This is a genomic window from Streptomyces sp. BV286, from assembly GCF_019090165.1.
GTDB lineage: Bacteria > Actinomycetota > Actinomycetes > Streptomycetales > Streptomycetaceae > Streptomyces.
This window is the reverse complement of sequence record NZ_JAHRIB010000131.1, coordinates 1-51426: the sequence shown is the minus strand read 5'-3', so window position 1 is coordinate 51426 and position 51426 is coordinate 1. Positions and strand designations below refer to the sequence as shown.

At 71.8% G+C, this 51426-nt stretch carries 48 protein-coding genes and 1 pseudogene; 22 read left to right on the top strand and 27 right to left on the bottom strand.

Annotation, left to right across the window (positions count from 1 at the left end; all coding sequences use genetic code 11):
• Together KUF83_RS18395 and hemQ are read left to right on the top strand one after the other, a co-directional pair.
• On the top strand, nucleotides 1-608 hold a 608-nt coding region (locus KUF83_RS18395; protein WP_217455809.1), incomplete at its 5' end, for an NAD(P)/FAD-dependent oxidoreductase.
• A 4-nt stretch (nucleotides 609-612) separates the two neighbouring features.
• The gene (gene hemQ, locus KUF83_RS18390) at nucleotides 613-1350 is read left to right on the top strand and encodes a hydrogen peroxide-dependent heme synthase (RefSeq protein WP_217455808.1); all 738 of its coding nucleotides are present in this window, start codon (nucleotides 613-615) and stop codon (nucleotides 1348-1350) included.
• Nucleotides 1351-1387: 37 nt separating this feature from the next.
• Here hemQ and KUF83_RS18385 read toward each other — a convergent pair whose 3' ends face one another.
• The 13 genes from KUF83_RS18385 to zapE form a co-directional block, all read right to left on the bottom strand.
• Nucleotides 1388-2959: an alpha/beta hydrolase gene (locus tag KUF83_RS18385; RefSeq protein WP_217455807.1), complete on the bottom strand. Its 1572-nt coding sequence runs from the start codon at nucleotides 2957-2959 to the stop codon at nucleotides 1388-1390.
• Between the two features lie 128 nt (nucleotides 2960-3087).
• Nucleotides 3088-3861: a TIGR04222 domain-containing membrane protein gene (locus KUF83_RS18380; RefSeq protein WP_217455806.1), complete on the bottom strand. Its 774-nt coding sequence runs from the start codon at nucleotides 3859-3861 to the stop codon at nucleotides 3088-3090.
• A gap of 103 nt (nucleotides 3862-3964) precedes the next feature.
• Nucleotides 3965-4825, bottom strand: a complete 861-nt coding sequence (locus KUF83_RS18375) for a DUF4142 domain-containing protein (RefSeq protein ID WP_217455805.1) — start codon at nucleotides 4823-4825, stop codon at nucleotides 3965-3967.
• 377 nt (nucleotides 4826-5202) lie between these two features.
• Entirely contained in the window at nucleotides 5203-6516 is a 1314-nt protein-coding gene (locus KUF83_RS18370; RefSeq protein ID WP_217455804.1) for a DUF692 domain-containing protein, read from the bottom strand.
• Nucleotides 6517-6684: 168 nt separating this feature from the next.
• Complete coding sequence (locus tag KUF83_RS18365) at nucleotides 6685-7479, bottom strand: DUF4142 domain-containing protein (RefSeq protein ID WP_217455803.1); 795 nt, start codon at nucleotides 7477-7479, stop codon at nucleotides 6685-6687.
• A gap of 250 nt (nucleotides 7480-7729) precedes the next feature.
• Nucleotides 7730-8461: a peptidyl-tRNA hydrolase gene (locus tag KUF83_RS18360; RefSeq protein ID WP_217455802.1), complete on the bottom strand. Its 732-nt coding sequence runs from the start codon at nucleotides 8459-8461 to the stop codon at nucleotides 7730-7732.
• Between the two features lie 118 nt (nucleotides 8462-8579).
• Nucleotides 8580-9440, bottom strand: coding sequence for an aldo/keto reductase (locus KUF83_RS18355; protein ID WP_217455801.1), 861 nt, complete (start codon nucleotides 9438-9440; stop codon nucleotides 8580-8582).
• Nucleotides 9441-9730: 290 nt separating this feature from the next.
• Nucleotides 9731-11092, bottom strand: coding sequence for a PhoX family protein (locus KUF83_RS18350; protein ID WP_217455800.1), 1362 nt, complete (start codon nucleotides 11090-11092; stop codon nucleotides 9731-9733).
• Between the two features lie 95 nt (nucleotides 11093-11187).
• Nucleotides 11188-12003 carry a slipin family protein gene (locus KUF83_RS18345; protein ID WP_217455799.1) on the bottom strand — a complete coding sequence of 272 codons (816 nt, stop codon included), beginning with the start codon at nucleotides 12001-12003 and terminating at the stop codon, nucleotides 11188-11190.
• 128 nt (nucleotides 12004-12131) lie between these two features.
• The gene (locus KUF83_RS18340) at nucleotides 12132-13583 is read right to left on the bottom strand and encodes a SulP family inorganic anion transporter (RefSeq protein WP_217455798.1); all 1452 of its coding nucleotides are present in this window, start codon (nucleotides 13581-13583) and stop codon (nucleotides 12132-12134) included.
• A gap of 53 nt (nucleotides 13584-13636) precedes the next feature.
• The gene (locus KUF83_RS18335; protein WP_217455797.1) at nucleotides 13637-14227 is read right to left on the bottom strand and encodes a carbonic anhydrase; all 591 of its coding nucleotides are present in this window, start codon (nucleotides 14225-14227) and stop codon (nucleotides 13637-13639) included.
• Nucleotides 14228-14377: 150 nt separating this feature from the next.
• Nucleotides 14378-14752 (bottom strand): hypothetical protein, encoded by a 375-nt coding sequence (locus KUF83_RS18330; protein ID WP_217455796.1) that lies wholly within the window; start codon nucleotides 14750-14752, stop codon nucleotides 14378-14380.
• Nucleotides 14753-14991: 239 nt separating this feature from the next.
• Nucleotides 14992-16092, bottom strand: coding sequence for a cell division protein ZapE (gene zapE, locus KUF83_RS18325; RefSeq protein ID WP_217455795.1), 1101 nt, complete (start codon nucleotides 16090-16092; stop codon nucleotides 14992-14994).
• 37 nt (nucleotides 16093-16129) lie between these two features.
• Between zapE and KUF83_RS18320 the strand changes: the two genes are divergently transcribed.
• The 5 genes from KUF83_RS18320 to KUF83_RS18300 all read left to right on the top strand — a co-directional run bounded on the left by KUF83_RS18320 (nucleotide 16130) and on the right by KUF83_RS18300 (nucleotide 19968).
• Nucleotides 16130-16942, top strand: coding sequence for a pyrimidine reductase family protein (locus tag KUF83_RS18320; protein ID WP_217455794.1), 813 nt, complete (start codon nucleotides 16130-16132; stop codon nucleotides 16940-16942).
• A 133-nt stretch (nucleotides 16943-17075) separates the two neighbouring features.
• Entirely contained in the window at nucleotides 17076-17549 is a 474-nt protein-coding gene (locus KUF83_RS18315) for an indole-3-glycerol phosphate synthase (RefSeq protein WP_217455793.1), read from the top strand.
• A gap of 122 nt (nucleotides 17550-17671) precedes the next feature.
• On the top strand, nucleotides 17672-19060 hold the full coding sequence (murC, locus tag KUF83_RS18310) for a UDP-N-acetylmuramate--L-alanine ligase (RefSeq protein WP_217455792.1): 1389 nt from the start codon (nucleotides 17672-17674) through the stop codon (nucleotides 19058-19060).
• Nucleotides 19061-19088: 28 nt separating this feature from the next.
• Nucleotides 19089-19502: a peptide-methionine (R)-S-oxide reductase MsrB gene (gene msrB, locus KUF83_RS18305; protein ID WP_217455791.1), complete on the top strand. Its 414-nt coding sequence runs from the start codon at nucleotides 19089-19091 to the stop codon at nucleotides 19500-19502.
• Between the two features lie 10 nt (nucleotides 19503-19512).
• Entirely contained in the window at nucleotides 19513-19968 is a 456-nt protein-coding gene (locus KUF83_RS18300) for an RpiB/LacA/LacB family sugar-phosphate isomerase (RefSeq protein ID WP_217455790.1), read from the top strand.
• Nucleotides 19969-20009: 41 nt separating this feature from the next.
• On the opposite strand, the gene KUF83_RS18295 is transcribed toward KUF83_RS18300, so the two are convergent.
• The 8 genes from KUF83_RS18295 to KUF83_RS18260 all read right to left on the bottom strand — a co-directional run bounded on the left by KUF83_RS18295 (nucleotide 20010) and on the right by KUF83_RS18260 (nucleotide 27553).
• Nucleotides 20010-20624 carry an ATP/GTP-binding protein gene (locus KUF83_RS18295; RefSeq protein WP_217455789.1) on the bottom strand — a complete coding sequence of 205 codons (615 nt, stop codon included), beginning with the start codon at nucleotides 20622-20624 and terminating at the stop codon, nucleotides 20010-20012.
• The gene (locus KUF83_RS18290; protein WP_217455788.1) at nucleotides 20611-20967 is read right to left on the bottom strand and encodes a DUF742 domain-containing protein; all 357 of its coding nucleotides are present in this window, start codon (nucleotides 20965-20967) and stop codon (nucleotides 20611-20613) included. Before KUF83_RS18290 ends, KUF83_RS18295 begins: the two co-directional genes overlap by 14 nt.
• 1 nt (nucleotide 20968) lies before the next feature.
• Nucleotides 20969-21397, bottom strand: a complete 429-nt coding sequence (locus tag KUF83_RS18285; protein ID WP_217455787.1) for a roadblock/LC7 domain-containing protein — start codon at nucleotides 21395-21397, stop codon at nucleotides 20969-20971.
• Between the two features lie 11 nt (nucleotides 21398-21408).
• The gene (locus KUF83_RS18280; protein WP_217455786.1) at nucleotides 21409-23823 is read right to left on the bottom strand and encodes a nitrate- and nitrite sensing domain-containing protein; all 2415 of its coding nucleotides are present in this window, start codon (nucleotides 23821-23823) and stop codon (nucleotides 21409-21411) included.
• Between the two features lie 206 nt (nucleotides 23824-24029).
• The gene (locus KUF83_RS18275) at nucleotides 24030-25049 is read right to left on the bottom strand and encodes a substrate-binding domain-containing protein (protein ID WP_217455785.1); all 1020 of its coding nucleotides are present in this window, start codon (nucleotides 25047-25049) and stop codon (nucleotides 24030-24032) included.
• 502 nt (nucleotides 25050-25551) lie between these two features.
• Nucleotides 25552-26367, bottom strand: coding sequence for an SAM-dependent methyltransferase (locus KUF83_RS18270; protein ID WP_217455784.1), 816 nt, complete (start codon nucleotides 26365-26367; stop codon nucleotides 25552-25554).
• 72 nt (nucleotides 26368-26439) lie between these two features.
• Nucleotides 26440-26652 carry a DUF397 domain-containing protein gene (locus KUF83_RS18265; RefSeq protein WP_217455811.1) on the bottom strand — a complete coding sequence of 71 codons (213 nt, stop codon included), beginning with the start codon at nucleotides 26650-26652 and terminating at the stop codon, nucleotides 26440-26442.
• A 25-nt stretch (nucleotides 26653-26677) separates the two neighbouring features.
• A complete protein-coding gene (locus tag KUF83_RS18260; RefSeq protein ID WP_217455783.1) occupies nucleotides 26678-27553 on the bottom strand; it encodes a helix-turn-helix transcriptional regulator in 876 nt (291 codons plus the stop codon).
• Nucleotides 27554-27929: 376 nt separating this feature from the next.
• Between KUF83_RS18260 and KUF83_RS18255 the strand changes: the two genes are divergently transcribed.
• Nucleotides 27930-28439 (top strand): ATP-binding protein, encoded by a 510-nt coding sequence (locus KUF83_RS18255; RefSeq protein WP_308403042.1) that lies wholly within the window; start codon nucleotides 27930-27932, stop codon nucleotides 28437-28439.
• The gene (locus KUF83_RS18250) at nucleotides 28417-28875 is read left to right on the top strand and encodes a hypothetical protein (RefSeq protein WP_217455781.1); all 459 of its coding nucleotides are present in this window, start codon (nucleotides 28417-28419) and stop codon (nucleotides 28873-28875) included. Before KUF83_RS18255 ends, KUF83_RS18250 begins: the two co-directional genes overlap by 23 nt.
• A 64-nt stretch (nucleotides 28876-28939) precedes the next feature.
• Here KUF83_RS18250 and KUF83_RS18245 read toward each other — a convergent pair whose 3' ends face one another.
• Together KUF83_RS18245 and KUF83_RS18240 are read right to left on the bottom strand one after the other, a co-directional pair.
• Complete coding sequence (locus tag KUF83_RS18245; protein ID WP_217455780.1) at nucleotides 28940-29392, bottom strand: MarR family winged helix-turn-helix transcriptional regulator; 453 nt, start codon at nucleotides 29390-29392, stop codon at nucleotides 28940-28942.
• Between the two features lie 199 nt (nucleotides 29393-29591).
• Complete coding sequence (locus tag KUF83_RS18240; protein WP_217455779.1) at nucleotides 29592-30635, bottom strand: zinc-binding dehydrogenase; 1044 nt, start codon at nucleotides 30633-30635, stop codon at nucleotides 29592-29594.
• Between the two features lie 511 nt (nucleotides 30636-31146).
• On the opposite strand from KUF83_RS18240, the gene KUF83_RS18235 reads away from it, so the two are divergent.
• The 9 genes from KUF83_RS18235 (at nucleotide 31147) to KUF83_RS18195 (ending at nucleotide 42572) form a co-directional block, all read left to right on the top strand.
• A complete protein-coding gene (locus KUF83_RS18235; protein ID WP_217455778.1) occupies nucleotides 31147-31689 on the top strand; it encodes a MarR family winged helix-turn-helix transcriptional regulator in 543 nt (180 codons plus the stop codon).
• A 167-nt stretch (nucleotides 31690-31856) separates the two neighbouring features.
• Complete coding sequence (locus tag KUF83_RS18230; protein ID WP_254644036.1) at nucleotides 31857-32630, top strand: response regulator transcription factor; 774 nt, start codon at nucleotides 31857-31859, stop codon at nucleotides 32628-32630.
• A gap of 209 nt (nucleotides 32631-32839) precedes the next feature.
• The gene (locus KUF83_RS18225; RefSeq protein WP_217455777.1) at nucleotides 32840-34081 is read left to right on the top strand and encodes a cytochrome P450; all 1242 of its coding nucleotides are present in this window, start codon (nucleotides 32840-32842) and stop codon (nucleotides 34079-34081) included.
• A gap of 51 nt (nucleotides 34082-34132) precedes the next feature.
• Complete coding sequence (locus KUF83_RS18220; RefSeq protein ID WP_217455776.1) at nucleotides 34133-34330, top strand: ferredoxin; 198 nt, start codon at nucleotides 34133-34135, stop codon at nucleotides 34328-34330.
• The gene (locus KUF83_RS18215) at nucleotides 34327-35505 is read left to right on the top strand and encodes an FAD-dependent oxidoreductase (protein ID WP_217455775.1); all 1179 of its coding nucleotides are present in this window, start codon (nucleotides 34327-34329) and stop codon (nucleotides 35503-35505) included. The genes KUF83_RS18220 and KUF83_RS18215 overlap by 4 nt, the downstream gene beginning before the upstream one ends.
• 152 nt (nucleotides 35506-35657) lie before the next feature.
• The gene (locus tag KUF83_RS18210; RefSeq protein WP_217455774.1) at nucleotides 35658-37487 is read left to right on the top strand and encodes an NAD(P)/FAD-dependent oxidoreductase; all 1830 of its coding nucleotides are present in this window, start codon (nucleotides 35658-35660) and stop codon (nucleotides 37485-37487) included.
• Nucleotides 37488-37712: 225 nt separating this feature from the next.
• Nucleotides 37713-39479 carry an ABC transporter ATP-binding protein gene (locus KUF83_RS18205; protein ID WP_217455773.1) on the top strand — a complete coding sequence of 589 codons (1767 nt, stop codon included), beginning with the start codon at nucleotides 37713-37715 and terminating at the stop codon, nucleotides 39477-39479.
• A gap of 448 nt (nucleotides 39480-39927) precedes the next feature.
• Nucleotides 39928-41670 (top strand): S8 family serine peptidase, encoded by a 1743-nt coding sequence (locus KUF83_RS18200; RefSeq protein WP_374106092.1) that lies wholly within the window; start codon nucleotides 39928-39930, stop codon nucleotides 41668-41670.
• A 224-nt stretch (nucleotides 41671-41894) separates the two neighbouring features.
• The gene (locus tag KUF83_RS18195; RefSeq protein ID WP_217455771.1) at nucleotides 41895-42572 is read left to right on the top strand and encodes an AIM24 family protein; all 678 of its coding nucleotides are present in this window, start codon (nucleotides 41895-41897) and stop codon (nucleotides 42570-42572) included.
• 165 nt (nucleotides 42573-42737) lie between these two features.
• Here KUF83_RS18195 and KUF83_RS18190 read toward each other — a convergent pair whose 3' ends face one another.
• Both KUF83_RS18190 and KUF83_RS18185 read right to left on the bottom strand, forming a co-directional pair.
• Complete coding sequence (locus KUF83_RS18190; RefSeq protein ID WP_217455770.1) at nucleotides 42738-43166, bottom strand: pyridoxamine 5'-phosphate oxidase family protein; 429 nt, start codon at nucleotides 43164-43166, stop codon at nucleotides 42738-42740.
• A 184-nt stretch (nucleotides 43167-43350) separates the two neighbouring features.
• A complete protein-coding gene (locus KUF83_RS18185) occupies nucleotides 43351-44187 on the bottom strand; it encodes an NAD(P)H-binding protein (protein WP_217455769.1) in 837 nt (278 codons plus the stop codon).
• Nucleotides 44188-44269: 82 nt separating this feature from the next.
• Here KUF83_RS18185 and KUF83_RS18180 point away from each other — a divergent pair, with 82 nt between their 5' ends.
• Complete coding sequence (locus KUF83_RS18180; RefSeq protein WP_217455768.1) at nucleotides 44270-45298, top strand: AraC family transcriptional regulator; 1029 nt, start codon at nucleotides 44270-44272, stop codon at nucleotides 45296-45298.
• Between the two features lie 132 nt (nucleotides 45299-45430).
• On the top strand, nucleotides 45431-46321 hold the full coding sequence (locus KUF83_RS18175; protein ID WP_217455767.1) for a MerR family transcriptional regulator: 891 nt from the start codon (nucleotides 45431-45433) through the stop codon (nucleotides 46319-46321).
• Nucleotides 46322-46465: 144 nt separating this feature from the next.
• Here KUF83_RS18175 and KUF83_RS18170 read toward each other — a convergent pair whose 3' ends face one another.
• A complete protein-coding gene (locus KUF83_RS18170; RefSeq protein ID WP_217455766.1) occupies nucleotides 46466-47947 on the bottom strand; it encodes an LPXTG cell wall anchor domain-containing protein in 1482 nt (493 codons plus the stop codon).
• Nucleotides 47948-47979: 32 nt separating this feature from the next.
• Nucleotides 47980-48537: a hypothetical protein gene (locus tag KUF83_RS18165; RefSeq protein ID WP_217455765.1), complete on the bottom strand. Its 558-nt coding sequence runs from the start codon at nucleotides 48535-48537 to the stop codon at nucleotides 47980-47982.
• 228 nt (nucleotides 48538-48765) lie between these two features.
• Between KUF83_RS18165 and cyc2 the strand changes: the two genes are divergently transcribed.
• Together cyc2 and KUF83_RS18155 are read left to right on the top strand one after the other, a co-directional pair.
• Nucleotides 48766-50952: a germacradienol/geosmin synthase Cyc2 gene (gene cyc2, locus KUF83_RS18160; RefSeq protein ID WP_217455764.1), complete on the top strand. Its 2187-nt coding sequence runs from the start codon at nucleotides 48766-48768 to the stop codon at nucleotides 50950-50952.
• A 140-nt stretch (nucleotides 50953-51092) separates the two neighbouring features.
• A pseudogene (locus KUF83_RS18155) lies at nucleotides 51093-51426 on the top strand (PDZ domain-containing protein); the annotation flags it as partial.

Genomic DNA, 51426 nt, shown 5'->3' with positions numbered 1-51426 from the left:
CGGCCGCGCTGCTCGGCGCCGAGGCCCCGGCCGCCGCGGCCGAGCTCGCGACGGTCGAGTACGCGTCCATGGCGCTGATCACCCTCGCCTACCGCCGCGGTGACGTCTCCCTTCCCGAAGGGAGCGGATTCCTGGTGCCGCCGGTCGACGGGCGCACCATCAAGGCGTCGACGTTCGCCTCCCAGAAGTGGGGCTGGATCGCCGACGGGAACCCGGACGTGGTGGTCCTGCGGACGTCCGTCGGGCGGTACGGCGAGACGGAGATCCTCGGCCGCGAGGACCGGGACCTCGTCGACGTGTCACGGCACGACCTGCGCGAGGCCACCGGCCTGGCCGCGAAGCCCCTGGAGACCCGGGTGACGCGCTGGGCCGACGGACTGCCCCAGTACCCGGTCGGGCACCACGCGCGCGTGGCCCGCATCCGCGAGCACGTCGCCGGGCTGCCGGGCCTCGCCGTCTGCGGAGCGGCCTACGACGGCGTCGGTATCCCGGCGTGCGTCGCGAGCGCCCACGCCGCCGTGGACAGGCTGACCGGCGGCCGCGCGGGACTCACGGACGCCCTGATCGCGCACCCGGTGCAGAGCCTCCACGGCGGAGCGGGAGAATAGCCCCATGAGCGACGACGCCCCCACCACCGGCCAGGCCAGGACTCCGAACGCCGGCAAGAAGGCCAAGGACCTCAACGAGGTCATCCGTTACACCCTCTGGTCCGTGTTCAGGCTTCGGGACGTGCTTCCCGACGGCGCCGCGCGCGCCGGCTACGCGGACGAGGTGCAGGAGCTGTTCGACCAGCTCGCCGCCAAGGACGTCACCATCCGTGGCACGTACGACGTCTCGGGGCTGCGCGCCGACGCCGACGTCATGGTCTGGTGGCACGCCGAGACCGCCGACCAGCTCCAGGAGGCGTACAACCTCTTCCGCCGGACGAAGCTGGGCCGCGCCCTGGAGCCGGTCTGGTCGAACATGGCGCTGCACCGGCCGGCGGAGTTCAACCGCTCGCACATCCCGGCGTTCCTCGCCGACGAGACGCCGCGGAACTACATCAGCGTGTACCCGTTCGTCCGCTCCTACGACTGGTACCTGCTGCCGGACGAGGACCGTCGCCGGATGCTCGCCGACCACGGCAAGATGGCCCGCGGCTACCCGGACGTGCGCGCCAACACGGTCGCCTCGTTCTCCCTCGGCGACTACGAGTGGCTCCTCGCCTTCGAGGCGGACGAGCTGTACCGCATCGTGGACCTCATGCGGCACCTGCGTGCCTCCGAGGCCCGGATGCACGTCCGTGAGGAGGTTCCCTTCTACACCGGGCGCCGCAAGTCCGTGGCCGAGCTGGTCGAGGGCCTCGCCTGACGAGCTCCGCGAGGGCCCGTCGTGCGGTTCCGCTCCTCTAACGGGCCGCCGGGACCGGCTCCTTGTGCGGCGCGCACACCGCGCGCCGCACCGGATGCCTTCCCTCCAGCAGATACGCGTCCAGGTGGGCGTTGACGCACGCGTTGTCCCCGCCGCCGATCCCGTGCGAGCCCGCCGCCCGCTCGGTGACGAGCGCCGAACCGGACAACCGCCGGTGCATCTCCAGCGCACCGGCGTACGGCGTCGCCGCGTCCCGCTCGGCGGCCAGGATCAGCGTCGGCGGCAGCTCCCCGGGGGCCGTCCGCACGTCGAGCGGCCGCGAGCGCGGCAGCGGCCAGTAGGCGCAGGGCAGGTTCATCCAGACATTGCTCCAGGTCTCGAAGGGCGCCACGCGCGCGAGACGCGTGTTGTCCCGGTCCCAGGTGTGCCACGCGCGCGGCCAGGGCGCGTCGTTGCACTCGACGGCCGTGTAGACGGCCTTGCCGTTCTCCTGCTCCTCCAGCGCGTCCGGATGCGGACCGGCCAGCCGGACCAGCGGCTTCGGGTCGCCCTTCAGATACGCGGAGAGCGCCAGCGCGCGCTGCGGCCAGTAGTCGTCGTAGTACCCGGCCTGCAGGAACGCGCCCTGGAGCTGCCCCGGCCCGACCGTGCCGCCCGCGGGCGCCGCCGCGAGCCGTGCCCGCGCCCGCTCGTAGCTGCGCAGCACCTCCTCGGGCGTGCGGCCCAGCCCGTACACCTTGTCGTGCTTGGCGATCCAGGCGCGGAAGTCGGCCCAGCGGCCCTCGAAGGCGACCGACTGGTCGAGGTTGTTGCGGTACCAGACCTTCTCCGGGTCCGGGTCGACGGCCGAGTCGAGGACCATCCGGCGCACGTGCGAGGGGAACAGCTCCGCGTACAGGGCTCCGAAGTACGTGCCGTAGGACGCCCCCATGAAGGTCAGCCTCCGCTCGCCCAGGGCGGCACGCAGGACGTCCAGGTCACGGGCGTTGTTGATCGAGGAGAAGTGCCTGATCCCGCGGCCCGACCGCTCGACGCAGCCACGCGCGTACGCCTTCGCCCGTGCGACCCGCTCCTTCTTGTACGACTCCGAGGGGTGCGTCGGTGACTGAGAAGGGCCCTTCAGGAGCTGTTTCGGGTCCTGGCAGGACAGCGGCGCCGAGCGGCCCACCCCGCGCGGGGCGTACCCGACGAGGTCGTACGCCGCCGCGATGCGCTTCCACTGCGGCATCATGCCGATCAGCGGGAAATACATGCCGGACGCGCCGGGGCCGCCCGGGTTGAAGACGAGCGCACCCTGCCGCGGCACGGACTTCTTCCCGTCCTTGCCGGTGGCCCTCACCCGGCTGACGGTCAGCTTGATCTGCTTGCCGTCGGGGTGCGCGTAGTCGAGCGGGACGCTCACCGTGCCGCACTTCAGGCTGGCCGGGCCGTCCTGGTCCTTCGAGCACGTCCCGAAGCGGATGCCGTCGTCTGCGGCACGCTCGGCGGCGACCGCCGTGCCGCGCCGTTCGGCCCAGCCGGACGGCGTCTGGGCGCTTCCGGCGGGCGCGGCGACGACAGCGGTCAGGACCAGGGACCCGGCTGTTCCGTAGAGGACGGCAGCTCTCATCGCTTTCCCTTCAGTGCACGGCAGCAACAAAAGGGATGGTTCGTTCGGTACTTGGCGAAGTAAAGCACCGGCCCGTGGATGTCGGCCCAAGCACCCCGATGCGCGCCCCACGCGCGCCCGGAGCGCCCTCAGGCGTGCGGCTCGCGGTGCCCGAAGGCCGCCCGCAGCTCCGGTTCGCCGACCGCGCGGATTCCGCGTACGGCCACGGTGGTGAGGTACGTACGGTCGTCACTGCCGGTGTCCGCGCGGCGGGTCAGGGAGCTCAGCAGGTGCTGTCCGGCCGGGGACGCCCAGCGGGTGTAGGGGTGGACCTCGATCCGGGCGATGGCGAGGCAGCTCAGGGTGAGGATCAGGGGGAGCGTGAACCAGACGGCCACCAGCGCCCGCTCCTCCTGGGCCTGAACGGGCATCAGCAGCGCGATCGAGCCCAGCACCAGTACGGCCGCCGCGGCCGACCGGACCTGGCGCACGGCGTCCGCGACGGTGGTGCGCGTGCCGTCCGGCACGGCGAGGCCCGCGGCGACGAGACGGTCGGCGAGGACGCGTACGGACTCCGCGGCGGCCGCGCTGGTACGGACCGGCGCTATCCGTGACTGCCCGTCGGGGCCTATCGCACCCAGCACCGAGCGCTCCATCTCGTCCCGGCCGCGCGGGTCCACCACGGTCGCCCAGCCGGTGTGGGCGAGCAGTAGCCGGCGCTGGCGGGCCATCGACACGAGCGTCAGGTCGGCGACCCGCGCGGGCCCGCCCGACAGGAACGCCGCCTCGTAGAGCGTCAGAGCGCGCTCGTGGGAGGCGTGCGGGTCGTCCGCGGCGGCGGCGCGGACGGAGGCCAGGCACAGGCGCGTACAGGTCGTACCGGCCGCGACCCAGGCCAGGAGAAGGAGGAGGACCCAGAGCATGCGGGATTTCTATGCGACGAGGGCCCGGCCGCGCCATGGCTTGTTCACATTTTGGACGAAGCGTCCTCGCTGTGTGACGTTTCGTTTCGGTGCCCTCCGGTTGCTAGGGCTTCTTGTCGCTGTCCTCCGCCTTCTCCTGCGCCTTCTCCTGTGCTTTGTCCTCTGCCTTGCCCTCCGTCTTGTCCTGCGTCTCGTCCTTCGGCTTCGCCGGGCGGCCGGTCGCGGCCGGCGGCAGGGAGTAGGTCGGCGAGGGGGAGGGCGAGGCCGGGACGGGCGGACTGGGTGAGGCCTGTGGCCCGGGCGGCGCGGGGGAACTGGTGAGCGGGGGCACGCTCGCGGCGGCCGCGTCACGGGCCAGGGCCTCGAAGTCGACGAGACCGGTGGCCTCCAGGACCGTGATGTGGTCCAGCACCGTGGTGTTCGCGTCGTCGGCCAGTTCACGGACAAGCGAGTTGCGGGTGTTCGCGCGCACCTGGGCGACCAGGCCGAACACCTTGCCGTGCGCGCTGCGGAGGATGTTCGCGAACTGCGTGTCGTACTCCCCGCCCCGCGCCGCGCTCAGCGTGTCGAGCCACGCCTGCTGCTGCTCGGTGGGCTGGTTGGGCAGTTCGAGGCCGAGCCGCGCGGCCACGGCACGTACGCGCTCGTCCAGGAACGTGTGTCCCTCCACGAGGTGTTCGCCTGCCGTCTTCACGGCGCGGGTGGTGCCGCGCTCCTCCGCCTGCTGGCCGGCGGGCAGCTCCCACAGGCCCGCGAGCCGGACCTTCGTGACGAAGTCGCGGTCCAGCGCGGACAGCGGGCCGTATCCCGTCGACACGGTCTCGGCGTTCAGCGTGTCCACGCCCGTGCCCGACCGGTCCGCGTACGACCAGATCGGGAAGACCAGCGCCACGAGGGTCGCCGTCAGACCGGCGACGATGAGCCCGGTGCCGCTGAACAGCCCGCGGCGGTTGATGGATCGCATGGTGCCTCCTGTTGCGGCACCGCACGTTAGTGCGCTTCTGGATGGGGGTTGGCATATTACTTCGTGGAGTACGCCAACTGCGGTACGGGTTCGGACGAAACGAGTACACGCCAGGACCGGGCGGCGGAAGCGGTGTTTTCGCTGGTGGGGAAGGGTCCGCGGGGAGCCGTCCGGTGACCTTCGGGGTCTTGCCCGCGTCATGTGTGCACGGGCGGTTCCGAAGACCGGCTGGGTGCGCGCCCGCGCGGCCCGGCCCGCGCGGAATGCCGCTGAGCAGGCACGAACCCCGTGTGCCTGTACGGAACCGGCATCCCTGTCGCCCCGGGTGAGCGACATCACGCGTGACGAACGCCCCTACGCACCCCGTCGACCGGTTCTCAACGCCTCAGCAGGACCCGTCGCGTGGCGCGCGCCAGCCGGGCCGCCGGGCGCTGCGACAGCGGGGCGGAGCCCGACCGCTCCAGCCACCAGTCGCTCAGCTTCCGGCGCACGTCCCCGTCCTCGACGTGTCCGGCGAACAGCAGGTGCTCGGCGAAGTCCAGGGCGTCCCGCCGGTAGCCGTCGGTCATCGGGTGGCCGTGCGCGTACGCCAGGAACGCCGTCCGGTAGCCGCCCGCCAGGATCTCCGGCAGCTCCGGGGCGACCTTGGCCACGACCTCCGCCCGCTTGCCCGCCAGCGCCCGGGCCTGCACGGCCAGCCGGGGCCGGTCGAACCCCTCGGGCACCGGCGTCCCCGCGACGAGCGCGGACAGCAGGGCGGCCTGCGCCAGGGCGAGGCGCTGGCGGGCCGGGTCGGTGGGCGGCTCCTCCTTCGGGAGGGCCTCTTTGTCGCTGCCGGACCTCGCGGGCGCGGCATCCACGGCCACGGCCCCCTTCTCCACCGTCTCCCGTATCGCCGTCAGCTCGCGCTCCAGCTCGGCCGGCTCGGGGAAGTTCTCGTCACGCTCCAGGAGCACGCCCGGCGGGCGGACCCGGGAGGCCAGGTCGGCGAGGACGTCGAGGACCGCCGCAGGCACCGCGTGCGCGTGGCTGTCGTGCCAGACACCGTCGCGCTGGAAGCCGCCGGCGACGTGGACGTACGCGATGGCCTCGACGGGCAGTTCGTCGAGGGCCGCGGCGGGGTCCTCACCGCGGTTGACGTGGTTGGTGTGGAGGTTGGCCACGTCGATGAGCAGCCGGACACCGGTCCGGTCGACCAGGTCGTACAGGAACTGGCCCTCGGTCATCTCCTCGCCGGGCCAGGAGATCAGCGCCGCGATGTTCTCCACCGCGAGCGGTACGGGCAGCGCGTCCTGGGCGATCCGGATGTTCTCGCACAGGACGTCGAGGGCGTCCCGGGTGCGGGGGACGGGCAGCAGGTGCCCGGCCTCCAGGAGGGGCGAGGCGGTGAGCGCCCCGCCCGCCCGGACGAACGCGATGTGCTCGGTGACCAGCGGGGAACCGAGGGCCTCGGCGCGGGCCGCCAGGTCGGCGAGCTTCGACTGGTCCGGCCGGTCCGCGCCGCCGAGCCCCAGTGACACCCCGTGCGGAACCACGGTGATGCCGCGCTCACGCAGCCGCACCAGCGATTCGGGGAGATGCCCCGGGCAGAGGTTCTCGGCGACCGCCTCGACCCAGTCGATGCCGGGCATGCGCTCCACGGCGTCGGCGATCTCCGGCCGCCACCCGATTCCCGTACCCAAGTGCTGCATGGTCCCCCTCCTTCACCACGGTTTCACCAGGACCTGTGTGTCGTCTCCTTCGACGGACCTGTGTTCCGGCGTGACGGAGTCATGGCCCCGGCGAGCGGGGCCGAACCCATCGGCGGGGACGTTCAGAGCAACATTTGAGGTTCGGACGGACGGGTGGCGGGCTCCCTGCTACTGCGGAGAGGCGGAGGCGTCCGGGTCCCCGGGATCGGGCCGGTTCGTGTTGACCGTGCCCGGCGCGCCGGGCGACGGGCTCGACGAGGTGTCGACGTTCCCGGTGGGCTCCGCGGGCGGAGCCGCGCCGGGGGTCACCCCGGCGACGGGCGGCGGCGGACCGCTCGGGCTGGCCGTCGCCCCGGCCACCGAGTCGTTCGCGATCGCCTCGAAGTCGACCGCGCCCGTCTTCTCCAGCACCGTGATGTGGTCGAGCACGGTCTGGTTGGCGTCCGAGGCGAGCTGCCGCACCAGCGAGTTGCGCGTCTGGTTCCGTACTGCCCCGATCGCCGGGAAGATCTTGCCGTGCGCGGAGCGAAGCAGGTTCGCCCACACCTTCTCGTAGTCCTTGCCGCTCGCGGCGGTCATCTGGTTCAGCCAGCCCTGCTGCTGCTCGGTCGGCTGGTTCGGCAGCTCGACGCCGAGGTCACGCGCGACCACCCGGACCCGCTTGTCGAGGTCGGTGTGGCCGACGATCAGGTGGTCCGCCGCCTCCCTCATCGCGCCACTGGGCGTCCGCTCCAGTGCCTGCTGGGCGGCGGGCAGTTCCCACAGCCCCGCCAGCCGCACACGGACGATCAGGTCGCGGTCCGTGGCGGTCAGCGGACCCCAGCGCGTGGGCACGGTCCCGGCGGCGAGGTTCGCGGGCCCCGTGCCCGCGCGGTCGGCGTACGACCACACGGGGAACGCGAGCGCGCCGAGAGTTCCGACGAGTGCCACGATGACGAGGGCCGTGCCATTGATACGCCGCAAAGGTGCCTCCCGGGTTACACCAACTGGTCGTTGGGGATCTGTACTTGGCCAGCGCCAGAAGATACGTACGGGGCGGCGGAGGTGTTCAATGGCCGGTGTCGGCTCCGTCACATGTCGTTGACGGGGTCCGGCCGGGCAGCGACCTGCCGACCGGGCGCCGACCTGCTGACCTGCCGACCGGTGGGTACGGCGCTCGGCTCGTTCGGCGCCGCCGCCCAGCCGTGTCGTGGTGCGGGCCTCCCGCGGAAGGTCAGTGCGTCCGGCGCCGGTCGAGACGCAGTGCCGGATGGTCGGCGACCACCGTGCAGGAACCCGGCGCGATCTCCGTGAAGCCCGCGTCGCGCACCAGGGGCAGCCCGCTCGTGGTGAGCCCGTCCCACCGCTCGGCACCCGCCGTGCGGACGGCGAGCGGGAAGCCCGCCTCGCGCCAGGCCGTGCGGTCCTCCTGCGTCAGCTCCCGCCAGGCGAGCTGGGCGCCGTGGCCCGCCTGGGCCATCGCCTTGCCGGCGGACATGTCCAGACCGGGGCTCAGCCACAGCACGGGCGTGGCCGCGTCGACGTCCGCCGGCGGCTCCGGGTCGTCGAGGTCGGTGCCCGACACCTGGAGGCGGGCCAGGTCCTTGGGCCACCCGTCCAGGGGCACCGGGGGAAAGACGCGGACCTCGGCCGACTTGCCGGTGACGGTGATGCCGGGCAGCGCCTCCGCCCGGCGCCACTCGGCGCCGCGCGCCCGCCGGACGACCTTGCGGATCCGGGCGTCCTCCCAGTCCCGTACGGCCTGTGCCCACTCCCCGTCGCCGAGCGACCGCTCGTCGCTCAGGAGGACCAGGACGGCGCGGGCCGCGCTCTCCAGGGCGTCCGTCCGCGCGGGGGGTTCGCTCCGTTCGATACGGACGACCAGGGGCAGCACGAACTGCGGTGCCTCGTCGCGGGCGGTCCGCTCGTGCCGGAAGGGGCTGTCCTGTGCTCCGTCGCTGCTCACGTGCTCAGTCTGCCAGGAGGGGGGTGAGGGGCCGGCGGTGGTGACGTGCGGGTCCGTCGGGGCCGGTCGCGCAGTTCCCCGCGCCCTTTTTCGGGGGCGCGGGGAACCGCGCGATCTTTTACGCCGCGTTCAGGCGGGACAGCTCCTCCGCGGACAGCTTCAGTTCCGCCGCCGCGACCGAGTCGCGGATGGTCTCGGGGCGCGAGGAGCCCGGGATCGGGATCGCCACCGGCGCCTTCGCGAGGATCCACGCCAGGCACACCTGCTGCGGGCTCACCCCGCGCTCGCGCGCCACGTCCGCGAAGACGGCGAAACGCGAACCCAGCTCGCGGGCCTGCGCGATGCCGCCCAGCGGACTCCACGGCAGGAACGCGATGCCGAGTTCCGCGCACAGCTCCAACTCCGGCTCGCTGGAACGGAACGCGGGCGAGAACTGGTTCTGCACGCTGACCAGCCGGCCGCCGAGGATCTCGTCGGCCTGACGGATCTGATCGGGGTTCGCGTTGGAGATGCCCGCGAAACGGATCTTGCCCGCGTCCAGCAGGTCGCGGATCGCGCCGACCGACTCCGCGTAGGGGACCTTCGGGTCCGGCCGGTGGAACTGGTAGAGACCGATGGCCTCGACACCGAGCCGCCCGAGCGAGGCGTCGCAGGCCTTCCTGAGGTACTCCGGCGAGCCGTCCAGCGTCCAGGAGCCGTCTCCCGGGCGGAGATGACCGCCCTTCGTCGCGATCAGCACGTCCGAGGTGTCGCCGCCGTACCCGGCCACCGCGCGGGCGATCAGGGACTCGTTGTGACCGACCTCGTGGGCGTCCCGGTGGTAGGCGTCGGCGGTGTCGATCAGGGTGACGCCCGCGTCGAGCGCCGCGTGGACGGTCGCGACCGAACGCTCGTCGTCCGGCCGCCCCTCGATGGACATCGGCATACCGCCCAGACCGATCGCTCCGACCTGGACGTCACCGAGGGTGCGTGTCTGCATGGAGGTTCCTCCTGGGGGTCGTTCGGTACGTCCCAGCCTCCACCGTGGATTTTGAGCCGTCCAACAGGAGAATCCGATCGCTCTGAGCAGTGGCGGTGATGAATCGGCCCGGACCGGCTCCGACACCGTCGCGAACCGGTCCCCGCGCTCGTGCGGCTCGGAACGATCGTGCGCAGGGCCTTCTCACCACGTGACGCCGACCGGACACGTCGGAACAACCGGTCGACGTCACCGCCGTGTCGAGAGGGGGGAGCCCCGCCGCCGCGCGGGGTGCGGCGGGGCACGGGGAGCTACCTGCGCCAGGGGCCCGTCACCGCGAACGTCGTCCCCGGGGTGTAGCAGTTCACGTACATCGTCCTGCCGTCGGGCGAGAAGGCGACGCCCGCGAACTCACCCCACTCCGGGGCGTCCGGCGTCCCGATGTTCTGCCGGTTGCGCGCCATCGGGTACACCTCGCCGCGCCGGGTCACGCCGTACACGTGCTGCACGCCCCCGCCGTCCTCGCAGACCATGAGGCCGCCGCTCGGGGCGAGGCAGATGTTGTCGGGGGACTCGCCGGGCATCTGCACGTCGGTGTCGGGGCCGAAGACGATCACCAGCGTGAGCCGGCGGGCCTCGGGGTCGTACCGCCAGATCTGGCCGAAGTGGTCGGCCGCCGACCCCTCGCTGCTGTGGGCGAACGACGAGACGAAGTAGACGGACTTCCCGCCCCAGTAACAGCCCTCCAGCTTCTGGGCATGGGTGACGCCCCTGCGGCCGAAGTCCTGGAAGCGGATGGCGGTCTCGGCGGCGAGCGGATCCGGTACGTCCACCCACTCGACGCGGTCGAAGCTCGCCCCCGTCTCCTGGATCGAGGACAGGTCCGGTACGCCCGGCACACGCATCGCCTGGAGCCGGCCGCCCGCACGGAGTGAACCGCGGCCGCCCTCGGGCTTCTTGGGCAGGAAGCGGTAGAAGAGACCGAAGGGCTTCTCGAAGGCGTCCTCCGTCTCGTAGACGACACCGCGCTTCGGGTCGACTGCCACCGCCTCGTGCTGGAAACGGCCCATGGCGGTCAGCGGGACCGCTCCCGTGCGGCGCGGGTCCGACGGGTCGACCTCGAAGATGAAGCCGTGGTCCTTGGTGTAGCCGTTCGTGCCGGCCTTGTCCTCCGTCTCCTCGCAGGTCAGCCAGGTGCCCCAAGGGGTGGGTCCGCCCGCGCAGTTGACCGCCGTACCGGCGATCGCCACCCGCTCGCCGACCACGCTCCCGTGCGCGTCGAGGGTCAGCGAGGTGCAGCCGCCCTTGCCCATCGGGTCGTAGGTGAGGCCCTCGACCGTGGGGACCGGGATCCTTCCGGTGGCGCGGTTCTCGTGGTTGCGGACCAGGTGGACGCGGCCGTGTCTGCCGCCGAAGGCGGCCATGCCGTCGTGGTTGCTCGGCACCCGGCCCTCGCCGGAGAGGAGAGCGTCGCCCTCGCGGGACAGCACCCGATAGCGGAAACCTTTCGGCAGATCCAGCAGGCCTTCCGGATCGGGGAGCAGGGGGCCGTATCCGGAGTGGCCCAGCGCGGCGGCCGTACCCGTGAAGAGCTCCGACACGGCTCCGGTGAAGGCGATGCCGACTCCCAGGGCACCGGAGCGGGCGAGCACCTCGCGTCGTGTTGCGGACATGGGGCAACCTTCCTGTTGGCGGACAGGAGAACGTGACCCGCCTGTGTGTATCACGCGGTCCCCAGCACGTGAACCACGCGCGTAGCGTGGCGTTCTCACGATGCGTCAGATGACCCGTATGGCGGGGGAGTTGGGCTCTGGGACTCATGGGGCTGCTGGGCCCGCTCCAGGAACCGCAGCAGTTCGACCGGGAAGGGCAGGACGAGCGTGGAGTTCTTCTCGGCCGCAACCGCCACCACCGTCTGCAGCAGCCGCAGTTGGAGCGCGGCCGGCTGCTCCGACATCACCCCGGCGGCCTCCGCCAGCTTCCTCGACGCCTGGAGTTCCGCGTCGGCGTTGATGATCCGGGCCCGCCGCTCACGGTCGGCCTCCGCCTGGCGTGCCATGGACCGCTTCATCGTCTCCGGCAGCGACACGTCCTTGATCTCGACACGGTCGATGGAGACACCCCAGTCCACGGCCGGGCTGTCGATCATCAGCTCCAGGCCCTGGTTGAGCTTCTCGCGGTTCGACAGGAGATCGTCGAGATCGCTCTTGCCGATGATCGAGCGCAGGGACGTCTGCGCCATCTGGGAGACCGCGAAGCGGTAGTCCTCGACCCGGATGATCGCGTGCGACGCGTCGACCACCTTGAAGTAGACGACGGCGTCGACGCGCACGGTGACGTTGTCCCGGGTGATGCCCTCCTGAGCCGGCACGGGCAGCGTCACGATCTGCATGTTCACCTTGTGCAGCCGGTCGACCGCGGGCACCACCAGGGTGAACCCCGGACCGCGCGGCTCTCCGCGCAGGCGCCCGAGCCGGAGGACCACGCCCCGCTCGTACTGCTTGACGACCCGGGCGGCGGCCGCGAGGTACACGGCGCCGGCGGACGCGGCCGTCGCTGCCGCGACCAGGAGTTCCTCGACCATGACGACCTCTTTCCGTCGTCCGAGCCGTCACGTGTGCGGTGCTTCCCACGATACGCCCGGGGGTGCACGACGGGACCGGCCCGGGACTCCGGTGAGCCTCGGGCCGGTTCTGTGCGCGCGCTCGGCGACTAGGCAGCCGTGACCTTCACCGGCTCCGTCCCCTTCGCGCTGTGCCGCTCGGCCCAGTTCTCCAGGGCCGTCCGGCACGCGTGGTCCAGGTGGTGCAGCCCCGACAGGTCCAGCTCGACCGGCCGGTCCTGGGGCAGCGCCTCCAGGTTGTCGAGGATCTTCGGCAGCCGCAGGAAGGTGGCGTTGCCCGACAGGTACGCCTGCACCGGACCCGCCCCCTTGTCTATGACCTCCAGCTTGATGTGCGAGGCCTCCCACGCCGTCTTGGCGACCGCGAGGGCGAGCCCGATCAGGACACCCTCGAACATGCTCACCGCGACGATCGACACGGCCGTGACGACCAGGATCAGCGCCTCGCCCCGGTGCTCGCGCCACAGAGTCGCGATCCCGCGCAGCGGAATCAGCTTCCAGCCCGCGTGCACCAGGATGCCCGCGAGCGCCGGCAGCGGAATGTAGGCGAGCACGGCCGGCAGCAGCGCCGCGAACAGCAGCAGCCACACGCCGTGCATCACCCGGGACGCCTTCGTCCGGGCGCCCGCGGACACGTTCGCCGAGCTGCGCACGATCACGGCGGTCATCGGCAGCGCGCCGAGCAGCCCGCAGACCGTGTTGCCCGCGCCCTGCGCCATCAGTTCCTTGTCGTACTCGGTGCGGGGTCCGTCGTGCAGCCGGTCCACGGCGGCCGCGCTGAACAGCGACTCGGCCGAGGCGATCAGCACGAAGGCCAGGACCGTGCCGAGCACGGCCAGGTTCGCCAGCTGACCGACGGCGTCGAGCCCCGGCAGCTGGACCGAGTCCAGCAGGCCCTGCACCTCGACGGTCGCCACGGGCAGGTCGAACACCAGCGTCGCGAGCGTGGCGAGCGCCACCGCGGCGAGCGCCCCCGGCACCGTACGGACCTTCTTCGGCAGGTGCTTCCACAGCACGAGCACGGCGACGGTCGCGGCGCCGAGTCCGAAGGAGACCAGCGCCGTGGTGGACCCGGCGGCGTCGGCGACCAGCCCCGGCAGCCCGGCGAGCTTGCCCAGGCCCGAGGCCGGGGCCTCCAGGCCGGCCACCGAGTAGAGCTGGCCCGCGATCAGGACCAGTCCGATACCCGCCAGCATGCCCTCGACGACGGCCACCGAGATGGCCCGGAAGTACCGCCCCAGCTTCATCGCGCCCATGGCGAGCTGGATCAGACCGGTGGCCAGCACGATGACCCCGAGCACGGCCAGTCCGTACTCGCGCACCGCCTCGAAGACCAGCACGGTCAGACCCGCGGCCGGGCCCGAGACCTGCAGGCTGCTGCCGGGCAGCAGTCCGGTGACGAGACCGCCCACGATCCCGGTGATCAGGCCGAGTTCGGCGGGTACGCCCGAGGCCACGGCCACGCCCACGCACAGCGGCAGAGCCACCAGGAAGACCACGAGTGACGCGGCGAAGTCCTGCCGCAGATGAGGGAACTTCATTCGCCCGCCCGTGATCGTCCGGCCGGTGGTCGCGGGGCTGCCCGTCGTGCCGTTCACAGCGCCTCGAAGGAGTCGGAGCGGACGTCGTGCGCGAGTACGGAGCCGGTGTGGACCTCGTAGAACCAGCCGTGCAGGCGGAGTTGACCATCGGCCAGCCGGCGTTCCACGCACGGGTACGAGCGCAGGCGCAGCAGTTGTGTCAGGACGTGGTTCTGTACGGCGTCGGCGACGGCCGGGTCATCGAGGGTGCCCTCGGGGCGGGGCGTCGAGTGGGTGAGCCAGTCGCGCACGGCCGGTACGGCGGTCAGGTCGTCGCCGCGGACCAGCGCGCCGACGGCGCCGCAGTGGGAGTGGCCGCAGACGACGATGTCCGCGACTCCGAGCACCTCCACCGCGTACTCGATGGTGGCAGCCTCACTGGTGGGCTGCGTGAAGGTGTGTGGGGGGACCACGTTGCCCGCGGTGCGCAGTTCGAAGAGTTCACCGGGCCGGGCTCCGGTGATCAGGGCCGGGACGACCCGCGAGTCGGAGCAGGTGATGAACAGGACCTGCGGGGACTGGCCTTCGGCGAGGCGGGCGAACTCCTCCGGGCGGTCCGCGGACTGCTTGCGGAAGGAGCGGGCGTGATCGATGAGGGGCTGCATGTGTCAGTTCCTCCTGGCGCGTGTGAGGACGCGTCGGCTTACAAAACGGAGCGCATGCGGGTACGGCGACATGACCCCACGTCGACGCGCTCGGCGGACGTGGCGTGGTGAGGGTGGGTCAGTCGGTGTCGCTTCGTCCCGATGGTGGGGTCAGCAGCGGAAGACCTGGAGTGCCGCTGTGGAGTGGCCCGCCGAGGATCTCGTGGCACGGTGGTGCGCCGCGGGAGCGGCGGTGTGCGACGGGTCCTCGTGACCGGCCGTCAGGTCCCCGCAGAGCGGGGGTCGGGCCGACGGCTGGGGTACGTGGTCCGCGACCCGGACGCGGTCGCGGGTGCGCAGGGGAGTGGCCGGGCCGTGCGAGTGCGAGGCCTTGCCACAGGTGACGAACTCGGCCCCGCTCTCGGGGCCCATGAGCTGCGTCGTGTGCGCGGATGCGAACGTCGTGGTGGGCGCCGAGAACTGGAGGGCCAGCAGGACGGCGGCGAGAACGGCGAACAGGGTCCGGGCCGTTGTGCCTCGTCGCATGGTCCTCCTCCCGGCCGGCTCAGATCACGTACACCCACGTCGACACGTACGTTAACGCGGGAAGTTGTTTGCAGGGTTAACTTAACGTTTCACCCTGAAGAGAGCCTGAAGAGGGCTGAAGAGCGACTGCTGCGGGCCGAAATCGGTCCGAAAAACGGTGTTACCGGTCGGTCGGCGCCCCGCCGCCGTCCGGCCGGTCCCCGGCCGGACGGCAGGTCGGTCCTTGACCGGACGACAGGTCAGTCCTTGACCAGGGGCTTTGCGTCCCGCGCCAACGCCGTGAGCCGTGAGATCGCGCGGAAGTACTTCTTGCGGTAGCCGCCGGCCAGCATCTCCTCGCTGAACAGCCCGTCGAAGGGCATGCCCGAGGCCAGTACCGGCACTTCGCGGTCGTACAGGCGGTCGGCGAGGACGACGAGCCGCAGCGCGGTCGACTGGTCCGGGACCGGCTGCACGTCCGTGAGGCAGACCGCCGCGATGCCGTCCGTCAGCGCGCCGTACCTGCTGGGGTGGACCCGTGCCAGATGGTCGAGCAGGTGCGGGAAGTCGTCGAGCGAGGCGCCCGGCGTCGCGTACGCGGCCTTGGTGACCTGCTCGTCCGAGTACGGTCGCGGGGCCTCGGGCAGCCCGCGGTGGCGGTAGTCCTCGCCGTCGATGCGCAGCGACCGGAAGTGGGCCGACAGGCCCTGGATCTCACGCAGGAAGTCGACCGAGGCGAACCGGCCCTCGCCGAGCTTGCCCGGCAGGGTGTTGGAGGTCGCGGCGAGCGCCACCCCCGCCTCGACGAGCCTGGCGAGGAGGCTGGACACGAGGACGGTGTCGCCGGGGTCGTCGAGCTCGAACTCGTCGATGCAGAGCAGCCGGTGGCCGCTCAGCGTCTGCACGGTCTGCTGGAAACCGAGCGCGCCGACGAGGTTCGTCAGCTCCACGAACGTGCCGAAGGCCTTGAGCGAGGGCTCCGCCGGGGTCGCGTGCCAGAGGGAGGCGAGCAGGTGGGTCTTGCCGACGCCGTAGCCGCCGTCGAGGTAGACACCGCGGGGGCCGGCCGGGGCCTTCGCGGGTTTCCTGCCGAAACCGAGGAATCCGCGCCGGCCGGAGGAGTCGGGGTGCGCCCCCGCGAGGCCCGCCGCGAACGCGTCCAGGACACGGACGGCCTCGGTCTGGCTCGGCCGGCCCGGATCCGGAATGTACGTGTCGAAGCGGACCGAGTCGAAGCGCGGCGGCGGCACCATCTCGGCGACCAGCCGCTCGGCGGGGACGCGCGGCTCGCGGGCGCACAGGGACGACGGGGTCGCATCGGCTATCGAGCCGAAACCGGAGGCGGTGGCGGAGGTTGACACGGTTCCCCACTCTACGTCTCGTGCCAGACTGCACGACATGCGACGCCTGTTCCCTGTGACCGAAGAGACAGCAGCCCGGGCCGCGGGCGGGGTGGCCGGTTCGGAGGTGGTGGACCGGGAATGGGGGCTGGATGAGCTTGCCGGGGCGTACGCCTATCCTCCGGGCGTCACGGGCCCCGCGGGGCCCGAGCCCTGGCTGCGGGCCAACATGGTCTCCACGCTCGACGGGGCCGCCCAGCACGACGGACGGTCGCAGCCCATCTCCAGCGCCGCCGACATGCGGATCTTCGGCACCCTGCGCGCCCTCGCGGACGTCGTGGTGGTCGGTGCGGAAACGGTACGCCAGGAGGGGTACCGGCCCGCACGGGCACGCGAGGACTTCGCCGCGCTCCGGGCCGCGGCGGGACAGGGCCCGGCGCCCGCGATCGCCGTGGTGAGCGCGAGCCTCGACCTGGACTTCTCGCTCCCGCTCTTCACCTCGCCGCTGCTCCCCACGCTCGTGCTCACGGGGGCCGCGGCGGCGCCCGGCCGCGTGGCCGCGGCCGAGAAGGCCGGCGCGCAGGTCGTGATCGCGGGCGACGGCATGGGCGTGGACCCCGCACGGGCCGTGCGTGCGCTCGCCGACCTGGGCATGCACCGGCTCCTGACGGAGGGCGGGCCCCGGCTGCTCGGCCAGCTGGTCGCGGCGGGGGTCCTCGACGAGCTCTGCCTGACGGTCTCCCCGATGCTCACGGTGGGGGACGCCCAGCGCATCGCCGGCGGCCCGCAGGTGGCGGTGCCGAGCCGGTTCGAGCTGACGTCCCTGCTGGAGGAGGCCGGCTTCCTGTTCAGCCGTTACCGTCGGACCTGATCAAAGAGGCGGAATAACCCGTTCCGATTGGCTTTCGCCGGGCACACTGGATTGCGCGGTACCCGTGGGATCACGGGGCAGGATGGTTTTTGCAGGGGCCTACGAACGGCCCAGGGATGAGAAGGGCGCTGTCGTGTTCACAAGCGTACTGATGATCGAGAAGGCCCTTACGTCCGCGGACGTGGAGTTCGTCACCACCTTGCACGGCGAGGAGAACGTCGCCTTCCACGTACTGCTCCAGCCCCGCGGCGACCAGGCCGACCGGCTGCTGCGGGCGATCGACGACGTGGCGCTCGGCGAGCTCGACGAGGCGACCCGCGAGCACGAGACGCCCGAGGGCGACGAGGCCGCCGGGCAGGGGCAGCAGGCCCTGGACGTGTCGCTGGTGGCGCTGCGCGCGACCGGCAGCGAGGCCGAGGGGCGGCTCATCGAGGACCACCCGCTGGACGCGCTGAAGACCCTGGTCGACGAGATCGACGCGGACGAGGTCATCGTGCTGACCGATCCCCACTACGTGGAGGAGTTCTTCCACCGCGACTGGGCCTCACGGGCGCGCCACAAGGTGGGAGTGCCGGTCCTGAAGCTGTTCTCGCACAGCAAGGCGTGAGGCGGGGGCCGCGCGGGCACCGGAGGAGCGGCCCGGTTCCCGTGGCCCTTGCGGGCGGCCGTCCCCGTACCGAATAAGCTGGGCGCGCTCACCGTCGTACCCGAATCCTGGGAGAAACCCGTATGACACCCGGCCTTCCCACCGCCATGGACCGACCGCACTTCATCGGCATCGGCGGCGCCGGGATGTCGGGCATCGCGAAGATCCTCGCGCAGCGCGGGGCCGAGGTCGCGGGCAGTGACGCCAAGGAGTCCGCGACCGCCGAGGCCCTGCGCGCCCTGGGCGCGACGGTGCACATCGGCCACGCGGCCGGACACCTCGCGACCGACGCCACCTGCGTGGTCGTCTCCTCCGCGATCCGGGCCGACAACCCCGAGCTGGCCCGCGCCGCCGAGCTGGGCATCCCGGTCGTCCACCGCTCGGACGCCCTCGCCCGCCTGATGGACGGACTGCGCCCGATCGCGGTCGCGGGCACCCACGGCAAGACGACCACGACGTCGATGCTGGCCGTCTCCCTGTCGGCCCTCGGCCTGAACCCCTCGTACGCGATCGGCGGCGACCTCGACGTCCCCGGCTCGAACGCCCTGCACGGTGACGGCGAGATCTTCGTCGCCGAGGCCGACGAGTCGGACCGCAGCTTCCACAAGTACGCGCCCGAGGTGGCGATCGTGCTGAACGTGGAGCTGGACCACCACGCCAACTACGCCTCCATGGACGAGATCTACGAGTCCTTCGAGACCTTCGCGGGGAAGATCGTGCCCGGCGGCACGCTGGTGATCACCGCGGACCAGAAGGGCGCCCGCGAACTGACCCGGCGCCTGCCGGACGGCGTCCGCGTGGTGACGTACGGCGAGTCCGAGGACGCGGACGTACGCGTCCTGTCCGTGATCCCCCAGGGCCTCAAGAGCGAGGTGACCGTCGAGCTGGACGGTTCCGTGCTCACCTTCACCGTCTCGGTCCCGGGCCGCCACTACGCGCACAACGCGGTGGCCGCGCTGGCGGCGGGCGCGGCGCTGGGCATCCCGGCGGCGGAGCTGGCCCCGGCCCTCGCCTCGTACACGGGAGTGAAGCGGCGCCTCCAGCTCAAGGGCGAGGAGGCGGGCGTGCAGGTCATCGACTCCTACGCGCACCACCCCACCGAGATGACGGCGGACCTGGAAGCGATGAGGGCGGCCGCCGGCGACGCCCGCATCCTGGTCGTCTTCCAGCCCCACCTCTTCTCGCGCACCCAGGAACTGGGCAAGGAGATGGGCCAGGCCCTGTCCCTCGCGGACGCCTCGGTCGTCCTCGACATCTACCCCGCCCGTGAGGACCCGATTCCGGGCGTGACGAGCGAGCTGATCATCGAGGCGGCCCGGGCGGCGGGCGCGGACGTGACGCCGGTGCACGACAAGGCGGAGGTGCCCGCGGTGGTGGCGGGAATGGCGAAGCCCGGTGATCTCGTTCTCACCATGGGCGCGGGTGACGTGACGGACCTCGGACCCGAGATCCTGACCCGCCTGTCGAAGTAGCCGGACCTGAGCCGAGGGGTTGAGCAACATGTCGTACGACGTCGAGAAGCCGGACGAGCAGTGGCGTGCGGAGCTGAGCCCGGCCGAGTACGCCGTGCTGCGCCAGGCCGGCACGGAGCCGGCGTTCCGCGGCGAGTACACGGACACCAAGACGAAGGGCGTGTACTCCTGCCGGGCCTGCGGCGCCGAACTCTTCACCTCCACGGAGAAGTTCGAGTCGCACTGCGGCTGGCCGTCCTTCTACGACCCGAAGGAGACCGAAGCGGTCGAGCTGATCGCGGACACTTCGCACGGGATGACCCGCACCGAGGTGCGGTGCGCCCGCTGCGGCTCGCATCTGGGCCACGTCTTCGAGGGCGAGGGGTATCCGACCCCGACCGACCAGCGGTACTGCATCAACAGCATCTCGCTGCGGCTGACGCCCGTCGACGGAGCCGAGTAGTCTCCGGACCATGCGGATCTCCGTCTCCTCGGACATGGACGAACCCGTGGCGCGTGCGCTGGTCGCGGAGTTGCGTGAGCGCGGCCACGAGGTCCTCGCGCACGGAGCGCTGCGGCCCGGGGCCGACGCGCGGTGGGCGGTGTGCTCGGAGGCGGCGGCCCGTGACGTCGCCGCCGGGCGCGCGGACCGGGCGGTCGTGTGCTGCTGGACCGGCACGGGCGCGTCGATCGCCGCGAACAAGGTGCCGGGCGTGCGTGCCGCGCTGTGCACCGACGCGTACACGGCCCGGGGCGCCCGCCGCTGGAACGACGCGAACGTACTGGCCCTCAGCCTGAGGCTGACCTCCGGGCCGCTGCTCGGGGAGATCCTCGACGCCTGGTTCGACGCCGAGGCCAGTGAGGACGCCGACGACCGCGAGAACGTCTCCCATCTCGCGCACCTGGAGGGCGGCGGCGCGGCCTCCTAGCCGGCCCTTCACGGTGGGAAGACCCTGCGGGGTGGTGGCGTTCAGCCCCGGTGGCCCGGGCGGCCGCTTCCGTTGCTCCGGGCCGAGGACGCTATCAACTGGTCTATCAGCGCGATCAGTACGTCCCGGCAGGACTCCCGGTCCCGGGCGTCGCACAGAAGCACATGGGCGTGCTCCGGCAGGGCCAGCGCGTCCCGGATCTCCTCGGGCGCGTAGGGATGCGCCCCGTGGAAGCCGTTGACGCCGACGACGAACGGGATGTCGCGCCGCTCGAAGAAGTCGATGGCGGCGAAGCTGGACTCCGGCCGCCGCACGTCCACCAGGACCACGGCGCCCAGGGCGCCGATGGCCAGGTCGTTCCACATGAACCAGAACCGCTGCTGCCCGGGTGTGCCGAAGAGGTACAGCACGAGTTCCTGGCTGAGCGTGATCCGGCCGAAGTCCAGGGCCACCGTGGTGGCGTGCTTCTCCGGGATGCCGCCCAGGTCGTCGACGCCCAGGCCGGCCGCGGTGAGCGGTTCCTCGGTGCGCAGCGGCACGATCTCACTGACCGAGCCGACCATGGTCGTCTTGCCGACGCCGAACCCTCCGGCTATCAGGATCTTGACCGTGTCGGGTGCTGAGGTCCCCTGGATGACGGGGTCAGAGCCGGCCAAGGCCGTCCCTCACTTTCTGCAGCAGGTCCATGTCGGACGTACGGGAGATCGTGCGCGGCGCGTGAGCGGTGATCCGGCCCGCCTCCAGCAGGTCGCACAGCATGATGCAGACCACGCTCACCGGCAGATCGAGCTGGGCGGCGAGCTCCGCCACCACCACCGGCTTCACGCACATCCGCAGGATGCGCGCGTGCTCGGGCTGCGGCCGGGCGGCCCGGTCGGGCGGCGGGTCCACCGTGGCGACCGACGTGATGAGGGTGAAGTCGGCGCGGCTGGGCCGGGTACGGCCGCCGGTCAGGGTGAACGGCCGTACGAGACGGCCCGCCGAGTCGCCTCCGTTCACCTCACTCGCCGTTGTCGGTGGCGACGACACCGGCACGCGGCGCCGCGCTGAGGTGCTCGCCGATCTTCTTCACCAGCATGTTCATCTGGTACGCGACCACACCGACGTCCGCACCCTTGCTGGTGAGCACGGCGAGGTGGGCGCCCGGGCCGGCCGTGGTGAGTATCAGGTAGCTGTTGGCCATCTCGATGAGTGCCTGGCGCACGGGCCCGCCGCGGAAGTCCATGCTGACGCCCTTGCTGAGGCTCATCAGGCCGGACGCGGTCGCCGCCAGCCGCTCGGCGTCGTCGCGCAGGAATCCCGTGGACCTGCTGACGACCAGCCCGTCCTCGGAGAGCACGACGGCCTGGTTCACCTCGGCGACCCGGTCCACCAGTCCGGTGAGCAGCTGGTCGAGCTGACTGTGCGTGGCGGGGATGGGGCGTGTCATTTCTCTGTCCTTCATGAGCGGTCTGCGGGCGGAGTCGAGGCGACGGATGCGCCTTCGGGCGCGGGTTCTTCCCCTAGGTCGTACGTCGTATCCGCGTCGTTGTCACGCGCCTGGAGCGTCCCGCGCTGGAATCCGGCGAGGGAGGAGGCGGCGCGCTCCGCGGTGAAGTCCTGCAAGGAGTCGTCGGCCTCGTCGGCGGTGGAGTCCTCGCGCAGCTCGGCGGCCAGGCTGGTCTGCGGAACCCGGCGCGGCAGCGGAGGGATCGTGCCCCGCGCCTCGGTGGCGCCCGGACCGGGACGGGGGACGACAGCGGTGGCCCGCGCCGAGGACGCCTCGGCCGTCCGCGCCCGGGCGACGGGTTCCGCCTCCCGCGAGCGCTCGTGCGTGGGCCCGTCCGGCTCGGCGGCCGGGGCGCTCGTGCTCCTCGCGGCGGTCTGGACGGCCTGCCGCGCCGGGGCCGCCGTGGCGCTCTCCGTGTCCCCGGCGGGCTCCGGGAGCTCGCGCACCACGACCTCGTGCGGGATGAGCACGATCGCGGTCGTTCCCCCGTACGGCGAGGAGCGCAGCGTGACGGCGATCCCGTGCCGGGTGGCGAGCCGGGCCACCACGAACATGCCGAGCCGCAGGTCGTCGGCGAGCGCCACCACGTCGAACTGCGGGGGCAGCGCCAACTGGGCGTTGAACGACGCGTAGTCGTCCTCGGACATGCCCAGACCGCGGTCCTCGATCTCCACCGCCAGACCCTTGGCCACCAGACCGGCCCGCACCCCGACCGGGCTGGGCGCGGGGGAGTACGTGGTCGCGTTGTCGATGAGTTCGGCCAGCAGGTGGATGACGTCGGCGACCGCGGGCGGCGCGAGGAACACCTCCTCGTCGGTGTGCACCTCCACCCGCTGGTACTCGGCCACCTCGCCGACCGCGCTGCGCAGGATGTCGATCAGGGCGACCGGCTCGGTCCAGCTGCGCCCCGGCCGCTCGCCGCTGATGATGACGAGGTTCTCCTCGTACCGCCGCAACTGGCTGGCCGTGGAGTCGAGTTCGTACAGGCCCTTGAGGATGTTCGGGTCCTGGTGCTCGCGTTCCAGCGCGTCGAGCTTGGTGAGCTGGAGATTGACCAGGTTCTGGCTCTGGCGGGCGATGCCCAGGATGACCTTCTGGAAACCGCGCCGGGTGTCGGCGAGTTCCACCGCGGTGTTCACGGCCGTGCGCTGGGCGGTGTTGAACGCCTGGGCCACCTGCCCCAGTTCGTCGTCCCCGTAGTCCAGCTCGGGCGTGGCGGAGTCCACGTCGACCGTCTCGCCGCGGTCGAGCCGCGTGACCACGTCGGGCAGCCGCTCCTCGGCCAGGCTGAGGGTGGCGATCCGCAGCCCGCGCAGCCGGCGCGAGAGGGAACGGGTGATGCGCCAGGACATGACGACGCACACCAGCAGGGCGACGAGGCCGCCGGCGCTCAGCGCGGCCGCCTTGACCAGGAGCCCCTGCGCCTGCTCGGCGCTGCGTTCCAGCAGCGCCGACGTCTCCTGGCGGATCAGGCTCGTGTACTGGGCCGAGAGCTTGTCCAGCGCCGTGTTCCAGCGTTTCTGCGCGTCCGGCAGGTCGATCTTCCGGCCTTCGGATCCGCCCTTCGCGCGCGCCGCGAGTACCTGGTCCTCGACGGCTTCCAGGGACTTCCATTCCGGGCCCTGGAGGATCCGCTCGGTCTGCGCCTTCACCGTGCCGCGCAGCGACGGGACGAGCTGGTCCTCGACGAGCCAGCGCCGGGCGTTGACCAGCTGCGTGAAGTGGGTCCACGCCTTCTCGTCGAGCTCGCCCGACGGCCAGGCCAGGTGGAGCTGGGCGTCCTCCTGGGAGACCAGCTCCGCCGCGTGTTCGAGGGCGACGAGCGGCCCGGCCTGCGAGGTGAGGTCACCGTCGTCGACCTGTGAGATCTCCTGGAAGGCGTGGATCTGGTCGTCGATGATCGAGGTGTACTGGTCGAGCGCCTGCTCGGGCGTGATGTCGGTGGGGTTGTCCACCTGCCCCCGGTAGTACTCGAGACTGCCCACGGAGGCGATGACCGAGTACATGCGGTCCCCGATGCGCTCGGGGGCCTGCTGGATCGCCTCGGATTGGCCGACCAGTTTCGCGATCGCCTTGTCGGTACGGTCCCGCTGCTGGTCCAGGGCGGTACGGGAGCTGCCGGGCGAGGCCAGCAGCACGGCCGACAGGCTGCGCTCCTGCTGCAGGGCGAGCGTCGCGTCGGTGCCCATGGCGCCGGTCGACCTGCTCAGCCCGGTCTGGTCCCGCAGCCGTAGACCCTCGGAGAACATCTGGATCGTGGTGACACCCCACATGGCGGCGAGGGTGACGCTGGGAACCAGTGCCAGCAGGATCAGTGAGAGACGTATGGAGCCGAGACGGCGGCGGGCACCTGTCCGTGGAGACATCGTCGTCCTAGAGCGATCAGCGGTGAGCGGAGGGGAGCGGCGGGAACGGGCGGGGGGACGAACGCGGCGGGTGACCACGTGTCCGGTGCAGCACAGGGGGTGCGCAGGATGCTATCCGTACAAGTGACCGTACGCACCGTGAGTACCGGAACCTTGGCGTCGCCGTTACCTGACGGGGGGTGGGCCCGACGGTCACGGCGGGTGGTTCAGCGGGTTCCGTCGGCCGCGAACCGTGCGACCGCGGCGACGTTCTTCTTGGTGACGAACGCGGGTCCGGTGAGCACGGGAGCCACTCCGCCGCCGCTGACGTTGCCGTTGGTCTCGTAGAGCCAGAAGGAGTCCACCGCGAGATATCCCTGCAGATACGGCTGTTGGTCCACCGCGAACTGCACGTCCCCGCTCTGCACGGCCTTGACGAGGTCCTTGTCGAGGTCGAAGGTGGCGACCTCGGCCCCGCTGTCCGCCTCCTTCACGGCCTTCACGGCCGCGAGGGCGAACTGGGCGCCGTTCATGACGACTTCGTCGATGGCCGGGTTCTGCCGCAGCGCGGCGGCCACCGAGTCGGTCACGGACTCCTTGTCGGTGCCGTTCACGTAGAGCATCTCGGTCCGGCCGCCGAAGGACTTCTTCACGCCGGCGCAGCGTGCCTCCACGGCGACGTTGCCCCGCTCGTGGATGACGCACAGGGCGTGCTTGGCCCCGAGGTCGTCCAGCTTGTCGCCGACGGCCCGGCCCGCGACGCTCTCGTCCTGGCCGAAGTACTGCATCAGACCGCCCGACTTCCAGGCGTCGATACCGGAGTTGAGGCCGACCACGGGGATGCCCGCCGCCCGGGCCGCGGCGACCGCGCCCTTCATGGCATCCGGTTTGGCCAGGGTCACCGCGATGCCGTCGACGCCCTCGGCGACCGCGTCCCGCACCAGTTCGGCCTGGCCGGCGGCGTCCGGGTCGTTCTCGTAGGACAGGTCGATGCCGTCCTTGGCGGCCGCCGCCTGGGCGCCCTTGCGCACCAGTTCCCAGAAGGCGTCGCCGGGGGCGCTGTGGGTGATCAGCGCGACCTTGATCCCGGCCGCGCCCGCCTTGCCCGCCGGGGCGGTGTCCCCGTCCGTGTCCGATCCGTCCGAGCCGGTGCAGCCCGTGGCGAGAAGGCAGGCGGCGGCGAGGCCGGCCAGGGCGGTGCCGTGCGGGGAGGCGGCGGAAAGGTGTCGGGAGGGGGTCGGGTTCATGGAGATACGGCACCTCGCTGTGCGGCCGGGCAAGCGGATGGGAGCGCGAAGTCGCCGCGACGGCCGGCGGGACGAGTGGGCCGACTGTCCGACTTTCGCTGGCCGGAGCCAATCGTGTGAGACACCTGATCGTCAAGTGAGCGGTCACATGACCGGAGTTGTCGTTCTTGATCTTGGCGCGGGGCCGGAACATCCGAATGTTACCGGTGGTATCCGCGCCGGTGTGCGGCGGGTGCGGCCGGAGCCGGGCGCGGGGCGCCACGGGAACCGTACGAGGGCGAAGCGCGGCGCCGGCCGTGGCGGACGCGTCGTCGAGCCGGGACCGGACGACCCCGGGCGAGAGGCCACTGACGGGACTTCGGCGGCTCGGGACACCACGGCCGCGGCCTGCCCGGCGCTCCCTGAGGAGCGCCGGGCAGGCCGCGAGACCGTCGAGGCGGCCGGGTGGTGCCGAGTGGTGCCGAGCGGGCCGTGGCCGTGGCTCACGGCCCTTCGCGGAGCCTCACGCCTTGCGGGCCACCGCGCCGTACATGGCGATGTCCTCGTCGCGGATGCCCTCTTCGCCCGCGCCGTCCGGGTGCCACTTGTGGACCTGGACGATGCCCGGCTCGACGAGCTCCACGCCCTCGAAGAACTCCTCGGCCTCGTCGATCGTGCGCAGCCGCATGGGCATGTTCCGCGCCGCGTACTCACGGGCGACCCGGCCCACCTCCTCCGGTGCGAACTCGGCGGTGCCGATGGTCATCGCCAGGTAGCTGCCCGAGGGAAGCGGATCCAGGAGGCGGCGGACGATGCCGACCGCGTCGTCCTCGTCCAGGACGAAGTGGACGATCGCGATGACGGTCAGCGCGACGGGCTTGTCCAGGTCCAGGGTCTCGCGGAACTCGGCGGACCCGAGCACGGCCTCCGGGTGCTGGAAGTCCGCCTCGATGTACGCCGTCCTGCCCTCCGGCGTGCTGGAGAGCAGCCCCTGGGACAGGGTGAGGACGATCGGGTCGTTGTCCACGTAGACCACACGGGACTCGGGGGCCACCGACTGGGCGATCTCGTGGAGGTTGGGCGAGGTGGGGATGCCCGTCCCGATGTCCAGGAACTGGCGTATCCCCGCCTCCTCGGCGAGCCAGCGCACGGCGCGGTTCATCCAGTCGCGGTTGGCACGCATGTGAACGGGCAGCGCGGGCCACTCCCGCGCCATGGCGTCGCCCGCCTCCTTGTCGGCGGGGTAGTAGTCCTTGCCTCCGAGGATGTAGTCGTAGATGCGCGCCGAGTGTGCGTTCTCGGTGTCGATCCGGTCGGCAGGCCATCCGTTTTCGGGCAACGCCGCCCTCCCATCATGTCGTCGGTTCACGGTGAACGCTCAAGCAGAAGCAGGAGTTTCGGAACAGGGAGGTCAGAGCAGGAAGTCGGCACGGCCGGCCTTCACACCTGCCAGAAAGCTCGTCATCTCGTACGGGGTGAACACCAGGGCCGGGCCGTCGGGATCGGTGGACTGGCGCAGTGCGACCCGGCCGTCGCCGAGCTTCTTCGCCTCGACGCAGGCGCCGCCCGCGTCGTCGCTCCACGGCTTGTACCAGCCGCGTGTACCGAGTTCCCGGGACGGCATGCCGTTGCGTATGTGGTGGTGCACGTCAGAGCTCCTTGCGGATCGCACCGAGGAGGGCCTCGGTCTTTCTGGCGGGCGCCGACTGGGCGCCCAGCCGGTCCAGGGCCTCGCGATAGACCACGACGTCGTCGTCCTTGTCCAGGTACACAGCGCCCACCAGGCCGCTGAGGTAGACGATGTCGGGCAGCTCGCGCGCCCGGAACCGGAAGAGGTGGAACGCTCCGGCCCGCATGGCCGGATGCGGGCCGTTCCCGAACGGCATGATCTGCAGGGTCACCTGGGGCAGCGAGTTGACCGCGATCAGGTGGTCGATCTGGGCGCGCATCACCTCGGGACCGCCGACCGGCCACCGCAGCACCGTCTCGTCCATCACGATCCACACGCGCGGCGGCGAGGGCCGGGAGAGCAGTTCCTGACGCCGCATGCGCAGGGCCACCCTGCGATCCGTCGCCTCCGAGGAGGCGTGCGGGTTGCCCGCGCTCAGCAGGGCGCGCGCGTACTCCTCGGTCTGCAACAGCCCGTGCACGAACTGCGCCTCGTACGCGCGGATCTGCAACGCCGCCTGCTCCAGGCTCAGATACGCGGCGAACCAGTCCGGCAGCACGTCACGGTACGTGTGCCACCAGCCGCGCTTGTTCGCCTCGCGGACCGACTTGAGGAAGGTGTCGATCTCCTGCTGGTCCGTCACGCCGTAGATCTGGAGCAGCTTCTCCGCGTCGGGAAGCCTGAGCCGCGCCACCTTGGCGGCCTCCATGCGGCGGATGGTGGAGTGACTGACCCCGATCGCCGCACCGGCCTGCTCGAACGTCAGCCCGGCCCGGGTGCGGAGGTCCTCCAGCTGCCTGCCGAGGATCATGCGCAGGACGGAGGGCGCGCCGCCCCAGCCGGTTTCCGCGGTCACGCCTTACCCCCTCACAGCGGGTTCGAGGTCGCAGTCTGTCACGATCACCCGTTCGACGGAGGAAGCATGCACGTGGCGAATTGCAATTTTCAACTTGTCGGTTGCGGGCTGTTGTTGGCAGGTGTCACAGTGGGGCGTACCGTCCCGGCCCGGTGAACGACGTGACGACGCGGTCCAGTTGGGGGAGAACGGCCCGCGCACCGTCACTGTCCGCAACGAGGTGCTCGCACCTCGCGGCGCGCCCGATCGGTGCGGTACCGGCACCGGTTCGACCCCCGGTGCGAAGGCAGACGAAAGGCGAACGGCGATGGCTACGCCCTCCCTCCCCAAGCCATTGGGCCGACTGCCCGCGGACGAACACCCCCACAGAGCAGGCGTGTTCGGCCTGTCTCCGGCCCCCGCCTCGGTGGGCCTGGCCCGCCGCAACGTGCGCGAGCTCCTCGGCGAATGGGGCACGGACCCCGAGACGTGTGACAACGCCGTCCTCGTGACCTCCGAACTCGTCACCAACGCGCTCACGCACACGGCGAGCGAGTGGATCGTGTGCAGACTGCGCACCGACGGACACCGGCTCCATCTGGAGGTCGAGGACCAGAACCGCGGTCTGACCCTTCCGGCACAGCGCAGCGCCGGCCCCGACGACCAGGGCGGTCGCGGTCTCATGCTGGTCGGCATGCTCAGCAGCGACTGGGGTGTCAGGGACGCCGCGTACGGCTCCGGTCGCGTCGTCTGGGCCGTCCTGCCGTCGCGGCAGACGCTGTCACCGCCGCCGTCGACGCCACGGGAACTCGCCGCCTCCGGGCTCGCGCCCACCCCGCACCTCACCCGGCCCGCCCCCCACTCGGCCGAAGGACTCCTGCCTCATGGAACTGCAGCACGCCCCTGACCCGTGGTCGCGTACGTCCGCGACGCCGCCGCCCGAGCACCCGGTCCGTCTCGTGATACCCGCACAACTGCGTACCCGTCTGGGGTGCGACGTGGTGGGCACCTCCAGAGAACACGGCGAACGCATCCTGGACTGTCTGCCCCGCGTCGGCTGCGTCTTCGCCGACGACTCGGCGGGCCGCGAGCGCTGGTGGTGGATCGTCCCCGCCGGTTCCCACATCGGCGTCACCTGGCCGTCCTCCGTCACCTACACCGCCGGCGCCCATCGCGCCGACCCGTCCTGGACCCGGGTCCGCCGCGGCCTCCGTTCCGGGAGGCCGCGTCTGATCCACAGCCCGGCGGGCGACTCGCCGTACACCCCGCCGATCCCCCTGTACTTCCTCGCGTGCCGCCTCGCCGGCAGTGTCCCGCGCTGGTCCCTCGCGGCGGGAGGCTGAGCCGACGCCCGGCTCTTCGGGCTCGCGCCGCCCCTCGGGTCGGGTTCGGCCGGATGCCCTCGTGTCAGGGGCGCGGCCACGGACGCTCGTCCAGGCTCTCGATGTCGGTGTTGAACCGCTTGAGGAACCCGGCGAAGGCGGCGACCTCCTCCGGGTCCCATTCGGCCATCACCTTCTCCAGCGCGCGGACACTCTCCCCGCGGTGTGTGTCGAGCCGGCGCGCACCCTCGGCGGTGATCCGGAACTTGCGGGCGATGCCGCCGTCGGGATCCGGGATGCGCTCGACGAGGCCGCCGCGCAACATGGCCGCGGTCTGCCGGTTGAGCGTGGAGGCGTCCAGACCGAAGGCGTCGCTGAGCTGGCCGATGGACATCGGGCCCTCCATCCGGATCCGGCTGAGCAGGATGTAAGCGCTGCGCTCCAGACGGCCGCCGACCCGGGCCCGGGGTGAGTTCAGGTAGAGGTGCCGACCGAGCAGCATCGTCTCGAACTCGATCAAGTGCGTGGGCTTGTCCATGCCGCCGGTCCTTCCCCAGATCTGGGCGCTCGCCCCGGGTCCGGGTCGGGGTCCGGGGGCGGGCCCGAGGCCGGGGGCAGGAGACATGACATCAAATATGCATCCCACACGTATTGTGCATGATGCATAAGTGAGCCGAGGCGTCCGGGGCATGGGCGCTACACGCGGGAGCGGGGCCGGGGCCCGGTCGTGATCGCCCTCAGTCCTGCTCGCCGAAGGTGACGACGACCTTCTCGGCGGCGCCCGGGGTGAGGGCGAGTTCGAAGGCGTGCCGTACGTCGGCGAACGGGACGCGGTGGCTGATGAGCCTGGCGAAGCGGTCGTGGTGTCGGACGAGTTCGGGGGTGACCTCGAAGATCTCGGTGGGGTACCCCTGCGAGGCGATGAGGGTGAGTTCGCTGCGCAGCATGCCGCCGAGGTCGATGGCGTCGGACCTCTTCTGTACGGCGACCATGACGAGCTTGGCGCCCCACCGGGCGTTGTCGACGGTGGCCTGGATGACGGCGGGGGCCCCGGCGGCGTCGATGTAGATGTCGGTCGCGGGGCGGGGCCCGCCCAGCGCGTTGGCCGACTGGCCGTGCAACTCGGTGAGGCGGGCGGTGAGGTCGCCGTCGGTCGAGTCGATCACGGCGTCGGCACCGACCGCGAGGGCGGTTTCCAGTCGCTCGGGGATGACGTCCACGACGACGACGTGCTGGACTCCGCGGAGCTTGAGCCAGATGGCGGCGCCCAGGCCGATGGGCCCGGCGCCGAAGACGACGACCTTGTCGGCGGGTCCGGCCCCGGAGCGGTTCACGCAGTGCCGGGCGACGGCCATCGGCTCGTTGAGGGCGGCCACGGCGAAGGGCACGGAGTCGGGGAAGACGCTGAGGTTGGTGCCCGGCTCGGCGTTCTCGACCAGGAGGTACTCACTCATGGCGCCGTGCTCGCCACCGCAGCCGATGATGCCGGAGGGGACGCCCTGCGGGTTGACGACGACGCGGTCCCCGACCTTGAGGCCTGTGACGGCGCTGCCCGTCTCGACGATCTCCCCGGCGGGCTCGTGACCGAGCGGGAGTGAGGTCATCGAGCCGTCCGGGCCCATGGGGGCGCCGCCGAGGTGGAGGAAGAAGGTGTCGGTGCCGCAGATGCCGCAGGCGCGGATTCTGAGCAGGACGTCGCGGGGGCCCGGCACCGGGCGCTCGATGTCGACGACGTCGATCCCGCCGACGGGACCGGTGCGGACGGACTTCATGGTGGCCATGGTGAGACTCGCTTTCCTTGCGGGTTCGAGGGCTTGAGGGATCGGGGGTCTGATCGTTTGTGGGCCTCGTCGGGCCGGTGGGGTGTGAGCGGAGGCGGATGACTGGCGACTGGCGATGGGTGACCGGCGGCAGGTGACCGACGGAGCACGGCGGATGACGACCGGGAGGCGCTCGGCCGTGCACCTGTCCGGGTCCGGCGGGAGGGCGGGGGAGTGCCCGTCCACCGGACCCGGCGCCCGCGCCGGTCCCCGTCCCCACGGGGCCTGCGCGGGCGGACCGCCTCCGCTCAGGCGGTCCGTTCCGCACGCCACGGCACGTGGTGCCGGGCGCTCGACCGAGGTGTCGCTCGCGGTGCGGTGTCCGCGGACCGGTGCCGGAGGGCCCGGATGTGGGCCGTACCTGCGACGATCGGGTCTTACTTGAGTAAGGCAAACATATCTGCCTTACTTGAGTCAAGCAAGTGAATCGTGAATTTACTTGAGTCACGCAAGCAGATGGTAAAGTGACTCCATGTCCACGCCCTCACCCGCATCCGGCTCCGCCCCCACTGCCGAGCACGCATCCGCCCCCGCCTCGCAGGACGTCGCCGAGATCGAGCGGGCCCTCAACCGCATCGTCTATCTGACCGGCAGGGTCCGGCAGCACGACCGCCTCATGGCCCTGGCCGGTGTGTCGTTGGACCGCGCGGCCGTGGCGCTGCTGCGGCAGATCGCCGACTCCGAGCCCATGCGCCCCGGCGAGCTGGCGGCCCGGCTGGCGGTGGAGGCCTCGCACGTCACCCGGCAGGTGCAGCAGTTGCAGAAGGGCGGCTATCTGACCCGGGTCCCGGACCCGGACGACCGCCGCGCCCAGCGCATCCAGCTCACCGCCGCCGGCCAGGAGGCGATCGACCGCATCCGCATGGCGAGCTGCCGGGGCATGGAGGTGGCGCTGGCCCACTGGTCGCCCGAAGAACTGCGGCAGCTCTCCACGCTGTTCCACCGGATGGTCGACGACTTCCTGCGCACCGACATCACGCTGGAGGGCGAGGACGCCTCGTCGCAGCCCGCCTGACAGTCCGACAGCGCCACCGCCCGAGCGTGCGACACCCGCTCCCGCGCGCCTCGCCCCTTCCGCTCCCGGCCGGGGCGGGTCGCGGTGGGCGGGCCGTCCGGCCGTGCGACGCGTGCCCGCCCGCGCCGCAGGCGTGACGCGCGGGTCCCACGCGAGGCGGCCCAGCCATGAGCGAGGTGCGTGCGATGCACGGGATGGACGACGTGGACCGGGTGTCAGGGTCCGGCGGCGCAGGCGGGGCGCGCGGGGGTGACGCCGACGTGTCCCTGCTCGCCCGTGGTGCCGGACGGCACGTCCTGGTCGTGGTCCACGACGAGGCGCTCGCCGAACTGCTGTCGACCACGCTGGAGTTGGCGGACTATCGGGTCACCGCCGCCCGCACCGGCGCCCAGGGGCTGGCGCGGCTGGCGGAACGACGGTTCGACCTGGTCCTCTTCGACATGACGGTGCCGGACATCGCCGTCCTGGGGGAGGGGCGCAGATTCCGTCCGGCCGACCGCCCTCCCGTGCTCTTTCTTGCCTCCTACGAGAGGCTGGGGAGCCTGGTGCCCGAACTGGGCCCGGGGGAGACCGACTACGTCACCCTGCCGTTCCGGATCTCCGAAGTCCTCGCCAGGGCCCATGTGTTACTGCGCGGCCGCAGCCCGGTGCGCCAGGGGCCGTGCTACGGCGATGTCGTGCTCGACGACGCCACCTGCCAGGCCTGGCGCGGCAGGCGGTCGCTCGACCTCACCCCCGCGGAGTACCGGCTGCTGCGGCATCTGCTGGTCAACGCCGAGCGCGTGCTGTCCAAACAGCAGATCTGCCGGCATGTCTGGGGAGAGGCCCGGGCCGGGAACGCGATCGAGAAACTCGTCTCCCGTCTGCGCCACAAGGTGGATCAGGACCAGCCCCCACTCATCCACACCCGCCGCGGCTTCGGCTACCGGCTCGGCCGCTGAACCCTGCCCCGGCCGCCCCTCCTGCCCGGGGCCGGGCCTGCCACCGCCCCACCCCTCCGCGCCCGGTGTCGCGCATGTGATCCGGGTCACGTCAGCTTCCTGTCAGGCAACTGTCCGGGAGGCGTCAGACCGCTCCGGTTGCATGTGACCCAGAGGCCTCCAGCCCTTCCCCGTACTCCGCCCCGGCGGAGCCCCCACCGAGGAGACACATGGCCGAGACACTGGCCGGTGCCGCGTCCGACGCGGCGCGGGAGATGCCCGAGTTCCCGATGCCGAGGGCAGCGGGCTGTCCGTTCGCCCCGCCTCCGGCCGTGGAGGAACTCCGAGCGGACAACCCGATCGGCAGAATCCGCATCTGGGACGGCAGCACGCCCTGGATCATCACCGGCCACGAGGCGCAGCGGGCCCTCCTGACCGATCCCCGCGTGAGCGCGAACGACAGGAACCCCGGCTTCCCGTTCGTCACCGAGTACCGGCAGCAGATCGCGAAGTACACCCCGGAACTCGTCGTCAACACCGACGCCCCCGAGCACACCCGGCTGCGCCGGATGGTGAACGGCCCGTTCCTGGTCAAGCGGATCGAGGCCATGCGGGCCCCGATCCAGAAGATCGTCGACGGTCTGATCGACGACCTGCTGTCCGGTCCCAACCCGGCCGACCTCGTGACGGCACTGGCGCTTCCCGTCCCCTCGCTGGTGATCAGCGAACTGCTCGGAGTGCCGTACGCCGACCACGAGTTCTTCCAGGAGAACAGCGGCCTCGCGCTCGACCGCGCCGCGGCACCGGAGGACTCCCGCGCGGCGAGCACGGCCCTGTCCTCGTACCTGGACGACCTGCTCGGCCGGAAGCTCACCGAGCCCGGCGAGGACGTGCTCTCCGAGATGGCGGCCCGCGTCACCGCCGGGGAGATGACCCGCGACGAGGCCGTCCACATGGGTGTCGCGATGCTCATCGCCGGCCACGAGACCACCGCGACGATGATCGGCCTCGGCACCCTGGTGCTGCTGCAGAACCCCGAACAGCTCGCCCTGGTACGGGATGCGCGGGACCCGAAGGTCGTCGCGGGCGCGGTGGAGGAACTGCTGCGCTACCTGAGCATCGTCCAGGTCGGCCTGCGCCGGGTCGCCACCGAGGACATCGAGATCGGCGGGCAGGTCATCAGGGCCGGTGACGGCATCGTCGTCGACCTGCACGCCGCCAACTGGGATCCCGAGGCGTTCCCCGGCGCCGACCGGGTGGACGTCACCCGGCCCGCGCGCAAGCACAACGCGTTCGGCTACGGGCCCCACCAGTGCCTGGGCCAGTCCCTCGCCCGGCTGGAACTCCAGGTCGTCTACGGCACGCTCTTCCGGCGCGTCCCCGCCCTGCGCCTGGCCGTCCCGGTGGAGGAGCTCCGGTTCGACCACACCGGCACCACCTACGGCGTGGACTCCCTGCCCGTCGCCTGGTGAGCGGCCACCGCCGAGACCACTGAACGTGCCCGAGGGACAAGGAAGATGCTCATGCGTGTGGAACTGGACGAACCGAAGTGCGTGGCGTCGGGGCAGTGCGTGATGGCCTCCCCGGAGGTCTTCGACCAGCGGGACGACGACGGCGTGGCGATCCTGCTGGAGGAGGTGCCCGGGGACGGCCTCCTCGACGGCGTGCGGGAAGCCGTGGCGATCTGCCCGGCGGCGGCGATCCGGCTGGTCGGCGAGTGAAGAGGATCGTCGTCGTCGGTGCTTCGGCGGCCGGGCTGGCGGCAGCCGAGACCCTGCGCCGCGAGGGGTACGACGGCACACTCACCCTCATCGGTGACGAGCCGCACGCCCCCTACGACAGGCCGCCGCTGTCCAAGCAGATCCTGGCGTCCGAGTGGCACCCCGACCGGCTCGCGCTGCGCCCGCCGGACGATCTGGCCGCGCTGGACCTGGAGTTGAGGCTGGGCACCGCCGCGACGGGCCTGGATCCCGGCGGACGCGCGGTGCTGCTGGCCGACGGGACACGGGTGCCGTACGACGGACTGGTCGTCGCCACCGGTGTACGTCCGCGGCGGCTGCCCGGCGACGGGAGCGCGCATGTGCTGCGCACCCTGGACGACGCGCTCGCCCTGCGGGCCGGACTGGGGGCGGGCCGGCGCCTGGTGGTGGTCGGCGCCGGGTTCCTCGGCGCCGAGGCCGCCGCCGTGGCCCGCCGCCTCGGCACCGAGGTCACGCTCCTGGAACCCGCGCCGGTACCGCTCGCCCACGCCGTAGGCGACGAGGTGGGACGGGTGCTCGCCGCGGCCCACCTGGACCACGGGGTGGACCTGCGCACCGGGGTCCGGGTGGCCGCGGTGACCGAGGGCGGGGTCCGGCTCGTCGGTGGCGAACTCGTCGAGGGCGACCAGGTGTTGGTGGCCGTCGGGTCGCTGCCCAACACCGAGTGGCTGGCGGGGAGCGGCCTGACGGTGGACGACGGGCTGGTGTGCGACCAGTACTGCGAGGCCGCACCGGGGGTGTACGCGGCCGGTGACGTCGCCCGCTGGTACAACCCGCTGTTCGGGACGCCGATGCGCGTCGAACACCGTACGAACGCCGCCGAACAGGGCATGGCGGCGGCCCGCAACCTGCTGCACCCGCAGGCGCGCAAGCCGTTCGCACCGGTGCCGTACTTCTGGTCGGAGCAGTACGGCCTGAAGGTCCAGGCGTTCGGACGGCTGCGCGGACACGACGAGGTCGCCGTGGTGGAGGGGGACCTCGACGAGCGCAGGTTCACGGTCGCCTACCGCACGGGCGACCGGCTCACCGGAGTCCTCGCGCTCGGCATGCCACCGAAGGCGCTCCGCGGCCGGCGGCAGGCCATCGCCGCACGCTCCCCGTGGCGTGATGCCGTCCCCGCCGCCCGGACGCCCTAGCCGTCGAGGTCAAGAGGCCGCAGGATGACGGCAGTTCGAGCCACCGAAAGGCAGAGGACGCAGAGGACGGCCACGGCGGACGGTCCGCCGCCGGAGCAGGCACAGCGCATTCGCCCCCATCCGACCGCAGGCCCCACAGCAGAAGGACAGGTATGCCCCCCACTCCCCACGCCTCGTCCGGCAGGTCCCCGTCCGGCCCGGACGGGCTCGGCTTCGACCCGGACGCCCTGCGTGCGCGATACCGGGCCGAACGCGACCGCCGCATCCGGCCGGAAGGCAACGCGCAGTACCAGCGCATCGCAGGAGAGTTCGGCTCCTACGCGGACGACCCGTACGTGGAGGAACCGGAGTTCACGCGGGAGCCGCTGCACGACCGGGTCGAGGCGGTGGTCGTCGGCGGCGGCTTCGGCGGTCTGCTCGCCGGGGCACGGCTGCGGCAGGCGGGCGTGGAGTCGATCCGGATCATCGAGCAGGGGGGCGACTTCGGCGGGACCTGGTACTGGAACCGGTACCCGGGCATCCACTGCGACATCGAGTCGTACGTCTACATGCCGCTGCTCGAAGAGGTCGGCCACATCCCCGAGTGGAAGTACGCGCCCGGCGAGGAGATCCGGCAGCACGCGCGGGCGGTGGCGCGCCGGTTCGACCTGTACGACGGCGCCTGCTTCCGGACGCAGGCGACCGAACTGCGCTGGGACGACACCGAGTCGGAATGGGTGGTCGGCACCGATCGCGGCGACCGTGTACGGGCACGCTACGTGGTGGTCTCCAGCGGCACGCTCAGCCAGGCGAAGCTCCCGGGCATCCCCGGCATCGAGACCTTCAAGGGGCACACCTTCCACACCAGCCGCTGGGACTACGCGTACACGGGCGGCGACGCGAACGGGAACCTGCACCGGCTCTCCGACAAGCGCGTGGCCCTGATCGGCACCGGAGCGACCGCCGTCCAGGTCGTGCCGCATCTGGGCCGCGACGCGCGGCAGTTGTACGTGTTCCAGCGCACCCCCTCCTCCGTCGACGTGCGGGGCCAGCGCCCCACCGACCCCCACTGGGCCGCCTCGCTCGAACCGGGCTGGCAGCGCCGCCGCAGGGACAACTTCCTCAGGACCGTCACCGGCGCCCGCACCGACGAGGACCTGGTGGACGACGGCTGGACCAGCAGTGCCCGGCTGCTGCAGAACCTCATCCCGACCAACCACTACGCGGACCTTCCCGCGGAGGAACGCGACCGCCTGAACGAGCTGGCCGACTTCCAGAAGATGAACGAGATCCGTGCCCGGGTCGACTCCGTGGTCGAGGACCCCGCGACCGCCGGGGCACTCAAGCCCTGGTACCGGTACATGTGCAAGCGGCCCACCTTCAGCGACCACTACCTGGACACGTTCAACCGGCCCGGCGTGACGCTGGTGGACACCGCCGACCACGGCGGCGTCGAGCGCATCACCGAGAACGCCGTCGTGGTCGGAGGCACGGAGTACGCGGTCGACTGCGTCATCTTCGCGACCGGCTTCGAGGTCGGCGTCTCGGGCATCCTGTCCGGCCGGCTCCGGGTGTACGGCCGCGACGGCGCCGAACTGCCCGCGTCCTGGCGGCAGGGCGTGCGAACGCTCCACGGCTTCTCCAGCCACGGATTCCCCAACCTCTTCCAGCTCGGTCCGCTGCAGAACGCCAGCGCCGTGAACTACGTCCACATCCTCGACGAACAGGCCACCCACGTCGCCGGGATCGTCGCCGAGGCACGCAGACGCCGGGCCCGGTACGTCGAGCCGTCCGTCGAGGCCGAGACCGCCTGGGTCGCCACGATCCGGGAGAAGGCCGCGGACCTCTACGCGTTCCAGGCCGAGTGCACCCCCGGCTACTACAACAACGAGGGCAGACCCAGGCGGCGCAGCGAGTCGTACGGCGACGGGCCGGTCGCCTTCCACGAACTGCTCAGGCGCTGGCGCACCGACGGCGGCATGAGCGACGTCATCGTCGAGTGACCCGCCGACAGGCGACCGCCACCGGTGGGGGTCGCACGGCGCGGACGCCCGGCCCCCGCACGTGAGCCGGGCACCGAAGGACGGCACCCGGACCCGGGACCGCCCGGCGGAAATCCCCTGCGGCACTGTCAGTGGCATCGGCGATACTTCATCGACCCCTTTCCGACCCCGGACGAGACTCCGGACGGGAGGGGAAGGGGAGCCGACCGTCCGAGGGGGAGTACCGTGCCGCAGTCCCAGCCGTCCGGCCCAGCCGCCACACCGGCGTGGCGGCTGCTGCTCGCGTACGTGCGCCCGTACCGCTGGACGCTGCTGCTCGGAGCCGTGCTGTCGCTCCTGACCGGGGCCGCGGGGCTCGCGCTGCCGCTGGTGGCCAGGACGCTGATCGACGACCTGGGCCACGACCGGGCGATCACCGGCGCACTGCTGGCGATGTCGGCCCTGGTCGTCACGAACGCCGCGATCGGCGCGCTCGGTTCGTACGTGCTGCGGTACACCGCCGAGTCCGTCGTACTCGGCGCACGGCGGGGCCTCGTCTCGCATCTGCTGCGTCTGCGCATAGCCTCCGTCGACCGGAGCGAGCCCGGGGACCTGATGGCCCGGATCACCTCGGACACCACCCTCCTGCGGGAGGTCACCACCGACTCGCTGGTGGGCCTCGGCACCGGCGGACTCACCCTCGTGGCCACGCTCGGCCTGATGGGGTTCGTCGATCCGGTGCTCACCGCCGTCACCCTGGGCGTGGTCCTGGCCGCGGGCACGGTGATCGGCGTGATCGTGCCGCACATCAACCGGGCCAGCAGGCAGGCCCAGGACGCGGTCGGGGCGATGGGCGCCTCGCTGGAGCGGACCCTGGGCGCACTGCGGACCATCAAGGCGTCCGGCGCCGAGCACCGCGAGGAGCGGGCCGTGCACGCGGCGGCCGAGGAGTCCTGGCGCCAGAGCGTCCGGGCCGCCAAGTGGTCGGCACTGGCGGGGAACACGGCCGGTCTGTCGATGCAGGTCGCGTTCATCACCGTCCTCGCCGTGGGCGGCGCGCGCGTCGCGACCGGAGCCGTCGACATCGGCACCCTCGTCGCCTTCCTGCTGTACGTCTTCTACCTGATGTCGCCCATCCAGCAGGTCGTCGGAGCGGTCGCCCAGTACCAGAGCGGCTCGGCCGCCCTGGCCCGCATCGAGGAGGCCAGGCGGCTGCCCGCCGAGCCGGCCTCCGAGCCCGCCCCGCTGCCCGGCCCCGGCGCCGAGCCCGCCTCGATCACGTTCGAGGACGTCCGCTTCCGGTACGACGACGACCTGCCGTACGTCCACCACGGTGTGACCTTCGCCGTCCCTCCGCGCGGCATGACCGCCTTCGTGGGACCGTCGGGCGCGGGCAAGACCACCGTGTTCTCCCTCATCGAGCGGTTCTACGACCCCGAGGAGGGGACCATCTCGCTGGACGGCCGGGACCTCACCGACTGGGAGGTGTCGGGGCTCCGGTCGGCCATCGGCTACGTCGAGCAGGACGCGCCCGTCCTCTCCGGCAGCCTCCGCGACAACCTCCTGCTCGGCAATCCCGACGCCGACGACGGCGAACTGCTCCGCGCGCTCAAGACCACCCGGCTCGACTCCCTCGTCGACCGGCTGCCGAAGGGCGTGGACACGCTTGTTGGCCACCGCGGCACCAAGCTCTCCGGCGGCGAGCGGCAGCGCGTCGCCATCGCCCGGGCCCTCCTGCGGCGGCCCCGGCTGCTGCTGCTCGACGAGGCCACCAGCCAGCTCGACGCGGTCAACGAAGCGGCGCTGCGCGACACGGTCGCCGATGTCGCCCGCACCACCACGGTCCTGGTCGTCGCCCACCGGCTGTCCACCGTCACCATGGCCGACCGCATCGTCGTGATGGACGCCGGGCGGGTACGGGCCGTGGGCACCCACCGCGAACTCGTCGCGGGCGACCCGCTGTACGCGGAACTCGCCGCCACGCAGTTCCTCGCGGCCACCGACGCCGCCTGAGGGCCGGCCGGCCTGAGAACCGGCCACCACACTCGAGGGCCGGTCTCTGCCCGAGAACCGGCCTCCATTCGAAAACCGGCCGTCGCGTGAGGCCCGCCGAGACCGGGCCGAACGTGTGAAAAGGGTGTCCTTTCCCGTCAACCGCCTTTCTCCGTAGGGGGTTCCCGGCCAGGGATCGAGGGTTTTCCCCGTATCCCCGGGACAAAGGCGCGACCTATTGTTCGAGCCACAGTCGCACCACAGGTAACCCCTGATAGGTCGCTGCGCATGGCCGGCTGACGCGCTTTTCGCTCGCACCCCCCGCCGCTTCGACGACGAAGCGAATCGACCGATGCTCCGCACCGCTTTCGCGCGCTGTCCGGAGCCGGCCACGAAAGGCACTCCCTTGCGTACTCCACGACCCGCGAGACGGAAGCTGATATCCGTCGCCGCGATATCCGCGACGCTGATGGCAGGGACGATCACGTCCCTCGCGCTGGCCGGACCGGCCACCGCCACGGTCCCCTCCGACGAGGCCGCGAAGACCGCTGCCGCCGCCGTGACCGCCCCGGCCGAGCGGCTGATCGTCGGCTACAAGGCGGGCGCCACCGAGGCCAAGTCGAACAAGGCCGCCTCCGCGGACGCCGAGGCCAAGGGCAAGGAGGCCGGGGAGGACCTCGACTTCCAGCGCCGCCTCGGCACCGGTGCCGCGCTGGTCGACCTGGGCGACCGGCTGAGCAAGGCCGACGTGGCCGACGTCGTCGCCGAGTTCCAGGCAGACCCGCAGGTCGCGTACGCCGTGCCGGACCGCCTCAACAAGCCGCAGGCCGACCCGAACGACACCGAGTACAGCAAGCAGTGGGACCTCTTCGAGACCACCGCGGGCATGCGTGTCCCCGGTGCCTGGACCACCGCGACCGGCACCGGCGTGACCGTCGCCGTCATCGACACCGGTTACGTCACCCACTCCGACCTCGCGGCCAACATCGTCGCGGGCTACGACTTCATCTCCGACACCGCGGTCTCGGTCGACGGCAACGGACGCGACAGCAACCCGGCCGACCCGGGCGACTGGTCCGCCGCGAACGAGTGCCAGGCCGGCGCCCCGGCCAGTGACTCCTCCTGGCACGGCACGCACGTCGCGGGCACCATCGCCGCCGCCACCAACAACGGCAAGGGCGTCGCGGGCATCGCGTACAACGCGAAGATCTCCCCGCTGCGTGTCCTCGGCAAGTGCGGCGGCTACGACTCCGACATCATCGACGCCATCACCTGGGCGTCCGGCGGAACGGTCTCCGGCGTCCCGGCCAACACCAACGTCGCCAAGGTCATCAACATGAGCCTCGGCGGTGGCGGTGCCTGCACCACGGCCACCCAGACCGCGATCAACAACGCCGTCGGCCGCGGTACGACGGTCGTCGTCGCGGCGGGCAACAGCAACGCCAACGCGGCCAACTACTCGCCGGCGAGCTGCAGCAACGTCATCTCGGTGGCGGCGCTGGGCCGCACCGGCTCCAAGGCCTACTACTCCAACTTCGGCTCGACCGTGGACATCGCGGCCCCCGGCGGCGAGACCAACACCACCACCGCCAACGGCATCCTCTCCACGCTGAACGCCGGTACGAAGACGGCCGGTTCGGAGTCGTACGACTACTACCAGGGCACCAGCATGGCCGCCCCGCACATCGCGGGCCTCGCCGCGCTCGCCAAGTCGGCGAACTCCGCGCTGACCCCGGCCCAGATCGAGTCGGCGATCAAGACCAACTCCCGTGCCCTGCCCGGCACCTGCTCGGGCGGCTGCGGCGCCGGTCTGGCCGACGCGGCCAAGACCGTGCAGGCCGTGAGCGGCACCGGTGGCTCCACCGGTACGACCTTCTCCAGCACCGCCGCCGTCTCGATCCCCGACGCGGGCTCGGCCGTCGAGTCGTCGATCGCGGTCAGCGGCCGCACCGGCAACGCCCCGTCGGCCCTCCAGGTCGGCGTCGACATCACCCACACCTTCCGCGGTGACCTGGTGATCGACCTGGTCGCGCCGGACGGCACGGCGTTCCGCCTGAAGCCGTCCAGCACCTCGGACTCGGCCGACGACGTCAGCGCCACCTACACCGTGGACGCGTCCGGCGAGACCGCCAACGGGACCTGGAAGCTGCGCGTCCAGGACGTGGCCTCGGCCGACACCGGCCGGATCAACAGCTGGAAGCTGACCTTCTGACCGTGCCACGGCGATCGCGGGACGATCGCCCGGCTTCCGGCCGACAGCGGGCCGGGCACTGAGAAACCACCCCCCACAGGGTGGGGCCGAAAGGCCCCGCGGGGCGGTCGACGCGAGCGGGCGTCGACCGCCCCGCCTTTCGTCGTGCCGCCCAATACCTTCGCCGCCACCTTTCCTCCCTTGGCAGGATGGTCGAATCGCCGCCTCCGGGACAGGATGCCCGGATGAAGGGTGATCTGTTTTCCAGCGAGTACATGGTGCAGCCGGCCGCCACGGCGGGCATGAGCGTGCAGAACGCCAAGTCGATCAGGTACGCCGTCAACGGCGAGATGCTCGCCCGGCAGGGCGCGATGATCGCCTACCGCGGCAACCTGCAGTTCGAGCGCAAGGGCCAGGGCGTCGGCGGCATGCTCAAACGGGCCGTCACCGGAGAGGGCCTGCCCCTCATGGCGGTGCGCGGACAGGGGGAGGCCTGGTTCGCGCACGAGGCCCAGAACTGCTTCATCATCGACATCGACCCCGGCGACGTCTTCACCGTCAACGGCCGCAACGTGCTGTGCTTCGACGCCTCACTCACGTACGAGATCAAGACGGTGAAGGGCGCGGGCATGACCGGCGGAGGGCTGTTCAACAGCGTCTTCACCGGGCAGGGCAGGCTCGGTCTCGTCTGCGAGGGCAACCCACTGGTCATCCCGGTCTCACCGCAGTGGCCCGTGTACGTCGACACGGACGCCATCGTCGGCTGGACGGCCAACCTGCAGACGTCGCTGCACCGTTCGCAGTCGATCGGCTCGATGCTCCGCGGCGGCTCGGGGGAGGCGGTGCAGCTGGTGCTCCAGGGGGAGGGATACGTCGTCGTACGGCCGAGCGAGGCGACACCGCAGAGCACCTCCCAGCACTGACGGGGGAGGGCTCGGCCGGGCTCGTACGGCTGCCGCGCCCGCACGACGGCCGCCCGCACGGCCGTCGAGCCCGCACTGGTGTCCCACCCGTCTCGCCTGTCTCACCTGTCCCGGCGGTCGGAGGTGCCTGTGACGACGCAGCCCGGTTGGCAGGATCCGCTGAGGTCAGTGCCCGTAGCGGCGCACGGTCTCGGGGTGGATGACGACGCGGAGCAGGTCAGCGGCCTGCATCATGGCGAGGTCGTGGGCCCGGGCCCGGTCGTCGAGGTCCCAGTAGCGAGCGGCGAGGCGGGAACACAGGTCGTGCGCTCCGTCGGCCGCCATCGTGGTGCGGCCGACGACGGACACCCAGCGCTCACGCTCGCCTACCGGGGCGGCGACAACGATCGAGGCGCGGGGGTCGCGGTGCAGGCGCCGCACCTTCAGCGAGCCCGGCTCCGTGAAGAACTGGATCGTCCCCTCCGCGGTGGCCTCGAACCACACCGGCCGGGGCTGTGGCGGCTGCGTTCCCCCGGCCACGGACAGGAACCCGTGCAGGGGGCGTCCGAGGAACTCGAGGTCCTCGGCGGTCAGCCGGTTGGTGGCGGTGCTCATTGTGGTCCTTTCAGAAGATGCCGGCGTGACGGTGGAGGGAGGTTTCGCTCCGTTCGCCCACCGCGATCACGGCGGGCTGACAGTGCGGACCGGATGCGCGGCGGCAACCGTTGGGAGACCACCCCGGCGCGCAACACCCCGACCGCCGGAGTCCGGCGCAGCCGCTGGACGGCCGCCCGAGAGGTCATGGCCGCCAGGCTCCCGCTGCCGCCGCCCGCACCACGTAGTCCTCGAAGTTCCGGGGCGCTCGCCCCAGCACGGTGGCGACACCGTCCGTCGTTTCGGCAATCACCCCGCGCTCCATCAACACGAACATCTCGGCGACGTGGTGCGCGTCGTCCTCGCCCCACCCCTCCGCGACCAGCGCCGCGGTGTACTCGGCGGGGGAAAGCCGCTTGTAGGTCATGGGCAGTCCGGACGCCCGGGAGATCAGCTCGACGGCCTCCTCGAAGGTCAGCGCGCGCGGCCCGGTCAGCTCGTAGATCCGCCCGGCGTGCCGGCCGGGCTCGGCCAGCACCGCGGCCGCGGCGTCGGCGACGTCCTCCAGGTCGATGAACGGCTCGGGGACAGGACCGGCCGGGAGCGCCAGTTCGCCGGCGACCAGCGGGGCGTGGAAGAGGTCCTCGTCGAAGTTCTGGTCGAAGTTCGACGGCCGCAGGACGGTCCACTCCAGTGCCGAGCCGCGCACGGCGTCTTCGGCCGAGCGCATGTCCAGGCCGAACGCGGAGTCGCCCCAGGCGTCGGCGCCGTGCCCGGAGAGCAGGACAAGGTGCTGCACGCCGGCGGCCTCGGCCCGCGCCACGAACTCGTGTACCGGTCCGGGCACGGGCGGGGGTACCACGTAGGCAGAGGTGATGCCCTGCAGGACCGCATCCCAGCCGTCGGGGTCGGACCAGTCGAAGCGGGTCCGGCTGGATCGGGAGACGGCGCGCACCTGCGTGCCGCGCAGCCGCAACCGGGCGGCGACCCGCCGGCCGGTCTTGCCGGTGGCGCCGAGGACGAGGGTGGTGTCGTTGCTCATGGCAGCGATTCAACAGCGTCTGCTCGGACGAATACATAGGTGAGAAGCCGGATCGCATGTGTGATCGTCTAGCCTCGGTGGGGTGGACGCGTTCGGTGACCTCTTCCGCGGGATGCGGGCCCAGGGCTCGTTGTTCGGCAACTCGATCCTGTCCCCGCCCTGGGCGCTGCACTTCGTGGACGGCGCGCCGCTGACGTTGTGCACCGTCCTCGGCGGGGCGGGCTGGATCGTGCCGGAGAACCGCCCGCCCGAACAGCTCCGCGCCGGCGAGACGGTCATCGTGCGGGGCCCCGCACCGTTCACCTTCGTCGACGAGGTCGGCACCCGGGCCGAACCGATCGCGTGCGGCGAGCACTGCGCGACGCCCGAGCAGGGCGGGACCCGGCACCGGCTCGGCTGGAACGACTGCGACGGCGACGCCGGCGACGGCGCGACGACGCTGATCGTCGGCGCCTACCCGGTACGCGGCGAGATCAGCCGCAGGCTGCTGGACGGGCTGCCGGTCGTGCTGCGCGTCGTATCCGGCGGCGGGACCGACGCCGTACTCGACCACCTCGCCGCCGAGGTCGCCACCGACACCCCGGGCCAGCAGGTGGTCCTCGACCGGCTGCTGGACTGGATGCTGGTGTGCGCGCTGCGCGAGTACTTCGACCGGCCCGGCGGCGAGCCGCCCGCCTGGTACGCCGCCCAGCGGGACCCGGTGGTCGGCGACGCGCTGCGCCTGCTGCACGCCGAACCAGCGGCCCCGTGGACGGTGTCCTCGCTGGCCGACCGGACCGGAGTGTCACGTTCCACGTTGGCGAAGCGGTTCGCCGACCTGGTCGGCGAACCGCCGCTGACCTACCTCACCCGCTGGCGCATGACGCTCGCGGCGGACCTGCTGGCCGAACGTGAGGCGGCGACCGTCGCGGAGATCGGCCGCACCGTGGGCTACTCCGACGCGTTCGCGTTCAGCGCGGCGTTCAAGCGGATCCGAGGCGTCAGCCCGAGCCGGTTCCGGCGTACCGGTACGGTCGTTCCCGAGCGGCCGAACGTCCCGCCCCTGCGGCCTCCGGGCACCGAACTGCCCGCCGTCCCCGCTCCTCCTCCCGGCGTTCGTGTGCGGTCCTGATGCGAGGACCGCAGTGTCGGCGGTCAGTGGGGGATTCCCCAGCGGCGGCCACTTGGCGGGCGGGGTTGTTGCACATGCCGTAGCGGCATGTGGTGGGGTCGGGGCACCACGGCACGAAAGGCTCCGTCTGCGATGTACCCCTCCCTCATGCCTCCCCGGCAGGTCAAGATCGGTGATGCCGCTGCGTTCGCCGGGATCACCCCACGCGCCATCCGCCACTACCACGGGATCGGTCTGCTGCCGGAGCCCGAGCGCGGTGGGGACGGCCGCCGCCGCTACGGCTACGACGACATGATCCGCCTGCTGTGGATCCGCAAGATGGCTGATGCCGGTATCAGCCTGGACGACATACGGGCCGCCTTCGGCGAAGCCCGGGACGAACCTGCAGGCGAAGCCCTGGACCAGGCCCCGGATATCGAGTCGGTCCTGAGCAGGCTGGAGGAAACCCTGGCGGCGCAGGAGGCCGCCGTCAAACGTCGGCGCGCGGCTGTCCAGCGCCTGCAGGCGGTGGGCAGCCCGCTGGGGCTGCTCTCCGAACTGGTCACGGACCGGCTCAGCCACCTGCCCCGGGGAGCGTTGCGTCCCTCCGATCTGGACGCCCTGCTGGTCACGGAACGGATCTTCGGGCCGCTGGGCGCCGCCATCCAGGCCGGCACGTTCATCGTGCTGGCCACCCACCCCGACCTGCGGGCCGAGGAGGACCGTATTGAGGCGGCCGAGGCCGCTCTCGACGACGGCGTCGAACCCGACGACCCGCGCGTCGAAGAGCTCGCCGTACAGCGATGCGCTCACCTGATGGCCCTGAATCAGGCCGGCGAGGCAGCTGGTCTCGACGCGGCCGAGGAGGAGATCTTCGAGACCTACGACGCCGACCTGAAAGGGGAGGAGGGCACAGAGATGAGTGCCGCCACAGCGATCACCAAGATGCCCTACGACTTCTCTCCTGCCCGGATGCGCTGCATGGAACTCGCCGGACGGCTCTTCGGCGAGGCCCTTGCCGACGCCCACTCCGCGGACAGCTGATCGCCTGTGCCTGGCACTGATGTGGCCCGACAACCGGTCGCGTCCATCAACAAGCGTGCTGATGTGCCAACGGCGATGCGTCGTCACAGCGCCGCGGAGGGGGCTTCCGTGTCTCCCTCCGCGGTCCCCGCGCCGACGCGCTTCCTACGCCGTGGCCCGTCGGCGGCGCCACAGGACCGCCGCGGTGCCGGAGGCGATCAGTGCCGCCGTACCGGCCGCGGCGGGCAGGATCACGTCGGAGCCGGTCGAGGCGAGCGACCCGCCTCCGGCGGCGGTGAACGAGCCGCCACCCGTGGTGGACTGCGCTCCACCGCCACTCGTGTCACCCGCGCCACCCACGCCGTTCCCGTCGGCCGTCGGGCCGTCCACGGGGACCGTCGTGCCGGAGTCGGTCGGGCCGGCATCCGGGCCCGGGTCGCCGGGCGACGGATCGGGCGACCCGTCGGACGGACCGGGCGAGACCGGCACCGAGGGCGACGGCGACACCGGATCCGACGGTGACGGCGGGGCGGAGGGCGTCGGCGGCACCGGCGCCGTGAACACGGTGAGCGAGGCGTCGGACGGGCTCGCGACGAACACCGAGCCGCCGCCCGGCGTCACCGCGACGGACGAGCTGCCCAACTGGCCGTTGTTCCCCGGTAGTTCGGCCCCCTTCCCGGCATCCTTCAGCGTGGCGGTGTCGTACACCGTGAGTTGCCCGACGCCGTCCCCCTCCTCCGGCGGATTGCCGTAGTCCTGCCACACCGCGAAGGCCTGGTCGGAGCGCGGGTCGACGGCGACGTCCGCGATCGAGTCCCCGGGCTCCGCCCGGAAGGCGGCGGCGAGTTCGCCCGAGGCGATGTCGTACGCCTCCAGCACGGCACCGCGCCCCGCCCACACCTTCCCGTGCTCGACGTCCCATTCCAGGAAGGACACCGCGGCGCCCGGGCCGAGCGGGATGTCCTTGCCGTCCGGCGCGAAGGCGGCCGAATCGACCCCGCGCAGCAGGCTGTTGGCGTTGTCGGCCACCCAGATCCGTCCGCTCGCCGAGTCCACGGCGAGCGGACCGCCGGTGGCCGGGAGGGTGAGAGAGCGCTCGACGGTCACCGCCGTCTCCCCGACGGCGACCTCCTCCAGTCTCGTCCCGCGTACGACGACCACCGTGCCGGCCTTCGCGCCGGCCCTGGCCTGCGTGATCGTCGTCCCGGTGAGCCAGCCGCCGCGCCCCGCCGTGTCGCCGTCCTTCGCGGCGGCGACTCCGCGCAGCCCGACGAGGTAGTGCACTCCGTCACCGGGCAGTGGCCCGGCCAGCCGTTTCCCCGGGAGTTGGGCGGGCGCGCCCGTGCTGCCGGGCGAGGTCTTCACCCAGCTCAGTACGTTCCCGGCCGCCGGGTCGAGGGCGTAGACCCCGGCCAGGCTTGCGCCCGTCGTACCGGCGACGGTGTCGGACCCGACGTACAGCTTCCCCGACTCGGGGTGCAGCAGCAGGTCGAGCGGTTTGCCGACGGTCGTGAGGCGGGCGGTCCGCTCGTAACCGCCGGCGGCGGGCGGGTCCTCGGCGCCGGCGGCGGGCGTGCCGACGACGACGGCGGTGAGGACCACCGCCGTGATTCCCGCCAGGGTGCCCGCCGCCCGAGGGCGGAGCACACCGCTCCGCCCCCGGGTTCTGAGAGGCGCGGTCACGAGAAGGTGACCGGGAGGTAGACGTCGTACGAGCGGTTGCCGCTGCCCGTGTGGTCGGCGCGCGTCACGATGGCGCAGTCGACGTCCGTGCCGCAGACCGTGCCGGACGCGATGTTCGGGTTGACGTGCACGCTGACGCCGAAGGAGCCGCCGGTGCCGTACACGGAGCTGTTCGCGACCATGCCGCCGCCGAAGTTCGACACCCAGTGCGAGGCGCCGGTGGTGCCCGACTGGTCCGCGCCGCCCAGGCAGGGGGTCGGACGGGAGGTGTACGTCGACGGGTCGCCCGGTACGACGCCCTCGGGTATCACGCACAGACCGACGTAGACACCCTGGACGGAGTTGTATCCGCTGCCGGCGACGGTGATGTTCTGCCCGGCCGAGGACAGGCTGTCGGGGGCCGTCAGCGACAGGTTGTACGTCGTGCCGCTCACCGTCACGGTCCGCGTGGCGGTGGCGGCCGAGGCGGAGCCGGCGAGCCCGACGGTCAGCGCGGTGGCGGTGACGCCGACGGCGGCGATGCGGGTGGCACGGGCGAACAGGGCGGATCTCATGGGTAGTTGGCCTTTCGGAGGCGAAAACCACTTAGGTAAGGCAAACCTAAGTTGCAGACGGTCGACCGTCAACCCGCCCCCACCGGCCCCAGAAGGCCCGCATCCGTCGGCGCGAGGAAACGCGGCCCTTTTCCCCGTGGAGGGTCCGCTCACTCATCGGTTCACGCGATGGTGCGATCATGTGCCGCCGTACGGATGCCCCCGGCAGGCCCCGGGTAGGGCCGGTCCATGACGCAGCCCTTCGAACTGCCGCACTTCTACATGCCGTATCCCGCGCGGCTGAACCCACATGTCGACGAGGCGCGCGCCCACACGACCGAGTGGGCGCGCGGAATGGGCATGTTGGAGGGTTCCGGCATCTGGACGCAGGCCGACCTCGACGCACACGACTACGGACTGCTGTGCGCGTACACGCATCCCGAATGCGACGGCCCCGCCCTCTCCCTCATCACCGACTGGTACGTGTGGGTCTTCTTCTTCGACGACCACTTCCTGGAGACCTTCAAGCGAAGCCAGGACCGCTCCGGCGGCAAGGCCTACCTCGACCGCCTCCCTCTCTTCATGCCGCTCGACCTCTCGACCCCCGTGCCGGAGCCGCAGAACCCCGTCGAGGCCGGACTCGCCGACCTGTGGGCGCGCACGGTCCCCGCCATGTCGCTGGGATGGCGCAGGCGGTTCGCCGAGTCCACCGAGCACCTGCTCAACGAGTCGATGTGGGAGCTGTCCAACATCAACGAGGGGCGGGTGTCGAACCCCGTCGAGTACATCGAGATGCGCCGCAAGGTGGGCGGCGCCCCCTGGTCCGCGGGGCTCGTGGAGTACGCGACCGCGGAGATCCCCGAGCAGGTCGCCCGCTCCCGGCCGCTGCGCGTGCTGATGGAGACCTTCTCCGACGGGGTCCACCTGCGCAACGACCTCTTCTCGTACCAGCGGGAGGTCGAGGAGGAGGGCGAGCTGAGCAACGGGGTGCTCGTCCTGGAGACCTTCTTCGGCTGCACGACGCAGCAGGCCGCCGAGACCGTCAACGACATCCTCACCTCGCGCCTGCACCAGTTCGAGCACACGGCGCTCACCGAAGTGCCCGCGCTGGCCCTGGAGAAGGGCCTCGCCCCGGACGAGGTCCGTGCCGTCGCCGCGTACACCCGGGGGCTCCAGGACTGGCAGTCCGGGGGCCACGAGTGGCACATGCGGTCGAGCCGGTACATGAACGAAGGGGCCCTGCGGAGCTCGCCGTTGAGCGGACCGACCGGGCCGGGGACCTCCGCCGCCGACGTCGGCGCGCTGCTCGCCGCAGCCGGCGCCGAACGGCTGCGCGCCTACACGCACGTGCCGTTCCAGAAGGTGGGCCCGTCCCTGCTGCCCGACTTCCACATGCCGTTCCAGGTCCGGTTGAACGCCGACCTGGACGGGGCCCGGCGGCGCATCACCCCCTGGGCCCACAGCATGGGCATCCTGGAGGAGGGCGTCTGGGACGAGGACAAGCTCGCCGCCTACGACCTGCCGCTGTGCTCGGCGGGCCTCGACCCGGACGGCACCCCGGAGGCGCTGGACCTCAGTGCGGGGTGGCTCGTGTGGGGGACGTACGGCGACGACTACTACCCGATGGTGTTCGGGAACCGCAGGGACCTGGCCGCCGCGAAGCTGTGCACCGCCCGGCTGTCCGCCTGCATGCCCGTGGACGGCGAGGAGATCCCGCCCCCGGCCAACGCGATGGAGCGAGGTCTCGCCGATCTCTGGCGGCGCACGACGGCCACGATGAGCCCGGACGCACGCCGCACCATGCGCGCCTCGGTGGAGGTCATGACCGAGAGCTGGGTGTGGGAGCTGTCCAACCAGCTGCAGAACCGCATCCCCGACCCCGTCGACTACCTGGAGATGCGCCGCGCCACCTTCGGCTCCGACCTCACCATGAGCCTGTGCCGCCTGGGCCACGGCCCGAAGGTGCCGCCCGAGGTCTACCGCAGCGGTCCCGTCCGGTCGCTGGAGAACGCCGCGATCGACTACGGGATGCTCATCAACGACGTCTTCTCGTACCAGAAGGAGATCGAGTACGAGGGCGAGGTGCACAACGCGATCCTCGTCGTGCAGAACTTCTTCGGCTGCGACTACCCGGCGGCGCTCGGTGTCGTCCACGACCTCATGACCCAGCGCATGCAGCAGTTCGAGCATGTCGCCGCCCATGAGTTCCCCGTCCTGTTCGAGGACTTCGGCCTCTCGGCCGAGGCCCGCGAGATCATGCGGGGTTACGTGGTCGAGCTGCAGAACTGGATGGCGGGCATCCTGAAGTGGCACTACGACTGCCGTCGTTACGGGGCCGCCGACCTGGCCCGTCGCTCCCACGGTTTCGTACCGGGGCGGTTCCCGGCCGTGCCGTTCGCCACCACCCGGGGGACCGCCTCGATCGCGGCCTTCTGACCCCGGCCCGGGGGTGTTCGGCCGACGGAGCGGGGGCGGCCGGGCCGGGGCGGACGGGTCGCACGGGAAAAAGCCGCATCACCCGTTCGAGGATCGTCGCGGGCAGGTGCGGAGGGTAGAGCTCTGGCCGGAGGTGATCCATGGAACAGACCGCGTTGCGTCCCAAGCCGATGCCTGGTCAGGAGCCGGACGACGGCCGGACGTCCGCACCGGTCCGCCGCCCGCACGCCGCACGGCGGCGCGGGCGACGGCTCACGACCCTGTTGTTCAGCCTGTTCGTCGGGGCCGTCCTCGTCCTGTCGGGGGTCGGCCTGGGCACTGTGGGTGCCACGGTGATCGGCATGAGCAAGCTCGCCGACTTCCAGCGACGGGCCGGCGCCCCCGGGGCGTCCACCCCGCCCACTGGGGCCGGAGGCGCCGAGCCGGCCCCGGGCGCCGGCACCTCGGCCTCGCTCACGCGAGCGCCCGAGCGCC

What these genes read in the sequence shown, in the direction of transcription:
- hemQ (WP_217455808.1), top strand. Translation starts at nt 613, where the DNA reads ATGAGCGACGACGCCCCCACCACCGGCCAGGCCAGGACTCCGAACGCC.
- KUF83_RS18320 (WP_217455794.1), top strand. Translation starts at nt 16,130, where the DNA reads ATGCGACGCCTGTTCCCTGTGACCGAAGAGACAGCAGCCCGGGCCGCG.
- cyc2 (WP_217455764.1), top strand. Translation starts at nt 48,766, where the DNA reads ATGACGCAGCCCTTCGAACTGCCGCACTTCTACATGCCGTATCCCGCG.
- KUF83_RS18185 (WP_217455769.1), bottom strand. Translation starts at nt 44,187, where the DNA reads ATGAGCAACGACACCACCCTCGTCCTCGGCGCCACCGGCAAGACCGGC.
- KUF83_RS18245 (WP_217455780.1), bottom strand. Translation starts at nt 29,392, where the DNA reads ATGGACAAGCCCACGCACTTGATCGAGTTCGAGACGATGCTGCTCGGT.
- KUF83_RS18240 (WP_217455779.1), bottom strand. Translation starts at nt 30,635, where the DNA reads ATGGCCACCATGAAGTCCGTCCGCACCGGTCCCGTCGGCGGGATCGAC.
- KUF83_RS18165 (WP_217455765.1), bottom strand. Translation starts at nt 48,537, where the DNA reads ATGAGATCCGCCCTGTTCGCCCGTGCCACCCGCATCGCCGCCGTCGGC.
- KUF83_RS18330 (WP_217455796.1), bottom strand. Translation starts at nt 14,752, where the DNA reads ATGCGACGAGGCACAACGGCCCGGACCCTGTTCGCCGTTCTCGCCGCC.
- KUF83_RS18195 (WP_217455771.1), top strand. Translation starts at nt 41,895, where the DNA reads ATGAAGGGTGATCTGTTTTCCAGCGAGTACATGGTGCAGCCGGCCGCC.
- KUF83_RS18375 (WP_217455805.1), bottom strand. Translation starts at nt 4,825, where the DNA reads ATGCGATCCATCAACCGCCGCGGGCTGTTCAGCGGCACCGGGCTCATC.
- KUF83_RS18190 (WP_217455770.1), bottom strand. Translation starts at nt 43,166, where the DNA reads ATGAGCACCGCCACCAACCGGCTGACCGCCGAGGACCTCGAGTTCCTC.
- KUF83_RS18345 (WP_217455799.1), bottom strand. Translation starts at nt 12,003, where the DNA reads ATGGTCGAGGAACTCCTGGTCGCGGCAGCGACGGCCGCGTCCGCCGGC.
- KUF83_RS18385 (WP_217455807.1), bottom strand. Translation starts at nt 2,959, where the DNA reads ATGAGAGCTGCCGTCCTCTACGGAACAGCCGGGTCCCTGGTCCTGACC.
- KUF83_RS18370 (WP_217455804.1), bottom strand. Translation starts at nt 6,516, where the DNA reads ATGCAGCACTTGGGTACGGGAATCGGGTGGCGGCCGGAGATCGCCGAC.
- KUF83_RS18230 (WP_254644036.1), top strand. Translation starts at nt 31,857, where the DNA reads ATGAGCGAGGTGCGTGCGATGCACGGGATGGACGACGTGGACCGGGTG.
- KUF83_RS18250 (WP_217455781.1), top strand. Translation starts at nt 28,417, where the DNA reads ATGGAACTGCAGCACGCCCCTGACCCGTGGTCGCGTACGTCCGCGACG.
- msrB (WP_217455791.1), top strand. Translation starts at nt 19,089, where the DNA reads ATGTCGTACGACGTCGAGAAGCCGGACGAGCAGTGGCGTGCGGAGCTG.
- KUF83_RS18350 (WP_217455800.1), bottom strand. Translation starts at nt 11,092, where the DNA reads ATGTCCGCAACACGACGCGAGGTGCTCGCCCGCTCCGGTGCCCTGGGA.
- KUF83_RS18265 (WP_217455811.1), bottom strand. Translation starts at nt 26,652, where the DNA reads ATGCCGTCCCGGGAACTCGGTACACGCGGCTGGTACAAGCCGTGGAGC.
- KUF83_RS18200 (WP_374106092.1), top strand. Translation starts at nt 39,928, where the DNA reads ATGGCAGGGACGATCACGTCCCTCGCGCTGGCCGGACCGGCCACCGCC.
- KUF83_RS18355 (WP_217455801.1), bottom strand. Translation starts at nt 9,440, where the DNA reads ATGCAGACACGCACCCTCGGTGACGTCCAGGTCGGAGCGATCGGTCTG.
- KUF83_RS18335 (WP_217455797.1), bottom strand. Translation starts at nt 14,227, where the DNA reads ATGCAGCCCCTCATCGATCACGCCCGCTCCTTCCGCAAGCAGTCCGCG.
- KUF83_RS18340 (WP_217455798.1), bottom strand. Translation starts at nt 13,583, where the DNA reads ATGAAGTTCCCTCATCTGCGGCAGGACTTCGCCGCGTCACTCGTGGTC.
- KUF83_RS18280 (WP_217455786.1), bottom strand. Translation starts at nt 23,823, where the DNA reads ATGTCTCCACGGACAGGTGCCCGCCGCCGTCTCGGCTCCATACGTCTC.
- KUF83_RS18275 (WP_217455785.1), bottom strand. Translation starts at nt 25,049, where the DNA reads ATGAACCCGACCCCCTCCCGACACCTTTCCGCCGCCTCCCCGCACGGC.
- KUF83_RS18175 (WP_217455767.1), top strand. Translation starts at nt 45,431, where the DNA reads ATGTACCCCTCCCTCATGCCTCCCCGGCAGGTCAAGATCGGTGATGCC.
- KUF83_RS18235 (WP_217455778.1), top strand. Translation starts at nt 31,147, where the DNA reads ATGTCCACGCCCTCACCCGCATCCGGCTCCGCCCCCACTGCCGAGCAC.
- KUF83_RS18220 (WP_217455776.1), top strand. Translation starts at nt 34,133, where the DNA reads ATGCGTGTGGAACTGGACGAACCGAAGTGCGTGGCGTCGGGGCAGTGC.
- KUF83_RS18300 (WP_217455790.1), top strand. Translation starts at nt 19,513, where the DNA reads ATGCGGATCTCCGTCTCCTCGGACATGGACGAACCCGTGGCGCGTGCG.
- KUF83_RS18285 (WP_217455787.1), bottom strand. Translation starts at nt 21,397, where the DNA reads ATGACACGCCCCATCCCCGCCACGCACAGTCAGCTCGACCAGCTGCTC.
- murC (WP_217455792.1), top strand. Translation starts at nt 17,672, where the DNA reads ATGACACCCGGCCTTCCCACCGCCATGGACCGACCGCACTTCATCGGC.
- KUF83_RS18380 (WP_217455806.1), bottom strand. Translation starts at nt 3,861, where the DNA reads ATGCTCTGGGTCCTCCTCCTTCTCCTGGCCTGGGTCGCGGCCGGTACG.
- KUF83_RS18210 (WP_217455774.1), top strand. Translation starts at nt 35,658, where the DNA reads ATGCCCCCCACTCCCCACGCCTCGTCCGGCAGGTCCCCGTCCGGCCCG.
- KUF83_RS18225 (WP_217455777.1), top strand. Translation starts at nt 32,840, where the DNA reads ATGGCCGAGACACTGGCCGGTGCCGCGTCCGACGCGGCGCGGGAGATG.